Raw genomic sequence first — 55,555 nt, 5'->3', positions numbered from 1 at the left:
GCGCGGGCACCATCCTCGATGCGCGCCAGTTCGACGCGGCCGCGGCCGCCGGGTCGCGCTTCATCGTCAGCCCCGGCTTCACCCCGCAGCTCGCCGCCGCGGCGGCGAACAGCCGGGTGCCGCTGCTGCCCGGCGCGATCACGCCGGGAGAGATCATGGCGGCCGCCGAGGCGGGCTATTCGATCCTGAAGTTCTTCCCGGCCGTTGAGGCGGGCGGCGCGACCTTCCTCAAGGCGCTCGCCTCGCCCTTCGCCGGCAACCGCTTCTGCCCGACGGGCGGCATCGGCCCGGCCAATGCGGCGGACTATCTCGCGCTGGACAATGTGGTCTGCGTCGGCGGCTCGTGGGTCGCACCCGACACGCTGGTCGCGGCGGGAAAGTGGGACGAGATCACCGACCTCGCCCGCGGAGCGGCGGCGCTGAAGCGCGCCTAGAGCAATTCCAGGAAAAGCGCGAAGCACTTTTCCGTCCGGAATTGCGTGAGAACAAAGATTTGGATCGCTCTCAGTTCGTCGCGAACTTCGCCACCGACAGGAAGGTGACGGCCTTGCCCGAGAAGCGGGCGGGATCGGGCGCGGGAACGCCCTGCGAGAAGCCCTGCGTATAGACCGCCTGCGGCGCGCTGCGCACAATGGCGTGCGCCGTGGCCGGGTTGGCGGTGCCGCCGGCCGTGGTCACGCTCACATCGCGCATGAAGGCGAAGCGGGCGACGTCCTGCTCCACCGGCACGACGACCGGCTTCGGCTCGCTGCGCGCCACCTGCCCGGCCTGCGGCCGCGCCGACTTGGTCGTGGTGCGGACGCCCGAATGCAGGGCCTCGGCCGCATCGGTGCCGGCCGGACGGCCGAGCACGGCGACGCGTGGCGATGCGCCGTCCGCTGCCGCGCCGCGCTCCTGGCGCAGCCGGACGGGAACGGGAACCTCGACCAGTTCGGGCCGCGCCGCGGGCGCAAGGTTGGTGTCCGGCAGGGCCGCGAGCGCGAACACCTGGCCCGCGACCGGCGCTTCCTCGCCGGCGGGCACGGAATCGGAGGCGACATCGGAGGCCACCTGCGCCTGGGCGGGTGCTTCGGCCGTGCCGAGCCGCGGCCGCAGCGTCGGCACCGGCGGATTGATCACCACGTCGGCGCGGGCCTGCGCGCCGGAGGCGGCGAGCATCTCGGCGATGGCGTCGGAGCCGCCGCCGCGCGTCTGCTCGCGGGCGATGGCGGCGACCGGGAAATTCGCGCCCGCTTCCGGCTCGGCCGCAGCGGTGCGCAGTTCGGGCGTGTAGTCGGGCCGGCGGGTCGGCAGCGGCACGGAGGCGACAGCGAACGCCTCTTCGGCGGCCGGCGCGGGCACGTCCGCGGCAGGCGTCGGCAGGCCGGGCACCAGCGCCGCCCGTGCCGGCGCACCGACATCGATCAGCGGGCGCGGCGCGACGCCGGGCAGCGGCGCATTGCGCTCGGGCAGCGCCGCGACGATGGTCTCGGACGGCTCCTGGCGGCGCGTTGCCGGCGCGGGCTGGGCCGGGGCGGGAGCGGCCGCGACCGCAGCCGGCGCCGCCGGGCGCATCATCGCTTCCGAATTGTCCTCGTCCTCGTCGGCACCGCCGCGGAACAGCGCGGCAAGCAGGCCGCCGCCCTTGCGGGAGGCGCGCTCGACTTCCTCGGCGCGCGGCTGGGCGCTGGCGATATGCACCGCGCCGCCCGACTTCTTGCGCGCCTGGTAGGCGGCGAGCGCCTGGTTGTAGCCCGGCAGCGGCTTGCCATCGGCCGGCAGGTGCATGGTCTTGCCGTTCGGGAACAGCGCCATCAGCTCGCTGCGACTCATGCGCGGCCACGAGCGGACGTTGCCGACGTCGAGATGGACGAAGGGCGCGCCGGACTTTGGATAGTAGCCGACGCCGCCGCCCTCGACCTTGAAGGCCGCCGCGCGCAGCTTCGACAGCGGCACGCCGGGAATGTAGAAATCCATCGCCTTGCCGAGCATGTGCTGGCTCTTCTGGGCGACGCCGGACGAGCGGTTGCGCAGCATGGCGTTGGTCGCCGGCGACCGGTACGCCGAGACGACGTGGATGTGGTCGCGCGCGCCGACGGAGCGATAGACCTCCCACACGAGGTCGAGCAGGCGCGGATCCATGTTGGCCGGCTCGTTCTTGCGCCAGTCGCGCAGGAAGCGGTTGATCTGCTTCAGGCCGGCCTGATCGTAGCGCCCGTTGCGCTTGTAGACGATCTCCGCCCGCTCCTTGGTGTGGATGAAATAGAGCTTGAGACTGCGTGTCTCGGCGCTGGCAGGCGCCGCGAATGCAAGGGTTGCCACCACGGCTGCGAGGAATGCTCCCAGCCATTTGCGCTGGATGATCCCCTCGAACCGCCGTCCCGTTTCCGATCGTGCAAGAATGCTCAAAACCCGTCGCCTCGTAGGCTGGCCCTGCGGCTGCGTTGGTTGTCCCCGGAACAAAAGCCCGGGCTTCAGGAAAGCCCGAATATCGTCCCCAATGGTTAATCCCTGCTTATAGACCTAGGAATGCGTCCCGACCGTGGCAAGATCATGACGCGCCTGCGAAGCGGGACTATAGGGTAAACGAAAGGACAAGGACAGGCGCGCCGGCTTAAGGAAAGGCTAGAATGCCAACCTTTCCCCACGCTGGCGCTCCGGATCGATGCCCATTTCCTTGAGCTTGCGGTAAAGCGTCGAGCGGCCGATGCCGAGACGCCGGGCAACTTCGCTCATCTGGCCGTTGTAATGGTCGATGGCGAGGCGAATCATCTCGCCCTCGACATCGGCGAGCGCGCGCACGTCGCCGCGCTCGTCGAGCGCCCGCAGGACGCCCTCCGGCTCGTCGGGAAGCGCGAAATGCGGCATTGGAACGGCATTTTCATGCCGTCCGCCGCCGGCGAAGGCCGCCGGCTCCTCCCGCGCGTCGGGGCCGACGCGTCGCGTCTGCCCGCCGATCTGAGGGAACTCGTCCTCGGTCAGCACGTCGCCCTCGGCGAGGACCACAGCGCGAAAGATCGCGTTCTCGAGCTGGCGGATGTTGCCCGGCCAGTCATAGGCCTCGAGCATGGCGAGCGCGCGCGCCGACACGTCCCGGACGCGGGTGCCGGCGGCAGCCGAGCCCGCCCGCGCGATGAAATGCCGCACCAGCCGGGCGATGTCCTCGCGCCGCTCGCGCAGCGGCGGGACGTGGATCGGAAAGACGTTGAGGCGATAATAGAGATCCTCGCGGAACCGCCCCTCCCCGACCTGCCGCATCAGGTCGCGATGCGTCGCCGAGATCAGCCTGATGTCGACCTTGACCGTGGCGCGCGCGCCAACTGGGTCGACCTCGCCGTCCTGCACCGCGCGCAGCAGCTTGACCTGCACGTCGAGCGGCAGGTCGCCGATCTCGTCGAGGAACAGCGTCCCGCCGTCGGCCTCGACGAACTTGCCGACATGCTTCTCGCTCGCCCCGGTGAACGAGCCCTTCTCGTGGCCGAACAGGATGCTCTCGACGAGGTTTTCCGGGATCGCGCCGCAATTGACGGTGACGAACGGCTTGTCGGCGCGCGCGCCCATGCCCTGGATGGCGCGCGCGATCACCTCCTTGCCGACGCCCGATTCGCCCTCGATCATGATCGGGATGGTCGAGGACGCGGCCTTGCGCGCCAACGTCAGGACGCGCTCCATCGCCGGGCTGCCGGTGACGACGCCATCGAAGCCGCGCGTGGGCACACGGCCGCGCCGCGCCGCGCCTGTCGTCGCGCCGGTCTTCAGCTCCGCATATTTCAGCGCGTTGGCGAGCGCGGCGAGAAGCCGCTCGGGCGCGGCCGGCTTGACGACGAAGTCGAACGCGCCGGCGCGCATCGCCTGCACGGCGGCGTCGATGCTGCCGCGCGCGGTCTGGACGATGACGGGAATGTCTATGCCGCGGGCCCGCAGGCGCGACAGCACCTGAAGGCCGTCGACCTCCGGCATCATCAGGTCGAGGACGAGCGCGGAAATCCCGCCACCCTCGGGGCCTTCCAGAACGCCGAGCGCGGCCTCGCCGCCCTCGGCGCACACCGTCCGGTAACCTCCTTTGGAGATTGCGGCTTCGGCGAGACGGCGCTGGACGGGATCGTCATCGACGACAAGGACGTGGCATGGCATGGAAGTTTCGCAAAATCCCGTTAAGGTTGCCGGCGGGTCTGGTTCAACATGGCACACACGGCTAAACGGCCGCTCAACAAAGCCGGTAAACGAGAACTTTCGGTCTTGCTTAAAGATCGAATGAAACGAGAGACGAGAGACATGCTTCCTGCCGACGATCTGGCTTTCACCCCGATGCCCGTGCACGCCCCGGCGCAAGGTACGGCCGCACGGGAGGACAAGCAGGCCGAGCTGCCGGAATGGAACCTCGCCGACCTCTACGAGGGCATGGACGCGCCGGAGCTTGCGCGCGACCTCGACCGGGTCGCCGCCGACGCCATCAGCTTCGAGAGCGAATGGAAGGGTCGGCTGGAGGCGGCGGCGCGCAACCCCGCCTCGGGCGATCTCGGCCGCGCCCTGCGCGACTACGAGAAGATCGAGGAGCTGATGGGCAGGATCGGTTCCTATGCGGGCCTGCTCTATGCCGGCGACACCTCGAACCCGGTCCACGCCAAGTTCTACGGCGACGTCCAGCAGAAGCTGACCGACGCCAGCGCCCATCTCCTGTTCTTCACGCTGGAGATGAACCGGATCGACGACGCGCTGATCGACGACGCGCTCGACGCCGACCCGGTCTTCGGCCGCTACCGGCCGTGGGTGGTGGATCTGAGGCAGGACAAGCCCTACCAGCTCGAGGACCGGGTCGAGCAGCTTTTCCACGAGAAGTCGGTGACCGGCCGCGCGGCGTGGAACCGGCTGTTCGACGAGACGATGACGGGGCTGCGCTTCGACGTCGGCGGCGAGAGCCTCGCACTGGAGCCGACGCTCAACGGCCTTCAGGACGCGGACGGCGCGGTGCGCCGGCGCGCGGCCGAGGCGCTGGCCAAGACCTTCCGCGAGAACCTGCGCACCTTCGCCCTCATCACCAACACGCTGGCAAAGGACAAGGAGATATCCGACCGCTGGCGCGGCTTCTCCGACATCGCCGATTCGCGCCATCTGGCGAACCGGGTCGAGCGCGAGGTGGTCGATGCGCTGGCCGCCGCCGTCAAGGCCGCCTGCCCGCGCCTGTCGCACCGCTATTACGCCATGAAGGCGAAATGGCTCGGCATGGAGAAGCTGAACCACTGGGACCGCAACGCCCCCCTGCCCGAGACGCCGCAGGCGCGCATCGGCTGGGCCGAGGCGCGCGAGACGGTGCTCAGCGCCTATCACGACTTCGACCCGCGCATGGCCCAGATCGCCGGCCGCTTCTTCGAGCGTAGCTGGATCGACGCGCCGGTGCGCCCCGGCAAGTCGCCCGGCGCCTTCGCTCATCCCACCGTGCCGTCGGTCCATCCCTATGTGCTGCTCAACTATCAAGGCAAGCCACGCGACGTGATGACGCTGGCGCACGAGCTCGGCCATGGCGTGCATCAGGTCCTCGCCGGGCCGCAGGGCGCGCTGATGGCTTCCACCCCGCTGACGCTGGCCGAGACCGCCTCCGTCTTCGGCGAGATGCTGACCTTCCGCTCGCTGCTCGACCGCACTGCCGACAGGCGCGAGCGCAAGGCCATGCTCGCCCAGAAGGTCGAGGACATGATCAATACGGTCGTGCGCCAGATCGCCTTCTACGAGTTCGAGCGCAAGCTGCACACCGAGCGCCGCCAGGGCGAACTGACCGCCGAGCGCATCGGCGAATTGTGGCTTTCGGTGCAGGGCGACAGCCTCGGCCCGGCCATCGCGCTGCGCGAGGGCTACGAGACCTTCTGGACCTACATCCCTCACTTCATCCACTCGCCGTTCTACGTCTATGCCTACGCCTTCGGCGACTGCCTGGTGAACTCGCTCTACGCCGTCTACCAGCAGGCCGAATCCGGCTTCCAAGACCGCTATTTCGCCATGCTGGAAGCGGGCGGCACCAAGCACCATTCCGAGCTTCTCGCCCCCTTCGGCCTCGACGCCTCCGACCCGGAATTCTGGGGCAAGGGCCTGAAGGTCATCGAAAGCCTGATCGATGAGCTGGAAGCGATGGAGGCGTGAGCGGGCCGCATGAGCGAAGCCGGTCTTGCCCGCACGCCCTATGACGGCTCGGCGACACCGTTCACCATCGGCCTGAAGCCGCTCGACCTTGCCGGATGGCTGGAGATCGACGCGCTCCGCGCGCCCTATCTCGCAGAGAAGCGGCGGCTGTTCGCCGAGCGCCCCGGCGACGTGTTCGCGCAGGAGGCCGGCACGGACGACGCCCAGCGAGAGGTGCTGGACCTCATTCGCGACTATCTCGAAACCCGCGCGCCCGATCTGTCCCGGCCCGAGGCGCGCGCGGGCGAGCCGGCCCTGAAGGCCGCCTCGCTGGCGGTGCAGGAAGACCTCGTGCTGATGCGGCGGGGACCGGAGGGCTGGCGGCTCGCCGCCGCCTCGCTGTGCTTTCCCTCGTCCTGGTCGCTGGCGGAAAAGTTCGCCCGGCCGCTGCGCGACATCCACATCCCCGTTCCCGGCTTCGGCCCCGGCACGCGCAACGAGGCGCTGATCGAGCGCATCTTCGACAATCTCGCCGTCGAGCGCCCGGTCGAGCGGGCCAACTGGTCGCTCCAGAACAACCCGGCGCTCTACCACCCGCTTTCCGCGCTGGAGCGCGGCATCCGCGCCGGCGCCGAGCCGACCCGCTTCGACCCGGCCGCGCCCGCGGCGTCCGCCTTCATCCGCGTCGAGCGCCAGACGCTGCGCCGCCTGCCGCGCTCGGGCGACATCCTCTTCACCATCCGCATCCATCTCGACCCGATGGGAAAGCTGCGCGCCCACCCCGACGGCGCGCGTCTCGCAAGCGCCTTCGCGGCGCAGCTCGAGGCCCTCGGCGACAGCGAGATCGCCTATAAGGGGCTCGCCGCCGACCGCGATCTCCTCGTCGCCGCGCTGCGGGAAATGGCTGCCCTTTAGCCAGCAAATTGTTGATTCAGGCTGCCGATTGTGGTTTAGCGCCGCCTCCACCCCGGTTTTCGACGCATGCGGAGCCTGACATGGCCGACACCGCCTTTCCCGTTTACGGGGAGATCACCGGCCCGATCGTGATGATCGGCTTCGGCTCCATCGGACGCGGCGGGCTGCCGCTGATCGAGCGCCATTTCCGCTTCGACCGCGCGCGCCTCGTCGTCGTCGATCCGCGCCCGGAGAACCGCGCCTTCGTCGAGGAGCGCGGCTATCGCTTCGTCGAGGCGCATGTGACGCGGGACAATTATCGCGAGCTGCTGACGCCGCTGCTGACCGAGGGCGACGGACAGGGTTTCTGCGTCAACCTGTCGGTCGACACCGGCTCGCTCGACCTGATGCGGCTGACCCGCGAACTCGGCGTCCTCTACATCGACACCGTGGTCGAGCCGTGGCTCGGCTTCTATTTCGACGACGAGGCCGACAATGCGAGCCGCACCAACTATGCGCTGCGCGAGACCGTGCTGCGCGAGAAGCGCGACAATCCCGGCGGCGTGACCGCGGTCTCCTGCTGCGGGGCCAATCCCGGCATGGTGTCGTGGTTCGTCAAGCAGGCGCTGGTCGACCTCGCCGCCGGGCTCGGCCTCGCCGTCGACGAGCCCGCGCCGCACGACCGCGAGGGCTGGGCGCGGCTGATGCGGGCCGCCGGCGTCAAGGGCGTCCACGTCGCCGAGCGCGACACCCAGCGGGCGAAACTGCCGAAGCCGTTCAACACTTTCTGGAACACATGGTCGGTCGAGGGCTTCATCGCCGAGGGCCTCCAGCCGGCCGAGCTCGGCTGGGGCACGCACGAGACGTGGCTGCCGGCCAACGCCCGCCACCACAAGAAGGGCTGCGGCGCGGCGATCTTCCTCGAACAGCCGGGCGCGAACACGCGGGTGCGCACATGGTGCCCGACGCCGGGGCCGCAATACGGCTTCCTGGTGACGCATAACGAGGCGATCTCGATCGCCGACTTTTTCACCGTGCGCGGCGAGGACGGGGCGGTCCTCTACCGGCCGACCTGCCACTACGCCTATCACCCCTGCAACGACGCGGTGCTGTCGCTGCACGAGATGTTCGGCGCGGCCGGCAGGGCGCAGCCGGAGCAGCACGTGCTGGAGGAGGACGAACTCATCGACGGCGCCGACGAGCTCGGCGTCCTCCTCTACGGCCACGGCCGCAACGCCTACTGGTACGGCTCGCAGCTCTCGCTCGAAGCGGCGCGCCGGCTCGCGCCGTTCCAGAACGCGACCGGCCTTCAGGTCACCTCGGCCGTCGTCGCCGGCATGGTCTGGGCGCTGGAGAACCCCGAGGCCGGCATCGTCGACACCGACTGGATGGACCACCGCCGCTGCCTCGAGGTGCAGGCGCCCTATCTCGGCCCGCTTCGCGGCGTCTACACCGACTGGACGCCGCTCGAGGGGCGGCCGGGCCTTTTCGCCGAGGACATCGACACGGACGATCCCTGGCAGTTCCGCAACATTCTTGTTCGTTGAGCGTTAAGCTTTGCCGGCATCGGCCGCGCAATCTTGCATTCGCCGGGAAAACCGGCGATCTAGAAAACAGTCGTACCGAAACGAGGACCATCGGCATGATGAATGCGGGCAAAATTCGCGCGGCCGGCGCTATCGCCGTCGCTCTTGCTCTGGCGGGCTGCCAGGGCGTCGGCGCTCCGCCGCGCTCCGGCGGGCCGATCGCCAGCGCGCCGCCCCCGAGCAGCCATTTCGACGGCGACTGGATGAGCACGGACGGGGTCGCCATCTCGCGCTTCACCAACGGCCGTTTCGAGACGCTGGCCACCGACACCGGCAACAAGCTGGCGGAAGGCAACTACACCCAGACCGGGCCGTCCGCCGTCTCCATCTCCGTCACCTCCCTGATCCGCCAGACGACGACGCAGGTGAACTGCGCCATGGTCACGCAGACGCAGCTCAACTGCACCAGCTCGGCCGGCTCGCAATTCTCGCTGGTCCGGCGCGGCGGCGGCCGCATCTCCTGACCCGGCGCGCAGCACCCCGAAGGCTTGCGCGCAGGCTGCCCGGCCTGCGATAAGAGGCCATTAGAAGCCGTTAAGGCTCAAGCGCGGAACGACGGGGCGCCAAGCGGGCGACGGGGGAGGAACGATGACCGGCTTTTTCGATGATCTCGAACGGCGCGCGCCGCAGGAGCGCGAGGCCGACTTCTTCGCGCGCCTCCCCGCTTTCCTCGCCGCCGCCGTTGCCGAAACGCCGGGCCTTGAGGCGTGGCTGGACGGCGTCGATCTCGCCGGCCTCACCTCGCGGCAGGCGCTGGCGCGGCTTCCCGTGCTGCGCAAGGCCGAGCTGATGGAGATGCAGGCGAAGAACCCGCCCTTCGGCGGCTTCGCCGGCGCGGCCCACATCCATGGCGGCCGCATCTTCATGTCGCCCGGCCCGATCTGGGAGCCGCAGGGCCTCGCCGCCGACCCGGCGCAGGCCGCGCGCGCCTTCTTCGCCGCCGGCGTCAGGCCGGGCGCCGTCGTCCATAACGCCTTTTCCTATCACATGACGCCGGGCGGCTTCATGCTCGACCACGGCGCGCGGGCGCTGGGCTGCGCCGTGTTCCCGGCCGGCACCGGCAACACCGAGATGCAGGTCGAGGCGGCCGCGGCATTGAGGCCCACCGTCTATGCCGGCACGCCCGATTTCCTCAAGGTCATCCTCGACCGGGGCGAGGAGATGGGAAAGGACCTGTCCTCGATCCGCCACGGGCTGGTCTCCGGCGGGGCGCTGTTTCCCTCGCTGCGCGCCGAATATTTCGCCCGCGGCGTCAAGGTCTACCAGTGCTACGCCACAGCCGAGTTCGGCATCATCGCCTATGAGAGCGCGGGCGAGGACGGCGCGCCCAATCCCGGCCTCATCGTCAACGAGAACCTGATCCTCGAGATCGTCCGCCCCGGCACCGGCGACCCCGTGCCCGAGGGCGAGGTCGGCGAGGTGGTCGTCACCAGCCTGAACCCGGCCTATCCTATGGTCCGGCTCGGCACCGGCGACCTTTCCGCCATCCTGCCGGGCCTGTCGCCCTGCGGACGCACCGCGCCGCGCATCAAGGGCTGGATGGGCCGCGCCGACCAGCGCACCAAGGTCAAGGGCATGTTCGTCGACCCCAGGCACGTGGCCGAGATCGTGGCCCGCCATGCCGGCGTGGCGCGGGCCCGCCTCGTCGTCAGCCGCGACGGCGCGCGCGACGCCATGGCGCTGCATGTCGAGCCGGCGGACGGCGCGACGCCCGACGCCGCCGCCATCGCGGCCTCGCTGCGCGAGATCACCAAGCTCGGCGGCGCGGTGCATCTGGCCGCGCCGGGCTCGTTGCCCAATGACGGAAAAGTCATCGCCGACGAGCGCGATTACGCCGGTTGACGGCCCGAATGACGGATTGAGCTGCGTCAAGGTGCCTCAACCCACGCACTTGTAAACATGGGAGCGACATCTAGTTTCCTGCCCTGAGCCAAGGAGCCGCTGGCATGAACTTCCACGCCCCCATCGACCAGGACCGAGCCTCAGCAGTGACCCTATCGCCCACCATTCCGGCAGGCCGCCCGCACAGCAAGACGGGGCGCATCGGCGTCCTCCTTTCCAATCTCGGCACGCCGGACGCGACCGACACCCGCTCGATCCGCCGCTATCTCGCCGAATTCCTGTCCGACGCCCGGGTGATCGAGCTGCCGAAATGGAAGTGGTATCCGATCCTCTACGGCATCGTCTTGAACACCCGCCCGCAGAAGACCGGGGCCAACTACAAGACGATCTGGAACACGGAAAAAGACGAATCGCCGATGCGCACTATCTGCAACGCGCAGACCGCGGCGCTGGCGCAGGCCTTTGCCGACGAGCCGCGCGTCGCGGTGGAGCTCGGTATGCGCTACGGCAACCCCTCCATCGAAAGCGCGCTTGAGAAGCTGGTCGCCCAGGGCTGCGACCGCATCGTCTTCTTCCCGCTCTACCCGCAATATTCGGCGACGACGACGGCCACCGCCAACGACCAGCTTTTCCGCGCGCTGATGAAGCTGCGCGACCAGCCCGCCGTGCGCACGGTCCCCGTCTATTACGACGAGCCGGCCTATATCGAGGCGCTGGCGAGCTCGATCGAGGATCATCTTTCGACGCTCGACTTCGAGCCGGACGTGGTGCTCGCCTCCTATCACGGCATCCCGAAGCGCTATGCCGAGAACGGCGACCCCTATCCGCAGCACTGCCACGAGACCACGCGCCTGCTGCGCGCGCGGCTCGGCTGGGACGACAAGCGCCTCCTGACTACCTTCCAGTCGCTGTTCGGCAAGGAGGAGTGGATCAGGCCCTACACGGACGAGACCGTCCGGCGGCTGGCCGGCGAAGGCGTCAGGCGCATCGCCATCGTCAATCCCGGCTTCTCGGCCGACTGCATCGAGACGCTGGAGGAGATCGACGGCGAGGTGCGCGAGATCTTCATCCATGCCGGCGGGGAGAAATTCTCCCACATCCCCTGCCTCAACGACCGCGAGGACGGCATGGCGATGATCGAGGACATCGTCCGGCGCGAGATCAAGGGCTGGCTCTGAACGCCCGCCCGGTCATTGTAACGCCGCAGAATCCCGAATAAACCTTGGCCGGGCGCGTCCGGCGCCCGCGCCGGCGCGGCCTCGTGCCGGATCGGCAACCCATGGAGGCCCCGATGCTGTTTTCCGGCCTGGACGTTCTCATCCCCGTTCTCATCCTTCTCGTCCTGCTTCTCATCTTCGCCGGCATCAAGACCGTGCCGCAGGGCTTCAACTACACGGTCGAGCGGTTCGGCCGCTACACGCGGACGCTGACGCCGGGCCTCAACATCATCGTGCCGTTCATCGACCGGCTCGGCGCCAAGATGAACATGATGGAGCAGGTGCTCGACGTCCCGACGCAGGAGGTCATCACCAAGGACAACGCCATCGTCTCGGTCGACGGCGTCGCCTTCTATCAGGTGCTGAACGCGCCGCAGGCCGCCTATCAGGTCGCCGGCCTGCAGAACGCCATCCTCAACCTGACCATGACCAACATCCGCTCGGTAATGGGCTCGATGGACCTCGACGAGCTTCTGTCCAACCGCGACGCCATCAACGACCGGCTGCTGCACATCGTCGACGAGGCGGCCGGCCCGTGGGGCATCAAGGTCACGCGCGTCGAGATCAAGGACATCAACCCGCCGGCCAATCTCGTCGACTCGATGGCCCGCCAGATGATGGCCGAGCGCAACAAGCGCGCGCAGATCCTCGAGGCCGAGGGCCTGAAGCAGGCGCAGGTGCTGGAAGCCGAAGGGCGCCGCGAAGCCGCTTTCCGCGACGCCGAGGCGCGCGAACGCCTTGCCGAGGCCGAGGCGCGCGCCACGCAGGTAGTCTCCGAAGCGATCGCCAAGGGCGACGTGCAGGCGGTGAACTACTTCGTCGCCCAGAAATACACCGAGGCGCTGGCCAAGATCGGCTCGTCCAGCAACAACAAGGTGGTGCTGATGCCGATGGAGGCCTCCTCGCTGATCGGCTCGCTCGGCGGCATCGGCGCGATTGCCAAGGAAGTGTTCGGCAACGAGCAGCCGGTGCAGCGCCAGCAGCGGCCGCAGCACACCGCGGCGCGCCCGCCGCTCACCGGCCCCGAGCAGCAATAACGTGCGTTGACGGTGGGAGGATAGCGCCATGGTCGTTCAATGGTTCGCCGGTTTCGGCGCGTGGAACTGGATGATCCTCGGCACGGTGCTGCTGGCGCTGGAGATATTGACGCCCGGCGTCTACCTGCTGTGGCTCGGCATCGCCGCGATCCTCACCGGCCTCCTCTCCTTCGCGCTGTGGGAGGCGGGATTCTGGGTCTGGCAGGTGCAGATCCTCGTCTTCCTCGCCTTGTCCATGGTCTCGGTTCTGGCCGGGCGCAGGGCGTTCCCCACCACCGGCACCGCCGATACCGACCAGCCGCTGCTCAACCAGCGCGAGCTCCAGCTCGTCGGCCGCACCGCGACGCTGGAGGAGCCGATCGTCGAAGGCAGGGGCCGCGTGCGGCTGGGCGACACGCTGTGGCGCGTCAGTGGGCCGGACCTGCCGGCCGGGGCGCGGGTGCGGGTGGTGACCGCCGGGAGCGGCGAGCTGGGCGTCGAGCAGGCGTGAGCAGCACGGAAGGGCGGCTAGTCCCGTCCTTCGTTCTCGCGCCGCATCGCCGCCGCCAGCGAAGGATCGACGCCGTCCTCCAGCCTGTCGATGGCCGCGCGCGTGTCGCGCCACGGCTCGTCCTGCCCCATCTTGAACTTGGCTTCGAGGCGCTCGATGGGCATGCGGAAGCCGAGCACGTTGGGAAGCCGCCGCTTCATGCCGCCCGGCCCGAGCTCCTTCAGGTGCCAGCGCTCGCCGCGGCCGGCTTCGAGGTGCTCGACGCAGTCGCGGATGTGCCGCGCCGTCTCGCGCACGTCCAGAACCTGCGGCCGGCCGTGGCAGTGGACGGTGGCGAAATTCCATGTCGGCGCATTGTCGCGGTCGGTGTTCTCGCGCTCGATCCGGCGCGGATACCACGACGACGAGATATAGCACTGATCGCCCATGAAGATCGCCACCGTCGGCAGGCCTCGGCCGATCAGGGCGCAATGCGGGTTGGCGGCGGCGAGATGCGAGACCAGCGCCCCGTTTCCTCCCTCGCCCCGCTCCAGCATGAAGATCGGGTGGGAGACGACCGGCCCCTCCGGCCCCGCTGTCACCAGCGTGCCGAACACCGCCTGCTCGATCAGGCGAAAGGCGGCCTCGGGGTCGGCGGGGGTGAATTCCGGCTTGGTGTACATGAAGGCGCTCCCCTCACCCGCGCAGCCGGGCCCGAAGCCAGCGCGCCGTCTCGGCGATCGCCCGGCGGCTGATTTCGGCCACCGACATCGCCTCGAGGAAGCCGTGCGTCGTGCCGGGATAGACCGTCGCCTCGACCACGACGCCTGCTGCGGCAAGCGCCTCGGCCATCGCCACGTTCTCGTCGTGGAGCGGGTCGAGTTCGGTGATCGCGAGGAAGGCGGGCGGCAATCCGTCCAGCCGGGCACGCAGCGGCCGGGCGAGGGAATTATTCCGTGCCCCGTCCGCCGGCAGATGGTCGCGCCAGAACCCGCGCATCTCCGCCGCCGAGAGCGTATATTCGCCGCCGCCGTAGCGGGCGTAGGACGGTCGCGAAAAATCGTCGTCGAAGACGCCATAGTTCAGCACCAGCCCCGACAGGAGCCCGCCCTCGCCCGCGTCGCGCAGCATGAGCGCGGTGGCAGCGGAAACATGCGCGCCGGCCGAATCGCCGCCCAGCGCAAGGCGCGCGCCGTCGACGCCGACGTCACCGCCATGCCGCGCCAGCCAGCGCACCACCGCCGCCGTCTCCTCGATGGCGCGCGGAAACCGCGCCTCCGGCGACAGCGAATAATCGACGCCGACGACCGCGACGCCGGCCGCCGCCGCATATTCGCGCATCAGCCGGTCGTGGGTATCGAGGCTGAAGATCGTCCAGCCGCCGCCATGGACATAGACCAGCGCCGGGAGCGGCCGCGCGGTCGAGGGATGATGGATGCGGATGCGCACCCCGCCGCCGGCGAACGGCGCGACGGTTTCGCGCGTCCCGGCCATCGCCGGCCCGCCCTTCGTCCACGGCGCGCGCACATCCTCTGCCACCGCCCGCGCCTCGGCCGGCGACAGCGTGTCGAACGGCGGGTGCCGGCCATAGGCGGCGGCGACGCCGTCGATGAAGAGCAGGAGCTCGGGGTCTATCAGGGAATCCGCCATGCCGCTCCCCTTGCGCGGCGTCAGGCCGCGCCGATGCGCAGGAGGTCGTGCAGGTGGACGACGCCGACCGGCCTTTCCTCCTCCACCACCATGACGACGGTGATCGCCGAGGCGTTGACGAGCTGCAGCGCCGCCGCCGCCAGCATGTCGGCCGCCACGGTCTTCGGGCTCCGCGTCATCACCTCGTCGACCGTCTTCGACAAAAGGTCCGGGCCCATGTGGCGGCGCAGGTCGCCGTCGGTAACGATGCCTTCGAGCAGGCCCCGCTCGGACACAACCGCGACGCAGCCGAAGCCCTTGCGCGAGATCTCCAGCACCGCCTCGCGCATGCTGGCGCCGGCGGCGACGAGCGGCAGCCGCTCGCCCGTGTGCATGATCTCGCTGACCTTGGTCAGGCTCGCGCCCAGCTTGCCGCCGGGGTGGAAGGTGCGGAACTGGTCGGGCGTGAAGCCCCGCGCCTCGAGCAGCGCCACCGCCAGCGCATCGCCGACCACGAGCTGCATCAGCGTCGAGGTGGTGGGCGCAAGGCCGTGCGGGCAGGCCTCGGCCGCGCGCGGCAGGCCGATGACGACGCTCGCCTCGCGCCCCAGCGCCGAATCGAGGCCGGAGGTGATGGCGATCAGCGGGATGGCGAAGCGGCGCGCATAGGCGACGATCCCCTTCAGCTCGGTCGTCTCGCCGGACCACGAAAGGGCGATGATGGCGTCGTCCGGCGCGATCATGCCGAGATCGCCGTGATTGGCCTCGGCCGGATGGACGAAGAAGGCCGGCGTTCCGGTCGAGGCCAGCGTCGCCGCCACCTTCGAGCCGATATGCCCGCTCTTGCCGACGCCGGTGACGATGACGCGGCCGGTGATGCGGCTGACGATGTCGACGGCGGCGGCGAAGGGCTCGGCCAGCCCGTTCTCCAGCGCGGAGGCCAGCGCGGCAAGCCCGCTCGCCTCGGTGGCGACGGTGCGCAGCGCCGAGGCGGCGGCGGCGTTCCTGTCCACGGGGGTATCGATTGCTTTTCTCGGCATGGCTAGCGCTTATCGCTTCGGCCCCTGCTTGTCCATCGCGCGCGAAAGCGCGCATCGCGAAACCGCGCGCGAAAGCGCGCCTTGGGGAAACGCTCCGTTAACCATCGCCATTTACGGTTCGGTAAGCATCGCGCCCCGTGCGCCTTCGATCGGGCAACCATGACCTCTCGCCGAACGGGAAGACCAGGCATTCCGGCATTCTTGAGCGTGCTCGCGCTGGCCTGCGCGTGCCTCGCGGCTGCGCCCGCGCGCGCGCAGGACGCCGCCGGCCTGCGCGGCACGATGCCGGTGGAGGAGGAGGACCAGCCCGTCACCGATCTCTGGCGGGATGCTGCCGATGCCGCCGCGCCGACGCCGCGCCCGCGGGGACGAGCCGGCGACCCTGCCGCCGAGCTGCCCGACGAGGAGGACACCACCGGGCGCGCCATCCGCACCGACCGCGACAACCTGCGCGTCGGCGCGATCGAGGGCCGCGAGACCTTCGACGAGGGCGACCCTTTCGCCCCGCTCGGCATCCGCGCCGGCACCTTCATTCTGCGCCCGCAGCTGGAGCAGGGAATCGGCTGGACCTCCAACTCGGCCACCGCCGCCGGCGGCCGGCCCTCGACCTTCTCTGAAACCCGGCTGCGGCTCGACGCGGATTCGGACTGGTCGCGCCATCGCGCCTCTTTCTCCGTCGACGGCTCCTACCGCCGGTCGATTTCCGGCGAACGGATAGACGAGGTCGACGGCCGCGCCACCGGCCGCATCGATTTCGATCTTGCCAACGAGCTCGCCGCCTTCGTCGCCGGCGGCTACCGCGTCAACCCGGAATCGGCCTCGACGCCCGGCGCGATCGCGGCCGCCGTGGAGCGGCCGCTGCGCCATACGTTCGACGCCAGCGCCGGCGTGTCGAAGGATACCGGGCCGCTGCGCTTCGGTCTCACCGGCGCGCTGATGCGCCAGACCTTCGACGACGCGGAGCTGGCCGACGGCTCGGTCGTCTCGCAGCGCGAGCGCGATTCGACCCTCGCGACCGCGACGCTGCGCGCCGGCTATGCGCTGTCGCCGGCGCTCGCGCCCTTCGTCGAGGCGGAGATAGGCCGCCGCTTCTACGACCATGAGCGCGACAGCGCAGGCTATGCCCGCTCGGCCGACCACTACGCCCTGCGCGCCGGCGTCGAGCTCGACCTCGGCGAGAAGCTGAACGGCGAGATCGCCGCCGGCTGGCTGACGGAGCGGCCGGATGATTCGCGCCTTTCCGACATTTCCGGCCTGTCGCTCGCGGGCAATCTCAGGTGGTCGCCGGTGCGCGGCACCACCGTCGCGCTCTCGGCCAGCACCGCCGTCGAGGGCTCGACCACGCCCGGCGACAGCGGCTCGCTGCTTCACTCGGGCAACCTCTCCGTCGAGCGCGAGCTGCGCGCCAACCTGACCGGGCGCGCCGCGGCCGGGCTCGACTGGCGCGACTATTCCGGCGGCGGGCACGACATCGTCATGCGCGGCGAGGCCGGCCTGACCTGGTGGATGAACCGCAATGCCGGCATCACCGCCCGCGCCCGCCATGAGGTGCAGGAAAGTACCCTCGCCGGCCGTGACTGGGACGCGACCAGCGTCTGGCTCGGCATGACGCTGCGGCGCTGATCCGGAAAGGCCGGCGCAGACCCCTCACCGGCTCGCTGCGCTCGCCACCTCTCCCCAGAGGGGAGAGGAAAATCGCTGCCGCCATGCCATCGTTCGTCCAGCTTGGGCTTTTCCTCTCCCCTCTGGGGAGAGGTGGCCCGAAGGGTCGGTGAGGGGTCGGCACCGCCCCCGGCCGGATGGGCTATCCGCGCGATGCCCCCGACAGCCGCGCCATCACGTTCTCGACCACCTCGCGCAGCTCCGGCCGCCGGAGCGCGAAGGCGAGGTTGGCCTCGACGAAGCCTTCGGGCGAGCCGCAATCGTAGGTGTCGCCGCGATAGTGGAATCCGAACATCTTCTGGCTGTCGCCCAGCCGTATCATCGCGTCGGTCAACTGGATCTCGCCGCCCGCGCCGCGCTCCTGGTTCTCGAGGATGGCGAAGATCTCGGGCTGGAGGATGTAGCGGCCGTTGATGTAGAGATTCGACGGCGCCGTGCCCTTCGCCGGCTTCTCGACCATCGCGGTGATCTCGAAGCCTTCGCCGACTTCGGCGCCCTTGGCGACGATGCCGTATTTGTGCGCCTCGGCCGGGTCGCATTCCTGCACCGCCACGACGTTGCCGCCGCTCTTGTCGTAAAGATCGACCATGCCCTTCAGGCAGCTTTCCTGCGAATGCATGATCATGTCCGGCAGGAGCAGCGCGAACGGCTCGTCGCCGACCAGCTCGCGCGCGCACCAGACGGCGTGGCCGAGGCCGAGAGGCTCCTGCTGGCGGGTGAAGCTGGTCTGCCCCGGCACCGGCTGGAGCGCGCGCAGCCGCTCGAGCTGCTCGTCCTTCCCACGCTCGGCGAGCGTGTTGTAGAGCTCGAACTGGATGTCGAAATGGTCCTCGATCACCGCCTTGTTGCGGCCGGTGACGAAGATGAAATGCTCGATGCCGGCCTCGCGGGCCTCGTCGACCACGTACTGGATCACCGGCCTGTCCACCACCGTCAGCATCTCCTTCGGGATCGCCTTGGTGGCGGGCAGGAAGCGGGTGCCGAGGCCAGCGACGGGAAAGACGGCCTTTCTGACTTTACGCATCTTTATCGGGGTCTCGCAGTTTGAAAGGTGTTCGCCGGACATTTTCATGCCGAGATTGACGAATACCGAATCGGAACGATCACGATGGGGTGGATATGGGCGGAATTTGCCCGATTCCGGGCGATGCTACGGAACATGGTAAACCAAATCCTAACTCCGATGGCCGATGAATGGTTCCCTGTGCGTATGCAAAAGGAGACATCCATGACCGCTTACGGCTCGCGCCTTTCATCGCTCATCCGCGCGGCGGGGCTTGCCTTGGCTCTGGTCCTGCCTGCGGGCACGGCCCTTGCCGACGCCGGGTTCCAGCGCTGGGTCGCCGATTTCCGCGCCACCGCGGCGCAGAGCGGCATCAGCCGCGCCACCTATGACCGCGCCTTCCGCGGCGTCACCGCGCCCGACCCCGAAGTGCTGGAAAAGGCCCGCTACCAGCCCGAATTCACCGCCCCGGTGTGGGATTATTTCGACAACCGCGTAAACGAGGGCACCATCCGCACCGGCCGCGAGATGGCGCGCCAGTGGAAGCCGTGGCTCGACCGCATCGAGAGCACCTACGGCGTCGACCGCCACATCCTGCTCGCCATCTGGTCGATGGAATCGAGCTATGGCGAGGTGCTGAAGAACGACAAGGTGATGCGCAGCGTCGTCCGCTCGCTGGCGACGCTCGCCTATGCCGACAAGCGGCGGCAGAAGTTCGCCCGCCAGCAGCTGATCGCGGCGATGAAGATCCTGCAGAGCGGCGACATCGACGAAAGCCACCTCAAGGGCTCGTGGGCCGGCGCGATGGGCCACACCCAGTTCATCCCGACGAGCTACCTCGCCTATGCGGTCGATGCCGACGGCAACGGCAGGCGCGACATCTGGAACTCGGTTCCCGACGCGCTGGCCACCGCCGCCAACCTTCTGCGCAAGAACGGCTGGCAGAACGGCAAGACCTGGGGCTACGAAGTGTCGCTGCCTGCCGGAAGGAAATTCCCCTCCGGCTCGATGTCGCTGTCGAAATGGGACGGGATCGGCGTCCGGCGCGCGCGCGGAAAACCCTTCCCCTCGCCGGGCGACAGCGCCGAGCTGAAGGTGCTGGACGGGCGCGAAGGCCCGGCCTTCCTGATGATCAAGAACTTCCGCGTCCTCAAGGCTTACAACAATTCCGACCGCTACGCGCTCGCCGTCGGCCTGCTCGCCGACGAGATCGCCGGCTATGGCGGGCTGGTGCAGGACTGGAACCGGCCCTTCACCCGCCTCTCCTTCGCGGAGACGCAGGAATTGCAGAAGCGGCTTTCCGCCCACGGCTATTATGACGGCGAGATCGACGGCAAGATCGGCACGGGTTCCCGCGCCGCGATCAAGGCGCTACAACAGCGCCTCGGACTGTCGCAGGACGGCCACCCGAGCAGGGAGCTGCTCCTGAAGCTGCGCGGCCAGTAGAAGCATATGACGGAGCGGGCATGAAGGCTTTCACCGCGCCTTTGGGGCATTTCGGGCGCATCGTCTGCGCCGGGCTGCTGCTCGCCCTCGCCATGCCCTCGCCGGGCGGCGGCTTCGGCCCCGCCGGGGCCCATGCCCAGGAAAGCGGCGAGCGGCGCGGCGGCGGGCTCTTGCGCTTCCTGTTCCCCCGCGGCGAGAAGCAGGACCGTGCCGCACCCGTCGAGACCAAGCCGCGCCGGCCGGCGCAGCGGCGCACCGCCCCAGCGGCCCAGCAGCCGGCGGTTCCCACCGTGGCGAAGGCAGAGGACGCCCGGCGCGTCCTCGTCATCGGCGACTTCCTCGCCGGCGGCCTCGCCGACGGGCTGGCGAGCGCCTATGCGGAGAACGCCAATGTCCTCGTCGTCGGCCGCTCGAACGGCTCGTCCGGCCTCGTGCGCGACGACCACTACGACTGGCCGGGCAACATCGCTTCGGTCATCGAGGCCGAGAACCCGGCCGCCGTCATCGTGATGATCGGCTCCAACGACCGCCAGCAGATGCGCGTCGGCGACACCCGCGAGGCCCCGCGCTCGGACGCGTGGACCGCCGAGTACGAGCGTCGCGCGACGGCGCTGGTGAAGGCGATCCGCGACAGGAACCTGCCCCTGCTGTGGATCGGCAACCTGCCGTTCAAGTCGTCGGCGATGTCGTCGGACATGATCGCCTTCAACGACATCTATCGCCGCATCGTCACCGATGCCGGGGGCGAGTTCATCGATGTCTGGGACGGTTTCGTCGACGAGAGCGGCAGCTTCGTCGCCAAAGGGCCGGACATGAACGGCCAGCCCGCGCAGCTGCGCGCCGAGGACGGCATCAACGTCACCCGCGCCGGCCGACGCAAGATGGCGTTCTATGTCGAGAAGCCGCTCGCCCGCCTGCTCGACTTGAGAGATGCCGGCAGGCCGGATTCCCTCGCGCCCGAGCCCGGCCTCGTACCGGGTCCCGACGGCGCGCCCGCCGAGATCGACCGCACCCCGCCCCTCGCCATCGACGATCTCGGCGCGGAAGCAGGCTCGGGCCTCCTTGGCGCCGTCGTGGCGCCGCCGAACGGCGAGGCGAAGACCCCCGCCGAAAAGCTCGCCCGCGAGGGCATCGCGCCCGAGACGAGGCCCGGCCGCGCCGACGACTTCGTCGCCCGCAGGCCCGAGGCCGTGGTGCCGGCGGCCGCTGCCGCGCCCGCGCCGGAAACGACCGGCGCGCTGACGCGATAGGCCGCCGCCCCCTGAACGGGGCGAAACACTGCCGCAACCTCTCCGCCCCCCTTCTACCCGTTCACGGGGAGAAGATGCCTCGACGGCGGATCAATTCACCGCGGCAGCAGCGTCTCGCCCATCAGGTGCTTGTCGATGGCATGCGCCGCCTGCCGGCCTTCGCGGATCGCCCACACCACCAGCGACTGGCCGCGCCGCACGTCGCCGGCCGCGAACAGCTTCGGCACGCTGGTCGCGTAAGTGCGGTCGTTGGCGACGACGTTGGTCGAGCGGCGGGAATCGACGGAGAGTGCGAGGCTGCCCCGAAGCTCGCCGACGACGCCGTCCTCGCGCGGCCCGGCGAAGCCGATGGCGATGAAGGCGAGATCGGCGCGGATGATGAACTCGCTGCCGGCAACGGGCTTGCGCCGCTCGTCGACCTCGCAGCACTTCACCCCGGTCAGCACGCCGTCCTCGTCGCCGACGAATTCGAGCGTCGCCGCCTGGAATTCGCGCGCCGCCCCTTCGGCCTGGCTGGTCGAGACGCGCATCTTCGTCGCCCAGTAGGGCCACACGGTCAGCTTGTCCTCCTTCTCCGGCGGACGGGGGCGGATGTCGAGCTGGGTGACGCGCACCGCGCCCTGCCGGAACGCCGTCCCGACGCAGTCGGACGCGGTGTCGCCGCCGCCGACGACGACGACATGCTTGCCGCCGGCGAGGATCGGCTCGGACGGCCAGGCGACGGAGCAGATGTCCTCGCCGCCGACGCGGCGGTTCTGCTGGACGAGATAGGGCATCGCGTCGTGGACGCCGGCATAGTCGACGCCGGGAATGCCGGCCGGGCGCGGCGTTTCCGAGCCGCCGCAATAGAGCACCGCGTCGTATTCGGCGATGAGGTCGGCGACCGGCTTGTCGACACCGACATTGACCCCGCAGAAGAAGGTGACGCCCTCGCCCTCCATCTGGCTGACGCGCGCGTCGACATACTGCTTCTCGATCTTGAAGTCGGGGATGCCGTAGCGCATCAGCCCGCCGGGCTTCGATTCGCGCTCGTAGACATGGACCTCGTGGCCGGCGCGGCCGAGCTGCTGGGCGGCGGCCATGCCGGCCGGGCCGGAGCCGATGACCGCGACGCGCCTGCCGGTCTGCTGCGCCGCCGGCTGCGGCGCGAGAAACCCCGTCTCGTAGGCCCTGTCGGCGATGGCCTGCTCCACCGTCTTGATGGCGACAGGGATGTCCTCGAGGTTCAGCGTGCAGGCTTCCTCGCACGGGGCCGGGCAGATGCGGCCGGTCCAGTCGGGGAAGTTGTTGGTCGAATGCAGGTTGCGGATCGCCCCTTCCCAGTCGCCATTGTAGACGAGGTCGTTCCAGTCCGGGATCTGGTTGTGGACCGGGCAGCCCGTCGGCCCGTGGCAATAGGGCACGCCGCAATCCATGCAGCGCGCGGCCTGCTTCTCCACCTCCTTGTCGGACATCGGGAGCGTGAACTCCCGGAAATGGCGGATGCGATCCGCCGCCGGCTGGTACTTCGGCACCTGCCTGTCGATCTCGAGAAATCCCGTTACCTTGCCCATCGGTCCAATCCCCGGACTTTCCGTTCGACCAGCCGGCATCGATGCCGGCGCGCGGTCGTGCGTAGTGTCAATCGAAACCGGAGCCCTGCCCCGGCATGGCGGGCCGCCGCTCGCGACCCCTCGATCAGCGCGGACGCGCTCCGGGTTTGAGCGAGGGCGGGACGCCCATTGGGAAGATGGCCAGCCTTATCATGCCGCCGCCGCTCCCTTGCGCATGCGCTCCATGTCTTCCAGCGCGCGGCGGTACTCGACCGGCATCACCTTGCGGAACTTCGGCCGGTAGTCGGCCCAGTTCTCGAGAATGGCGCGCGCGCGTTCCGAGCCGGTGTAGTGGAGATGGTTGGAGACGAGCTGGTAGAGCCGCTCCTCGTCATGGCTGGTCATGTCGCCCGATACGTCGACGCGGCCCATATGGGCGATGTCGCCGCCGTGATGGTGCAGCTTCTCCAGCATGTCGTCCTCTTCCGGCACCGGCTCCAGCTCGACCATCGCCATGTTGCAGCGGGCGGCGAAGTCGCCGTCCTCGTCGAGCACATAGGCGACGCCGCCCGACATGCCGGCGGCGAAGTTGCGGCCCGTGCGGCCGAGCACGACCACGAGGCCGCCGGTCATGTATTCGCAGCCATGGTCGCCGACGCCCTCGACGACCGCGACCGCGCCGGAATTGCGCACGGCGAAGCGCTCGCCGGCGACGCCGGAGAGATAGCACTCGCCCTGGATGGCGCCGTAGAGCACGGTGTTGCCGGCGATGATCGACTCCGTCGCCACGATCCGCGAGCCTTCCGGCGGGCGGATGACGATGCGCCCGCCCGAGAGCCCCTTGCCGACATAGTCGTTGCCGTCGCCGTTGAGCTCGAAGGAGATGCCGCGCGCCAGGAAGGCGCCGAACGACTGCCCGGCCGTGCCGGTGAGCTTCACCGAGATGGTGTCGTCGCGTAGCCCCTTGTGGCCGAAGCGCTTCGCCACCTCGCCCGACAGCATCGCGCCGGCCGAGCGGTCGACATTGCGGATCGGGACCTCGATCTCGACCTTCTGGCGCGCGTCGAGCGCCGGCTTCGCCAGCTCGATCAGCCTGCGGTCGAGCACGTCGTCGATCGGGTGCTCCTGAAGGCGCGTGTGCAGCCGTTCCTCAGGCAGTGCATCCGGCTTGTGGAAGATGCGCGAGAAGTCGAGCCCCCGCGCCTTCCAGTGGTCGATCATCGTTTCCTTTTCGAGCAGCCCCGTCTCGCCGACGATCTCATCGAGTCTGCGATAGCCCATGGCGGCGAGCAGCTCGCGCACCTCTTCCGCGACGTAGAAGAAGTAGTTGACGACATGCTCGGGCGCGCCCTTGAAGCGCTTGCGCAGCACCGGGTCCTGCGTCGCGACGCCGACCGGGCAGGTGTTGAGGTGGCACTTCCTCATCATCACGCAGCCGGCCGCGATGAGCGGCGCGGTGGCGAAGCCGAACTCGTCGGCCCCGAGCAGCGCGCCGATGATAACGTCGCGGCCCGTGCGCAGGCCGCCGTCGACCTGGAGCGCGACGCGCGAGCGCAACCCGTTGAGCACCAGCGTCTGCTGGGTCTCGGCAAGGCCGATCTCCCACGGCGAACCGGCATGCTTCAGCGAGGTCAGCGGCGAGGCGCCGGTGCCGCCGTCGTAGCCGGCGATGGTGATGTGGTCGGCGCGCGCCTTGGCGACGCCCGCCGCCACCGTGCCGACGCCGACCTCGGAGACGAGCTTGACCGAGATGTCGGCGACCGGATTGACGTTCTTCAGATCGTAGATGAGCTGCGCCAGATCCTCGATCGAATAGATGTCGTGATGCGGCGGCGGCGAGATCAGGCCGACGCCCGGCGTCGAATGCCGCGTCTTGGCGATCGTGGCGTCGACCTTGTGGCCGGGAAGCTGGCCGCCCTCGCCGGGCTTGGCGCCCTGCGCCACCTTGATCTGGATGACGTCGGAATTGACGAGGTATTCGGTCGTCACGCCGAAGCGGCCCGACGCCACCTGCTTGATCGCCGAGCGCTCCGGGTTGGGCGAGCCGTCGGGCAGGGCCAGGTAGCGGTCAGGCTCCTCGCCGCCCTCGCCGGTGTTCGACTTGCCGCCGATCCGGTTCATGGCGATGGCGAGCGTCGTGTGCGCTTCTCTGGAGATCGAGCCGAACGACATCGCCCCGGTCGAGAAGCGCCTGACGATGTCCGCAGCCGACTCGACCTCGTCGAGCGGCACCGGCGCGCGGCCGGTTTCCTCGGCCGTCCTGATGCGGAACAGCCCGCGGATGGTCCGCGCCCGCGCGGCCTCGCCGTCGATCTCGCGCGAGAACTCCTTGAACGTCTCCCACGATCCCTTGCGCACCGCGTGCTGGAGCGTCGCCACCGCGTCCGGCGTCCACATATGCGCCTCGCCGCGCATGCGGTACATGTACTCGCCGCCGACTTCGAGCGCGTGCTTCAGCACCGGGTCCTCGCCGAAGGCGTCGGTGTGGCGGCGCACGGTCTCGGCGCACATCTGCTCCAGCCCGATGCCCTCGATGGTGGTGGCCGTGCCGGTGAAGTACTTGTCGACGAACTCCGACGACAGGCCGATCGCGTCGAAGATCTGCGCGCCGCAATAGGACTGGTAGGTCGAGATGCCCATCTTGGACATGACCTTGAGGATGCCCTTGCCGATGGACTTGATGTAGCGGGTAACGACTTCCTGTTCGTCCACCTCGGGCGGGAACTGGCCCTTGCGGTGCATGTCGATCAGCGTGTCAAAGGCGAGATAGGGGTTGATCGCCTCCGCGCCGTAGCCGGCAAGGCAGCAGAAGTGGTGAATCTCGCGCGGCTCGCCGGATTCGACCACGAGCCCGACCGAGGTGCGCAGCCCCTTGCGGATCAGGTGGTGGTGGACCGCCGCCGTGGCCAGCAGCGTCGGGATGTCGATGCGGTCAGGCCCGATCTGCCGGTCGGAGAGCACGATGATGTTGTAGCCGCCGGCGACGGCCGCCTCGGCGCGCTCGCACAGCCGCTCGATGGCCGCCGGCATGCCCTCGGCCCCTTCCGTCACCGAATAGGTGATGTCGATGGTCTTGGTGTCGAAGCGGTCCTCGGTGTGGCCGATGGAGCGGATCTTTTCGAGGTCGGCGTTGGTCAGCACCGGCTGGCGCACTTCCAGCCGCTTCTTGCGGGACGAGCCGACGAGGTCGAAGATGTTCGGCCTCGGCCCAATGAAGGAGACGAGGCTCATCACCAGCTCCTCGCGGATCGGGTCGATGGGCGGGTTCGTCACCTGGGCGAAATTCTGCTTGAAATAGTCGTAGAGCAGCTTCGGCTTGTCGGACATCGCCGCGATGGGCGTGTCCGTGCCCATCGAGCCGATCGCTTCCTGCGCGGTGGTCGCCATCGGCGCCATCAACAGCTTCAAATCCTCCTGCGTGTAGCCGAAGGCCTGCTGGCGGTCGAGCAGCGACACGTCCTTGCGCAGCGCGCGCGGCTCCACCGGCTTCAGCTCCTCGAGGATGAGCTGGGTGTTGTCGAGCCACTTGCGGTAAGGGTGGCGCGTCGCGATCTCGCTCTTGATCTCGTCGTCGGAGACGATACGCCCTTCTTCCAGATCGATCAGCAGCATGCGGCCGGGCTGGAGCCGCCACCTTCTGACGATGCGCTCCTCCGGCACCGGCAGCGCGCCGGCCTCGGAGGCGAGGATGACGCGGTCGTCGTCGGTGACGACGTAGCGCGCGGGGCGCAGGCCGTTGCGGTCGAGCGTCGCGCCGATCTGGCGGCCGTCGGTGAAGGCCACCGCCGCCGGCCCGTCCCACGGCTCCATCAGGGCGGCGTGATACTCGTAGAACGCCTTGCGCTCGTCGTTCATCAGCTTGTTGCCGGCCCAGGCTTCCGGGATCAGCATCATCATGGCGTGGGCGAGGCTGTAGCCGCCCTGGGTCAGGAATTCGAGCGCATTGTCGAAGCAGGCCGTATCCGACTGGCCCTCGTAGGAGATCGGCCACAGCTTGGCGATGTCGTTGCCGAACAGCTCGGAATCGACCGACGCCTGCCGCGCCGCCATCCAGTTGACGTTGCCGCGCACGGTGTTGATCTCGCCGTTGTGGGCGACCATGCGGTAGGGATGCGCCAGCTTCCACGACGGGAAGGTGTTGGTCGAGAACCGCTGGTGGACGAGGATCAGTGCCGTCTCGAAGCGCGGATCGGAAAGGTCGCGATAGTAGGCCCCGACCTGATAGGCGAGGAACATGCCCTTGTAGACGATGGTGCGCGACGACAGCGACACGCAATAGGCGCCGATGTCGCGGTTGTCGTGCTCGGCATAGATGCGGCCGGAGATCACCTTGCGCAGGATGAACAGCCGCCGCTCATAAACCTCGTCGTCCTCGACGCCCTCGGGCCGGCCGAAGAACGCCTGGCGATGGCAGGGCTCGGACGCGGCGATGTCGGGCGCGCTCGACAGCGAGGAATTGTCGACCGGAACGTCGCGGAAGCCGAGGAAGGGGATGCCTTCCGACTGGGCTGATTCGGCAACGATCGCCTCGACATGGAGGCGTGCCGCCTCGTCCTGCGGCATGAACCAGTGGCCGACTGCATACTGGCCAGGCGCAGGAAGCTCGACGCCCTGGCGCTCCATCTCCTCGCGAAAGAAGCGGTCGGGAATCTGCACCAGCACGCCCGCGCCGTCGCCCATCAGCGGGTCGGCGCCGACCGCGCCGCGGTGGGTCAGGTTCTCCAGCATGGCGAGGCCGTCGCGCACGATCTGGTGCGATTTCACGTTCTTCATCTGGGCGATGAAGCCGACGCCGCAGGCGTCGTGCTCGTTGCGCGGGTCGTAGAGCCCTTGCGCCGCGGCGGCGCGAATCGCCTCGGTCTTCGTCGCGGCGGCGGTTTTGGCGCACACGGTTCCTGCCCCGGCCATCGATGCGGCTGGCGTCCGATGCGTCATCGCCTTGTCCTCCGTCCTGTCATGTCTCATGTCGTTCGCCGCGCCGTCGTTCGGGGGCGCTTTCATGCGCCGCCCGGCGCGAAAGCCGGCATCTTCCCTATGGGACCGCCCGCTTCGTGAAGCCGCGGCGGATGCGAAACGCATTCGCCGCCTCGTCGTTGCCGGCGGCAGATAGGACAGCAATGCTGTATAAGACAGCAATACTGTCCTATATATCCATGCCACAGGAGCCGGCAACGCACAAGACGCAAATGCAAAAAAATCCGGCATGTGGCGAAACTTTGCTGCGCCAGACGGCGCAATTGCGTTCTTTCCGTTCAGAAATCGCGCCGACCCTTGCCCAACGGGCCGCGTCCGTCCACAGTGGAAATGCCTGCAACCTTCTCTTCCGGACTCTGCCGAACATGATCTTCGCCTCCGACAACTGGGCCGGCGCCCATCCGGCTATCGCCGAAAATCTCGCCCGTCATGCGGCCGGCTACATGTCCGCCTATGGTTCGGGCGACCTCGACAAGGCGGTCGGGCGCACCTTCTGCGACATCTTCGAGCGCGAGGTGGCGGTGTTCTTCGTCGGCACCGGCACGGCCGCCAACGCGCTGTCGATGACGGCGCTGGCGCGGCCGGGCGGCGTCTACTTCGCCCACGCGCAAGCCCACATGATCGCCGATGAAGGCGGCGCTGTCGAATATCTTTCCGGCGGCGGCCGCCTCGCCCCGGTCGACGGCCCGCTCGGCCGCATCACGCCGCAGGCCTTGCAGGCCGAAATCGACCGCTATCCCGCCGCTTTCGTCCATTCCGGCCAGCCGGCCGCGGTCTCGATCACGCAGGCGAGCGAAATCGGCACCGTCTACGGCGCCGACGACATCGAGGCGATAGCCGCCGTCGCGCGAAAAAACGGCCTTTCGCTGCACATGGACGGCGCGCGCTTCGCCAACGCCCTCGTCTCGCTCGGCCTGACCCCCGCCGAAATGACCTGGAAGCGCGGCGTCGACATCGTCTCCTTCGGCGGCACCAAGAACGGCTGCTGGTGCGCCGAGGCGGTCGTGTTCATGGATGCCGACAGGGCGCGGCAGTTTCCCTTCATCCGCAAGCGCGCGGCGCAGCTCTTTTCCAAGTCGCGCTTCGTCGCCGCCCAGTTCGAGGCCTATTTTCGCGATGGCCTGTGGCTGGAGACCGCGCGGCACGCCAATGCGATGGCCCGGCGTCTCGCCGCCCATGTCGAGGCCTCGCCGCATGCCCGCCTCGGCTGGAAGCCGCAGGCCAACGAGGTGTTTCCGATTCTCGAAAAGACGGCGGCCGAGAGGCTGAAGGCGCAAGGCGCGGTGTTCTACGACTGGCATCCGCCGCGCGAGATCGCCGGCGGCATAAACGAGAACGAGACGCTGGTGCGCCTCGTCACCAGCTTCGCCACCACGCAGGACGAGGTCGACCGCTTCGGCGCGCTGCTCGCCTGAACAAAAAAAGGCGGCGTCCGAAGACGCCGCCCTTCTATTTCCGATCCTTACGGATGCGATCAGTGCGTGGCCTTGGCCTCGATCTGCTTCGCCCTGGCCGGGGCGCTGGCGATCTCGATGCGGCGCGGCTTCATCTCTTCCGGCACGTTGCGCTTGAGATCGATGTGCAGCAGGCCGTTCTTCAGCTCCGCGCCCTCGACCTCGACATGGTCGGCGAGTTGGAAACGGCGCTCGAAGGCGCGCGCGGCGATGCCGCGATGCAGGAACTCGCGGCCGTCCGCCTGCTCCTCGACGCGCTCGCCCTTCACCGTCAGCACGTTGCGGTGAGCCTCGATCGAAATCTCGTCTTCCGAGAAGCCGGCAACCGCCATAGAGATGCGGTAGGCGTCGTCGCCGGTGCGCTCGATGTTGTAGGGCGGATAGGACTGGCCGCTGTTATCCGGCTGCGCGAGCGAATCGAGCATCGTGAAGAGACGGTCGAAACCGACGGTCGAGCGATAGAGCGGCGAAAAATCGACGTGACGCATGGTGTGTTCTCCTGTCGAGCAACATGGTTTTGCGTATGGCTGCATGCAGAAAACCCGTTCCGGCGTCTTCCCGCGGCCAGCGGCCCCGTCATCGGCGGCCGCAGCAATGATCTGGGTTTTGCCCTTTCCGATTTCAAGGCCTCCGGCAACCCCGCCAACATGAACGCCAGATGAACCGCCGTTTCGGCTTTGGTTCAGGCGGCACGCGCTAGAAATACACCCAACAACGCGATCGACGGCGCAACGAAGCGCCGCCAGCGAGGCCGAGCCGGGTGTATCGTCCCTTCCTCCCGGATCGACAGAAGGCCGGAAGCCGCCCGAAAAGCGCTTCCGGCCTTTCACGTTCCGGGCTTCCGGCCGCACTGAAACCCTTTGCATTTCCGCCGCGCGCTTCCTATCACGGGCAGGTACCCGCTCCGGAGACAGACCTTCCCGCCATGCCGGACTTCATTTTCGAGACGCCGGGCAACCCGATGCCGGAAAACGCCAGCGCCGGCTTCCTCGCCGCGCCGGACGGCAGGCGCCTGCGTTACGCCTGCTTCAAGGCGACGGGCCGCCCGCTGAAGGGAACGGTGGTCGTCCTCCAGGGGCGCAACGAGTGCATCGAGAAATATTTCGAGACCGTGCGCGACCTGTCGGCGCGCGGCTTCGGGGTCGCCACCTTCGACCTGCGCGGACAGGGCGGGTCGCAGCGGCTGCTCGCCGACCCCGAGCGCGGCCACGTCCGCGACTTCGACGACTACGCCGCCGACCTCGAGCCGTTCTTCCGCCAGATCGTCCTGCCCGACTGCCGCGGCCCCTATTACATCCTCGCCCATTCGACCGGGGCGCTCGTCGCGCTCGTCGCCGCGCCGGCGCTGCAAAGCCGGGTCGAGCGCATGGTGCTGTCCGCGCCGCTGCTCGGCCTGCCGGACGGGACGATTTCCGCCCGCAACGCCAAAAGGCTGGCGAGCGCCATGCACGCCTTCGGCCTCGGCGCGTCCTATATCAGCGGCGGCCCGCGCGGGCTGGAGCCGACGCCGTTCGACGAGAACGTGCTGACCAGCGACCCGGTGCGCTACGCGCGCAACCTCGCTCTCTATCGCTGGTATCCCGAATTCGCGCTCGGCGGCGTCACCGCCACCTGGGTGCGCGCCGTCTTCAAGGCGGCGGCCAGGGTCAATGCGCCCGGCTTCGCCGCGGCGCTGAAGATCCCGGTCCTCGCCATCGCCGCCGGGGCCGAGCAGGTGGTCGATTCGGCCGCCAGCGAGCGCTTCGGCCGCTCGTTGCGCGCCGGCGGGCTGCTGACCATCGACGGCGCGCGCCACGAGCTGTTGCAGGAAGCCGATATCTATCGCCAGCAGTTCCTCGCCGCGTTCGACGCCTTCGTGCCCGGCAGCGGCGGGTAGGCGGCTATCGCTCAGCCGTTGAGCAGTTCCAGCGCCGCCCGGTGCAGCTCCGGCGTCGCGGCGGCGACGATGTCGCCCGCCTTCTCGGCCGGCCCGCCGTCCCAGGTGGTGATGACGCCGCCGGCCTTTTCGATGATCGGCACCAGCGCGACGATGTCGTAGAGCTGGAGCCCGCTCTCGACCACGAGGTCGATGGTGCCGGCCGCCAGCATCGCATAGGCGTAGCAATCCGTGCCGTAGCGCGCGAGCTTCACCTCGCGCTCCAGCCGGTCATAGGCCGCGCGCTTGCCGCCTGCGAACAGCGCCGGCGTCGTCGTGCACAGCGTCGCCTCCCCCAGCGCCGTCGTCGGGCGGACGCCAAGCGCGCGCGCCCCGCCCGGCCCTTCATAATGCGCGCCGTCGGCATCGGCGTGAAAGGCTTCGCCGGTGAAGGGCTGGAACATCATCCCCGCCACCGCGTCGCCGTCCTCGAGCAGGCCGACCAGCGTTCCCCACAACGGGATGCCGGAGATGAAGGAGCGCGTGCCGTCGATGGGGTCGATGACCCAGACATGCCGGCTGTCGCCGTTCTCGACGCCGAACTCCTCGCCGACGATGCCGTGGTCGGGAAAGGCGTCGTGGATCAGGGAGCGGATCGCCTGCTCGGCGGCGCGGTCCGCCTCCGTCACCGGGTCGAAGCCGACGGCGTATTTATTGTCCGAGGCGAGCCCCGCCATGCGGAAACGCGGCAGCGTCTCGGCCGCCGCGGCGGCGGCGATCCGCCGCATGAATTCCTTCTCGATCCTCATCGCCACCTCTTGCCGAAAACCCGCATCGCACGACCCGCACCGCACGGACGATCCCGATTGTTCATGGCATGAACAATCGGCTTGACATTTGTGCAACGCAACATAGACTTGAAGATGAACAGGGAAACCTGTTCATGCCCTCCTTGGGCGTTTCCTCCCTAGACTTCGGCCGCGCCGTAAGCAACGGTGCGGTCTTTTTTTGACCGGTATGGTGGGGAATATCCCGCTCACTCCGCCGCGAGCGGCACCGTGCCGGGCACGATCAGGCTTTCGGGGATCGCCATCATCTCGGCGCAGAAGCGGGTCAGATCGGCGGCGAGCGGCGCGAAGCCGACCGACGGCTCGTAGGTGCGCTCGTTGAGATAAAGCCCGCGATTGATCTCGATCTGCAAAGCGTGGACGCCCTGTGCGGGCCGGCCGTAATGCTCGGTGATGAAGCCGCCGGCATAAGGCTTGTTGTGGGCGACGTTGTAGCCCATGCCGATGAGGATCGCGATCGCAGCGTCGGTCAGTGCCGGGGCGCAGGCGGTGCCGAAGCGGTCGCCGACGATGAAGTCCGGCCGCACCGACCCGTCCCCTACCCGCACGCTCGCCGGCATCGAGTGGCAGTCGATCAGCACCGCGAAGCCGAACGCCGCCCGCGTACGCGAAAGAAGCCGCCCCAGTGCCTCGTGATAGGGCTTGTAGCTCGTCTCGATGCGCGAGAGCGCCTCGGCGAGCGGCAGCTTGCCGGTATAGATCTCCTGGCCCTCGCCGACCAGCCGCGGCACGGTGCCGAGCCCGCCGACCACGCGCGCCGAGCGCATGTTGGCATGGGCGGGCAGCGCCTCCTCGAACATGCGCGGATCGAGTTCCCACGGCTCGCGGTTGACGTCGAGATAGGCGCGCGGAAAGTTGGCCGCCAGCATCGGCGCGCCGAGCGCCACCGCGCCGCGGAACAGCTCGTCGACGTAGCAATCCTCCGAGCGGCGGATGGCCGAGGCGTCGAGCCGGCTCATGGCAAGGAAGCGCGGCGGATAGAAGCGGCCGCTATGCGGCGAGTTCAGCACGAACGGCACCCGCTGCTCGGCGGGGGCGATGGTCGCGAAGGGCGGGGTCGCGACGAAATCCTGCGCTGCCGACATTTGTCTCCCGCTGCCCGTGTTCCGCGAACGCTCAGAAGGCGGGCCCGGCTTCGCCGCCGCCTACCGCCGGACCCTGCCATCTGCCGCCCCGCCTGTCCAGCCGCGCCCGAGGGTGCCGGTCGCGGCATCGCCGCGCAGCGCCTGCGTTCACTTGATATTTACCGCCCGGCGAGCATATACGGCAAAGGGTCGGGAACGCTCCGCATGGTGGCCGGGGCGACGGATAAGACTGATTCGGACGGGACTTATGGCAAGAATCCTGCTTGCGGAAGACGACGACGACATGCGTCGCTTTCTGGTGAAGGCGCTCGAGCGCGCCGGCTACGACGTCAGCGATTTCGACAATGGCGCCAGCGCCTATGAGCGGCTGCGCGAGGAGCCGTTCTCGCTGCTGCTGACCGACATCGTCATGCCGGAGATGGACGGGATAGAGCTGGCGCGGCGCGCCACCGAGATCGACCCGGACCTCAAGGTGATGTTCATCACCGGCTTCGCGGCGGTGGCGCTGAACCCGGATTCTCGCGCCCCGAAGGACGCCAAGGTCCTGTCGAAGCCCTTCCATCTGCGCGACCTCGTCACCGAGGTCGAGAAGATGCTGAAGGCGGCCTGACACCGCCTTCCAATATCGGCGTCGGGAGAGTTTTCCTCTATTGACGCCGACCCCGGCCTGTGGTGTATGCGCGGGCATCGGATGGGCGTGTAGCTCAGCGGGAGAGCACTACGTTGACATCGTAGGGGTCACAGGTTCAATCCCTGTCACGCCCACCATCCAAATCAAAGACTTAGCGGGAAAGCACATAGTTCCCCATAGGTTCATGTGAACCTCAAACATAAAAGCGCCCCGCCACCTTTCGGCAGCGGGGCGAAGCAATATGCAGAAAATGCATAGAGGTCAGGCGCTACTTGAGTATCGTGATCCGGCGGCGGCAATACTCAGCGGCGGCGTAGGTATCATCCCGGTGGCGGCTTGAGCCAACCGAGTACCTTCATGATACTCTCGCCCAGCATGACGATGCCCCCGAGGATGCCGAGGGCTGCGATTGCCAGCCACTTCGTCACCTTGCCGAAACCGATGATCGCCCTGACGATTGGTAGGCCAGCCCTGATTGTGCGAACGTCATCCGGACTGAGGTCCGTCAGGAAATCTTTGGTATCGTCCGGCAGATCGTCAAACCGCTTTGCATCGCTCATTTCCAGCACCCTCGCCTGGTCCCGAACGTATTGTGAGCCGCGACCTGCTCGGCGAAAGGCCTGTCCTGCGCGATGACGAAGGCGCGCGTCTCGGCCGAGGGCGTCAGCTTTCGCCAGCCATCGCACTCACTGGCAGGAACCGTCTGCGAACACCCCGCCAAGAGCAGCGCAAAGAGCGGCATCGTCCATATTGCGGATTTCGTCATCGGTCGCGTTCCTTTCGCGCAGGATTTCGACGGAGCGGTTGAGGATGGCCGTTCTTTCGGCCGTGCGGCCCGCCTGATAGGCAAAACGGTGCGAGAAGGTCAGGAGGCCGAGAACGGCGACAATGCCGACCATCGCCGCACCGGCGCGGGAGAAAAGGAAGGACAGCATCACGCCAGCCCCAGCTTCCTGCGCACGGCCGGCATGGTCGCGATGGCGTAGATCGCAAAGCCGACGATGACGAGCACGATCAGGAACTGGACACGCCAATCCACGAACGGGAGCGCCGCCGTTCCGCCGCCCGTGCTGAGCCACGTCCAGAACCGCTTGCTGTGGGATAGCTTTTCTCCGGCCATGGAAGGCGCAGGAGCGGGTTCCGGCTTCGGCGCGGGGATTGGAGCGGGAACAGGCTTCGCGGGCGCTGGCGGGGCTGCGCTGGCCGAATAGCCGGCCTCGACAAGCGCCTTCTCGAACGCGCGGGCATATGTGGCGATCATTGCCGCCCGATCCGTGCCATTCACGACGCGGCGAGCACCGACATAATCCTTCTTCGTGCCGGCCACGTAGTCGGGCAGTTTCTTGCCCGTGAACGTGCCGAGCATCATACCGTCTATCAGGATCGTGGTGGCATGATCGAGCCTCGCCGCAAGCGCCGGATTGGCGACGAGATCGACGCCAAGGCGTTTGGCCCAGTCGGTATAGTTGCGCCGGCCGGTGATCTGGACGAAGCCACGCCCCTTGAAGCGCTTCCCGTCGCCCGGCTGGGTATTGCCGAGCGTCTTGCGCCCCTCATAGGCTGCCCCGGAGGCGTATTCCTCCATCGTGCGGAAGCGGTCACTTTCGTGATAGGCTGTTCCGAAGATATAGGCCGCCTGTTCCAGCATGATCCGCTTGGCGTCGAGCCGGTTCAGGATCGCCTCCATGCGGTCTATCTGAGGCTGCGACAGACTTGTTCCGAAAAGCGTGTTGGCACGGCTCCGCAGAGCCGCATAGAATGCAGCGCGATCCATTGGCTTTCTCCACTGTTCGGATGGCGGTAACTGTCTGGCGGGCGCGGCCGTCAATTGGCAACTGCGGCAATGCCGTTGTTGCCCTTGTTGCCCTTGTTGCCTGCCCACGGCCGCCCACATTCAGGATAAAAAGCCCGGCCATATTGGACGGGGCCGGGAGTTGGCCGCGCTGGCTATCGGGCGCGGCGGGTCAGGTGATCTGGCTGGCTGCGATGAACAGGCCGTCAACCTGCTGCTCGCTCAGGTCCAGTTGCTGGGCAAGCGACACGATCAGCGGATGATCGCGGCGAAGCTCGGTCGCGTATTCCCATTCGATCCGGGCTGCGCTTCTGTCCGGTTCCGGCAGGCCGTCAATCCCGCTCTCCAACGCCCCGAGAAGACCCGCCGCGAGAAGGGCAAGGCGGGCCTGACGCATGGAGACAACGGCGGGGACTTCAGGCGATACAGGCGGCGCATCGTCAAGCTCATGCACCCACTTCACCACGCCCTCAACGCGCTGGACGGACTGTCCCGTGACGATCTTGCCCTCCGGGACCGGATCGGCAGGCTCGGGAAGGTAAAGGCCGATTGCAGCAAGGTCTTCCGGCGACCATCGTTGCTCGATAGAGCGCGGATAGCGAATGTCTTCGATCGGCTCACCGCGCCACGCAGCGAAGCCGTTCTGTGTTTCCAGATAGAGCATCTGTGTCTCCTGCTATCGGATGGCCCAAGCCGCCCCGGTTGCCGCTCCTGTCGGCAGCGTCCCCGGATTGCTGATCTTGACGGGGCTTCCGGTTTGCCAGTCGTAGATCGTGATGTAGGGCGAACCGTTGCATGCAACCGCAAGGTAACGACCGTCGGGGGACCAGTCCACGCTATTACCAGTCACTGTCGGCAGCGTCCCCGGATCGCTGATCTTGACGGGGCTTCCGGTTTGCCAGTCGTAGATCGTGACGAAGGGTGAGCTGCTGTGTGCAACCGCAAGGTAGCGGCCGTCGGGGGACCATACGGACGAGTAGACCTGATTGCCGGATAGCGTCACACCATGCGAGTACACAGGGCTTCCGGTTTGCCAGTCGTAGATGAGAATATTAGCACCACTGGTGTTTGCCGATGTTACGGCAAGGTAGCGACCATCAGGGGACCAACTCGCGCTCAGCCCATTCCCTGTCGGCAGCGTCCACGGATTGCTGATCTTGACCGGGCTACCAGTGTTCCAATCGTAGATCGTGACGTAGGGGGAGTTTACGTGCGCGACGGCAAGGTAGCGGCCGTCAGGGGACCAGCCCACGCTATTACCGAATCCACTGTCTCCTGCCGGCAGCGTCCCCGGATTGCTGATCTTGACGGGGCTTCCGGTTTGCCAGTCGTAGATCGTGATGTAGGGCGAGAGGCGGTGTCCAACCGCAAGGTAGCGGCCGTCGGGGGACCATGCGGCACCTCGCCCCGCTCCTGCCGGCAAGGTCGCCGGATCGCTGATCTTGACCGGACCTCCGGTTTGCCAGTCGTAGATCGTGATGTAGGGCGAACTATTTCGTGTGACGGCGAGGTAGCGGCCGTCGGGGGACCAACTCACGTAGATGGCAGAACTCGGCAACGTCGCAGGATCGGCTACCTTCACCGGAGCGCCGGTGCGCCAGTCATAGATCGTGATGTAGGGCGAATCACTTTGCGCGACGGCGAGGAAAAGAGCGCCGCCCCGCCCCCCGTCATGCAGCATTGCCGCATTCATTCCAGGTAGCATTATGAAAGCCCTCCGCCGCTTGTCGCGCAGGTCAGAGCGACTTTCCCGTCGCGAAGAACGGAACAGATCAGGATGTTTCGGGCGTTCACTCCATCATCCCACTCGATCTCCCCGGCAGGCGCGAGCCAGTAGGACGTGTTATAGGCGATGGTCCGTCCGCCAGTGGCATCCTGTGTCAGATCGAGGACGACGGTCTGCCCCGGTTTTGCATTGGACACCGCCCCGAGCGTGATGTTGCCGGTGACAGTGCCATAGGCAAGGCCGAGGAAGTCAGAGAAGTCGAGCGCGACGGTCCCTGTGAGATTGCCGAGATTGACGCCCTCGGCAGCATCCCAGAGTCCATCCGTCGTGATCGCCTTGCCGGCTGTGTCGTCACGGATTTCCGCTGCGGTCGCCAGTTCCACGACGCCCGTTGCCGAGGTCGTGGCGTTCTGCTTCAGATTGGAGAAGGCGGTCGCCTCATCAGAGGCGCCAGTACCGCCATTCCCGATAGAGAGGTCCGTCCCTGACCAGTTGCCATTGTTGACGGTATTGAGTGCGGCAAGGGAGCCAAGCGTCGGCGTTCCCGACAGGTCGCCATAGGCCCCAGAAGTTGCGACAGCCGCAAGGTCGTTCGGTTGAACGGCCGTGTCAGCAAGGCCAAGCGAAGCCGTAACCTGCGAAGCGAGCGCCAGCGTCGGATTGCCCGACTTGCCATCGCCGTTGGTAACGTCAATCTGCTGCGATGTGCCGGTGATGGTGCGGCTGGCATAGGCCCCGGCTCCGGTGCGGGCCATCATCCCGTCCGCGCTGAAATCCCCGTCCATGACAGCGCCGGCAGTGGCGACGTTCGTTGCGTCCGTCACGTCTGCCCCGGTCTCGATACCAGACAGCTTCGACCGCTCGGAGGCAGTCATTGCGACCTTGCCCGTGCCGTCCGCCATGTTGTCCATGTCGAAGACATCGGAAGCAACTGCATTCGGATCGTAGATGGCGCTGTCCATGTCGCCGCCACCGCCGCCGCCGCCGCCGGATGCGTTGAGCGTGGTGCCGCTGATCGACAGGTTCGCCCCGACCGTCAGCCATTCAACTTTGCCAGCCGAGTCGTCCCAGAACAGCATTCTGTCCGCGTTCGGGTCGGACAGCGCGGCCATGTCGTCAAGCAGGTCGCCATGCCCCTGCACCGTTGATCCGATGGCTCCGGGCTGAAGGGCTGTATCCGCAAGGCCGCCCTGCGCCGAGGTCGCGAAGTCCCCTGTATCGGCGGCGGCTGCCGTGCCGAGCGTCGGCGTCCCACTCAGATCGGCATATGCGCCAGTTGTAGCGACCGTCGCCAGATCGCCCGGCTGAACGGCGGTTGCCGCAAGGGAGCCTTGCGCGGCCGTAGCGAAGTCTCCCGTATCGGCAGCAGCCGCCGTGCCTAGCGTTGGCGTGCCGCTGAGGTCGCTGTAAGCCCCGCTGGTTGCGACAGCCGCAAGGTCGTTCGGTTGAACGGCGGTTGCCGCAAGACCACCCTGCGCCGCCGTGGCAAAATCGCCCGTATCGGCGGCGGCTGCCGTTCCAAGCGTTGGCGTCCCGCTGAGGTCGCTGTAAGCCCCGCTGGTGGCGACTGTCGCCAGATCGTTCGGTTGAACGGCCGTGTCAGCCAAAGACCCCTGAGACGCCGTGGCGAAGTCCGACGCCAGCACATTGCCGGCATCGCCTGACGAGTCGGATGCAACCAGCTTCGCGCCGGCAGCGGCGATCGTTGCAAGTTCGTTAATTTTCGGCATTCTTCACCTATGTCTTGATGCAGGCCAGAAGCGCGACGTTGCGCGGCCTGTTTTCCGTGCCGGTCATGTTGATGGTGACGGTGTGCGTGTGCGGCCCGACGACGCCCGTGTTGCTCGATGCAAGTGTCTGGTTGTAGCTGGGGACCGTCCCGGTGAACTGGTTCGCCACGATCAGCACCCCGTTCGTCACCAGCGCCGTCCTGACGGTTGCATGATAGTGACCCCCGGCAGATGCAGCCGCGCCATCGTGATCGTGCTCAAGGTTCTGGTCGCCCTGCCACGATCCGATCTGCCGGGCAGGATCGACGCCCCGCCCGAGATCGGCCCCACGGATAAACTCGCCGCGTATGTTCGGCAGGTTGAACGTGGTGATGCCGTCGCCCGCGCCCCATCGTGTCCCGATCCTCGAGAACAGCATCTGATGCTGCGAACGGGACACCGCCCTGCCATCACAGATCAGCCAGCCCTCGGGAGGGTTCAAACGCGCGAAGAAGAACACCGAACCGGCGAACATCGCCTGAATGGCGAAGATCGACAGACCGCCTATGCTTGGAAGCGCATTCGCAACGCTGAACGCGCCGGTTCCCCCGACCGACACTGGCAGCGGCGCTGAAAGGTCCGCCGCCAGATCGTCAATGAACGCGTTGTAGCGTGCGCTCGCGATAAGCTCGTCGGGCTGCCCCAGCGTGCCGGCCGGGGCGGTGTAGATACCGTCTATCCGGGGCATCGGTCAGTCCTTGATGCAGGGGAGCATGGCGACATTGCGGGGGCGTGCTTCGTCGCCGCCTTCCTCGCTGATCGTCAGGACGTGAGTGTGGATACCGGCCGTCGTGGTCGTATCCCCCACGGCCACGGCGGCCCAGCCCGCGCCCGAGACGTAGCCCTGCAATGTCGCGCCGCCCGTCAGGCCGACAACGCTGTAGGGGTGATTGTGACTGCCCCCGGCCACCGCCTCGCCGGTGTGCGTGTGCTCCTTGTTGTCGCTGCCCTGCGATGAGGCAAAGGCGCGGTCAGGATCGACGCCGCGCCCAAGGTCAGCGCCACGGATGAACTCGCCCCGAAGATCGGGCAGGTTGAACGTCGAGACGCCGTTGCCAGCACCCCATGTCGTGCCGATAGCCGCAAACAGTCGGCTGTAGGTAGATCGACTGACCTCCCTGCCGTCGCACACAAGCCAGCCGCCAGGCGCATCAGGCATCGCGAAGAACGCGACGATGCCCGTGAACATGCTTTCCAGAACGGCAATCGAGACGCCGCCGAGATTGGTAAGCGCCTGCTGGGCGTTGGTCGCGCCGGTGCCGCCAGCCGTGATCGGGCGTGGCGTGTTCAGGTCCTGCTCAATATCCCCGACAAAGGTGTTGTACGGGCCGGACTTGATCGTCGTGTTGGGCTGGCCTCGCGTGCCGGGAGGGAGATTGTACAGGCCGGAGGAATTGCGGGGCATTGCATGCTCCATAGAAAAAGCCGCCCCGGAGGACGGCTTGCGGAAAGGCTGGGGATGCTGTGGAATAGGTTAGGAGATGGAGGGGCTTATGCAGAAAGATGACGACAAGCCGGTTATAGAATACGAGGCAACCGGCATTGATTACGTTGGAGTTTCCTCAGCGGACGCGGGAGACATGATCGTCCTGTTTAACTGTGCCGGAAAAACCAACGTCGCCGTACGGCTCCCGACAGAAGTCGTTTCGCTACTAGAAGACAGGCTTGAAGCGGCCCGCAAGTCGCAGGCAGCGCGCCGTCCACCTCAATGAACCCTTCTCGGGCCTTTTGCCGGAGAAATTCTTCCCTGTTTCTGTATCTGTTCGACATGTCTTTCTCTAGTTCACTGACAAAATCATTGTACCGCGCCAAAGCGGGCGCTTTGCTCGCATGTTCGGTCATGCTATCTTTCCATGGTTGGGGAGGAACGGGGCGGATGAAGTGGATTGCTGTTGTGGTGCTGGCGGTGCTAGCGGGGTGCTGGGACAGCAAGCCAAAGCATTATTTTGTCCTCTGCGAAGGCAAAGATCGAAACGGCTGGGTTTTAATTGATACCGCGCGGAAGGACGGCTACTTAATTTCGTGCACCTATCAATCCCCTGACAAGCGCGGCATTTACACATCCCGATGCGATAACGACGGATGCGGGGTCAAATGAAACCAGAACCTCCCCGCGAGCCTTTCTTCGGCGGGAATGCCAAGGCTTTCGCGATCCAGTTCGCGTTCGTGATGTTTTCCTTGTTCGTGATCGTTCCGCTGATAACACCAGTGCTGCGCCCGTATAGCGACGGGGCGGTAGAGCGCGGATTTGATGCTCTTTGCTCTATTGGCCTGTGTACCCCGGAAGCGTCTGAGCGCCTCCACGTGTCAGAAGATCGACAATAGCCTTTCTCGTCGGATCGAGGGCCGGCATCGGCATCTTGCCCCCGGCTATCAGGGCCTCGGCAATACGCTCATTCGCGCTGCCAATGCCACGTGAGACTGCCTTGAGTCCGGAGCCGGCCATATACGGAACTGCCGCCCCCGCGAGCGGCAAGGGGTTCCCCGTCATCAGCGCCGCCGCTACCGAACCGCCAGCAAAGGAATGGCCGCCAAACCCCTTTGCCCAATTACCGAGTGAGCGCGCTGCGTTCTGACCGCGAGTGCCGCGAATTACCTTCTCCAACGCCTTCTTTTCTGCGTCGTTGAAGAACCGCGCGGTAGCGGGGCGATCAAGCAGGTTGGCGAGGTTCTGGCGTACCTTGTTCTCGACATTGCCGCCCGAGTTGTTCGCCATCGCGCGGCGTTCAGCCTTTTCCATCGCCGTATGAACCGTCTGCGCATTGCGATAGCGACGGTTAAGTTCGCGGGCGTGCTTAACGGCGTCTCCGGCAGTCGTCGGGTCGCCGGTCAGGGCATCGCCAAGCCGGGCGTTGTCGATAAAGTCGTCAATCTTGCTGACGATCCTGTTGCCGAAGAACTGATCGGCGCTGTCGGGGCCGATGTCGCGATAGACGATCTGACGAAACTCGTCCAACTGGCGAAGCGTTGGCGCGGTGCCAGAGCGAGCCTCCTTGATCATGTCATCAATCAGGCTTGCCGCGCGTGGGTGCCGCTGGGGGTTTAGGTTCTTCGAACGAGCGTCCGAGACAATATCAACGACGAGATTTCTGTAGGTATCCGGCTTGTATCGGATGCCTAGGGCGTCCGTGGCGTCATAGGCTGCATTTTTGGCCGCCTGCAACTGCTCGACGGAAGGTATAGCGTCATCTGTAACGCGGCCTGCGCCAATACGGGCAAGTGCGCCGGTTGCTGCGCCGGTCCCGGCTCCGATAGCCGCCCCCCATCCGGCATTCTTGGCTCTATCTTCAAGCCCCCTTCCCTCGCCCGCCCCATAGGCCGCTCCATAGGCTGCGCCTTCCGCTGCGCCCCGCCCCATAAGGCTCGGCAGCGTCGGGCGTGCACCCTGCAACAGGGATACGCCACCTTTCACAAGAGGTGCCGAAGCACCAAGGCCGCCGGCTACTGTCCCGACCGTAGACGCAATCGGGGAGCGTTCCTCGCGGCGGCGCTGCAATTCCGCCTCAACCTGCATATTGCGATCATAGGCACGGCCAACGTCGAAGCCGTCCCCTTGCCACCACTCCCGCGCAGCGCGGAAAGGGGCGTTAGCCGCTGACGCGATCTCATCACCAAACGGGACGGCTTTCGCAATGCCGCTGCCCGTCATATCGGCAAACGTCCCGGTTCCGGTGATGCGCTCGGCAAGATCGGCTTCGGACCCCGGCGACCACCCCCCCTGCGCCTCTGCTTTTCTGCGCCGTGCCTTCGCACGAAGGCGGATGGCTTCTAGTTCGTCCATGTCTCGACTCCGGGGAGGAAAGATTCAATGATGAGGGAAACGGGAGGGGGAAATGGACGAAGCGACAGCAGCCGCATCGCTGGCAAATCTCAATTTGTTGGTCGCGACGATCAAGCGGTTATTCCTGATTGGCGCACTCTCTGCGGAGGACGTAAAAGAGATAGCCGAAGATGCCCTACTCAACCTTGAGACGGCGCAGGGTCGCTCACCCCATCTTCAGGCAGAGTTTGAGACAGCGCGTCTTTTGATCGAACAGGCTGTTCAGTCAATTCACTGAGCCTCGCAAGCGTACCCTTGAGCGCCGCAATAAATTCCTCCCGGCGGCGTTTCTTCCTTCGAAACATATCTCTCTCCTGATTGTTACTGCCCGAGCACGCGGGCGCGTTCCTCGGGCGTAAGGTATTGCCAGTCATCTTCCCAGCCGGAAGGAACGGCGTTGTTCGGGTTGGCGGCTTCAAGAAATAGCGGGTTTGCCTCCGCATGCTCGCGCACCATGCGATTGAACCCGCTATCAAGCCGCCCATTCTGTTCAATGTAGTCGTCCGCAAGACGCGCAATTTCGATCTTCCGGCCTTCCATCGCCCGAAACGCTTCAAGCATCCGCCTGTTGCCTTCCGGCGAACGATCAATGCCTATCTGCGAATCTTTGAGGAACTTGATATCCCGATCCGACAGCGCGCCCGGCATGCCCATCCCGCCGTCCGGTGAACGCATCGTAAGAGCCATCCGGTTCTGTACCGCCCGGATCAATTCGCCGCCCGCGAGCTTTTCGGGGTCTGTATCCATCCCAAGCGCCGCCCCCAATTGGCGCAGTGTCAGTTCCGCCTCGGCTCCCACGCCGGTACGTACGCCCGTATTCAGCGCCTGCTCAGCCAGATCATACATGCCCATCATCTGATGAGCATTCGCGGCCCCGGCAGTAATATCATCATACCGCTTGGCGAACAGCTTGGCGCTTTCCTGATCCCACGCCTTCTCCCCTGCGCCGACATTGACGCTGGTAGCACCGGCGCGGCGCATATCCGTCATGAAATCGGTGAACGATCCCTGATAGCCCTGCTGACGAGCGAAATTGTATTCACGGATATCGTCTGTATCCTTCGGCTGGGGATTGCGCATCGCATCGATCTCAAGCCGAGACTTTTCCAGCCCGAGCTTGTCCGCCTCAAGCTGCATGCCGTAGCGCGGGTCCATCTGCTGCATCTGCTGCCCAAGCAGCGCCTGCGCAATCGGCCGGAAATGCTCCGGCAGATGAGGATTGCCCAGCGCGGCCGCAAGCTCCTGTAGCGTCGGGCCGGTCGGCTGGGGAACGTCCACATTGCCGGACATTTCCAGTCGAGGGTCCGGGGCTGCGGCAACGGGCATGTCGGATACGGGCTGCGCGGGAGCCATGGCGGGGGCCGGCTGGCCGGGCTGCAAACGGGGCTGGGTGCCGGGCGAAGGCTGGCCGGTCTGCGCCTGAGAAGGCTGGTAGTTCTGCGATGCCCACGCCTGCAATGCTTCGGGCGTCAGGCCGCTTGTCGGCGCCGGGACCGGGCTTGCAGGCTCACTCCCCAGCAAGGCAAGCGCCTTCTGCCGATGGCCTGCCATCTGGTTGTTGACCTTATCGGCCACTGTTCCGGGAGCGCCGCCATTGTTGGCGTCAGACGCATTGTAGCGGCCGACGCCGCCGGCATTGATGGCCGAATAAACGTCCATCAGGCCCATGCCCGGCTGCACCCCGGCCTTTCGCAGATAGCTGGCGACAGCGCCGTCCGGGCCAAGCTGCGAACCGACCGGATTGTTCCAGTCTACGCCGTGTTCTTTCGCCTGCGGCTCACCGAACTGGATAAGGCCCCGATGCTGGCCCCATTGCGTCCGGGGGCCGCGCTTTGTCGGGTCGAACGTGCCGGCAGTCTCATAGGAGATAGCGGTTGCAAGATCGGTAGCGTCGATGCCCAGCGCCTTCGCCGTCGAGATGATGCCGCTACGCAGATCGTTGTCCCCATGCGCCTGCGCCACGCGTGCGGACGCCATGTCCGCTTCAGGCATCGGCACGCTGCCATTCATCGAAGGCGCGGGAGGATGGTAGCTGCGCCCCATCCCTTCGATGATGCCCTGCATGCTCTGCTGCCCCGAGGCAAGGCTGGCCTGTTCGGCGGCGCGCGCCTCCCCCATCATCTGCCGATACATCAGCGCCTGCCCGATGGCGTTCAACCCCTCGCCCACGTTCTGCGGGGCCTTGCGGTTGCCCAGCATCAGGGCGGCCGCAAGCTCACGCTTGCGCTTGATGCTTTCCGGGGTCTCGCCGGTGTCGCCGCCGAAGATATAGGACGCCATCAGTAAAGCCCCCTTTGACCGAGGCCGAACAGGCTGCCCATGCGCCCGGCGGCCTGAACAAGCGGGTTGCCGGCAGGCGCGGACGGGTATTGCTGATTGCGCATCATGAGCGCCTGCGCGATGGACTGAATGCCACTGCCGATATCCTTGGGGGGATTGGTCGCGAGCGCATATCGCGCGGCCCTCAACGAGCTGGGCGCGGCCTGCTTGTTGGCGTCGAATATGAAGCTCATCAGTTCGCCCTCAGAATACTGCCCATCGGAAGCGCCCTGGCATAGTCAACATGCTTGACCCCGCCGAAGGTACGAACCGCCTCGGGATGCTTCTTCTCGACTTCCTGCGCCATCAGGCCGACATGCTTCCGGTGCATCGGGTCATCCTTGTAGGCGAAGGAATAGACATTCTGACCGTCATCGGTCTTGCCGATCTTCTCGATATCATCCTTCACGCGACGGTCTGATCGCATGAGGAACGCCGATCCCAGCCCGAACAGGCCGCCGAACAGGCTCTGGCTGGCCGCGTTTTGCTGCTGCCACGCGCCAAGCTGCTGATTGTAGTTCTCGTTGATCAGCCCGGCCATATCGACGGTCGGGATCGTCGGCATGCTCGCGTTCACAAAGCTCGGGTTCTGCACCTGACCCGTGCCGAGCAACGCCCCGATCTCGTTGATCGGCTGGTTTCGCAGTACGAACTGCTGCTGCAAATACGCATTCTGCGCGTTCTGCTGGGCTGCAATCCGGGCCTGCTGTTCGGTCATCTGGTTGCCGAACTGCTGCTGTTGCAAGGCGTTGTTCGCGCCCGTCACCTGAAACTGGTTGGCGAAATTCTGCTGGGTGGCGGCATTGCCGAATGTCGCCCGGCCAAGCAACTGATCGTAGTTCTGCTGCTGCGCCTGATTGCCGAGCATCTGCCCCTGATGCCCGAACTGCGCCCGGCCAAGCAACTGATCGTAATTCTGCTGCTGGGCTGCGTTGCCTGCCATGAGCGCCTGATTGTAGAAGGCGGCATCGTTGGCGTTCTGGCCGTATTGCTGCGCCTGTGCGGCGTTCTCGAATACCGCCCGGTCGCGCTCCATGCCGACAAGGCGCGATTGCTCCTGACCGGCCGCGAGGATGTTGCCGAGAACGGCATCGTTGACCTGACGCCCGAAATCAGCCTGCCCAGAGCTATAGGCGTCGGAGCCGAGACGGATGCCCTGATTGGCAAGCCGGGTCTCCAATGCCTCCCGCTGGCGGTCCAGTTGGGGCTGCATCCGCGCCATAAGCGCATCTTCGACCCGCTGCCGGTCTTCCGAGAAATCGCCGTTGTAGGACGTGGTGATATCGCCAGCGTCGTCTATGCCGGTGCGGAAATTGCGATTGATCGAGCCAGCATCCCCGAAGCCCGTGGCGAAGTTCTGGTTGATCGCACCGGCATCACCGAAAGACGTAGCAAGCTGGGGGGCGTTGGCGAACTGCTGGAAGCCCGGCAGCCCGACCTGCTGCCACGAGTCAACTCCCGGCATGCCCGACAGGTCCATCGGCTTGCCGAGATATTCGTCCAGAAACGCAGACTGGTTCGCGGCAAGATTGGCAAGGTTCTGGCGCGCGGTCAGATTGGCGTCATAGACCTTTTGCTCGCCGGGAGAATATTCCTGAACAGCAGTCTGCGGGGTGACGTAGTACCCCGTGACCTGTTCCCATCCTTTAGGAAGGGAGCCTGACCCCGCTGACCCGCCTGCGCCGCCAGTTCCCGTCTGGACCAACGAGCCTTCAAATCCGCCATCCTCGCGCGTCACATCGCCGAAGGGGCTGGACCAGCCGGAGGTAGACGAGGGCGGGACATAGCCCTGCGGTGCGGTTTGCGTAAGCTCGCCGTTCGGCCCGCGATACCATGTCTGACCGTTTGCATCGGCAACGAATTTCGGATCGCCGTCTAAATAGGTCAGCGAACCTTGCGGCGTGATCTGGTTGACGTTGCCGAGATATGAGTTGGCCTGCGCCGTGGAGAGGTTCGTCGAGGTCTGAGCCGCCGCGGTCTCATACGGATCGGGCGGCTCGGGCATTTTGGGTGCGCACATATGGCTGCCCTCTTAGAAAATGAATGTCATGGCTTGGCCCGCAAGCCTGAACCCCATGCGCTGCCATAGCTTTGTAGCTCTGGGATCGGTGGCGGCGGTCACATTGAAGCGCTTCACGCCGCGTCGGTTTAATTCTCCGAGGATTTCCTTCACAAGAAGACGGCCGATGCCCTTCCTATGTTCTTTCGTGATGAACACGGTGTCTTCAGTGGCGATAAACTCACCGTTGTGCATATCGTTTGTCAGATAAACATTTGAGTACCCGACCGGCACCCCTTCGCCTGTCCTAACCACGAAGTGAAGCAACCACCCGCCCTTTGCCGCAGCGAAATACGTTTCCAGTCTAGGATTGTACGGACCAAGATGGATGCCTGCCGCCCGGCATCGATGCTGCATTTCCGCGTAGTGCTCCATATACAGGGATTTCATTTCCGGGTAATTTGCTTCCCCGTCTTCCATCTTGATCTCATAACTCATACCACCAACCCGCCCGTCTCAAAGGTGATCGTGATTTCCGCCAGTTCCGCCGTGGGCTGAATGTTTCCTGACGACGCCATTTGCAGTTGCGGCGCTATCGAGTAGCCCGTGCGGCCTATCGAAACCCAGCGCGTCGAAACCGTGTAAAACTGGTTTCCTGCATCCCATATGGCCCGGTCCCATCGCCCCACGTCCCATAGCGACGGCTCAACGTCCAACACCGGTGCGTTCGGCTTGGGCGGCAGTTCAACCGAGTAATCCACCGAAACGGACAGTTGCGGGTCTATGTCCGTTTTCGTGATGAACGTTGCCCGAGCCTGATAGACGGTCTTGATGCTGCCGAAGCTTTGCAGGGCTTCCCAATTGCCGACAAAAACGGGATAGTAGGGCGTGCCGTCGTCATCCCCGCCGACCTCGCACTGCATGACCTTTCCGTCGCTGGTGCCGATGAACAACTGATCGTTGAACACCTCGCAGCACCGCGTATCCCAGCCGGTGTATTTTGCCCACGCGCCGGTTTCGAGGTTGAACACGAAGCAGTATCGTTCCTCGGCATCCTGCGTGTTGATCGGCAGGGTGACGAAGCCCATGTTCTTCAGCGGCCATCGCTGGATTTCCCACGGCAGGGATCGGCGCTGCGTGGTTTCTTCCAGCCAGTTCGGCTCGATATTGCGCGAGACCGCCCCCATGGCGAGGACATCCGGCCCCTTGGTGATCGCGAGAGAGATCGGCACAAGTCCCTCGCGCGTCAGGACGTACAGATCGCCACCAACACGCATCGATCCGCGCGGCCCCATGGGATGCGTCATCTCATAGCGCCCGACAAGGTGCCAGTCGTCAGCATCGCTGGGGTTGCTGCCCTGATAAACGGCAACCTCGCCCTCAGTCGAGACGATAACGAACTTGTCGTCCATGCCGTCGCCGGCGTCCATAGACCACGTTGCCGTGAACAGGATCGATCCGCCTTTCTGGAAAACGCCGTCCAGATTGAAGGATGAAAAGGCCCCGACAATTGTGTTGACGCTGGGATACCAGATGCGAAACGTGTTCTGCTCCACGAAGAACAGGCGATTGCGATAGGCGGACACATGAGACAGGGCATTGGTCGCAACGCCCGTAACCGGGTTCCACAGCAGGGTTTCCGGCGCGTCCGTGGTCGCCTCGCCGCCCTGCCCGTCCGTGATCGTCTCGTTGCCGTCGAAACTGCCAATCAGATTGTTGATCCAGATGTATCCGCTTTCGGCCCGGACGATGGTGGCGGACGCCCCGGATACCGCACCTGAAACCGTCTCGCCCACGGTAAACGGCGCCACCTCGCTGTTGTAGGAAATGCGATAGAGTTCGCTCGCCCCGATTGGATACCAGTTCGACCCGTCATAGATGCGCATCTGATCGGTGCCGTTGACGGCAATCAGAAAATACCCGCCCGAGGTGGCGAAATTGACATAGCAGTAATACCCGCCCGTCAGGCCGGCCACTGCGGGCGTCGGAGGGTCAGCAATCGTCAGCGGATCGTCGCTCTCGTCCGTCAGCGCCTCAAGGTTCTGATCGTAGAGGATGATGTCCGTGGGAGCCGTGCTGTTCCACAGGGCGTCTCCGGTGGAAGTGAAGAACTGCGCATTCCCCTCGACGTTGTAGACCAGCATCGATCTTATGGGATTGATGCCGTACGATCCCCACATGCGAAGACCGCCGCGCGTGCGGATTGATTTCTGCGTCGGGAAGAAGTTTTCCAGCACCTGGGCCGAGTTGGGGCGGGATGCGATCATTGCGTCGGCCGTCACCCATCCAGCGATAGGAGCCGGGAAGGCATGGCTGCGCATCTGAGGCGGCTTGCCAAGCTGGGCCGCGATCTGCGAACGGCGCGAGACGGCCATAGCCTACCCCAAAACCCACGGATAGGCAGTCGGAACGTCGATCCTGACGCCTTTGCCAACGCTGATGATGCGCTCGCCCCGGTCAATGCCAACGGCACGGGCGAGCGCAAGTTCGTAATCGTTCAATTCCTTGGCGTATGGCTGGGATTTGGCGGATTTCCAGTTCCAGATCAGGCCAAGCTCAAGAAGTCGCTCGGGGAGGACATAGCTGTCGTCGTCCGCCTCGAAACCCGAGCGGAGCGGGTCCGGGCCGGCAGGCTGGACAACCTCATTGCAGACATAGGTGAACCGAACGATCTCACCCGCCGCCAGCGGTTCCTGAAACACGATCTTCCCGCCCATGAGCGTCCAGATCGGGGTCAACGTCCAGATTTGATCGGTGATAGCCTTCAGCCACGCATTCGCGTCAGGGATATGCGTGAACGCGCAATATGGCCGGCTTTGGGAGACAAGCTGGGAATCCTTCTGGAAGCGCAGGAAATCAATCGGGAGATTGAAATCGGTCTGCACTCCATCGCCAATCACCGAGCCGATCCGGGTCAGGCGCTGCCAGTCGAACTCGTCAACGATCAGGTCGGACACGCGCGCAACATGCGCACGCATCTCAACCATTTCACGGGACTGGTTGCCGTAAACCGTGTCCGGCACATTCATGCCGAGCACGGTTGTGGCCGACTGCACCACCGACAGGATCGTCATTACGCGGCCTCGGCCTGCACTTCTTCAGCCATGCGCACGAGAGTGTCATGCGAAGGATTCCCGCGTGGTCGGGTACCAGTCTGTTCAGCTATCCACGACTTCAGGTCTTCGTCGGACCAGTCGGAGAACTCGGACGCGACAGGCGCATCTTCGGGCGGAAGCGCCGCGCCTTCGAACCGGGCGAGCTTCGCCCTCAATTCGGCAATCTCTGCCGCCATGCGCGAATTGTCGCCCGTGCCACGGGCCGTATCGAGGAATGCCTGGGCTTGCGCCTTGAGCTTCTGACCCTCCATGCCGAGCGCCTTGAGGTTGCGGCCTTCAAGAGCCGCGAGCGCTTCCGCAGTGTAGATTTTCAGCGCACGAAGCTCATGGCGCTTGGCCTGCGTCAGGAAGGTCAGTTCCTCAAGCGGCGTTCCCTCTGCCACCTGAACACGATCCTCCTTGAAGGCTGCATACTGCTTCTGCCAGCGCTGGGCATAGGTGATTTCCTCGCCATCCTCGCGCTTCCACATCTGATGCGCCGGGAATGTCGGGGCAAAATTACGATCACCGGCGATCCTGACTTCCACAAACTCTTCGTCGCGGTAGATCGGACGGTTCGCCTCCTTCGACTTGACCTCGTCGAGGACGGAGATCGTCTTGAAGAACGGCGTGATCAGGGCGTCATTGTTCTGCATCGGGGGGTTCCTTGTCTGAGAAGGTGCAAAGAAAAAGGCGGCCCGAAAGCCGCCTCATTCCTTAGAGCGCGTTGCCCTTGCGGGCGTGGAAGTACGCATTCGCCGGGACGGCGGCGACGGTATAGAAACCGCCCGATCCCGCCGTCGCCACGAGGGTGCCGGCGTCGATCTGCACCTGCGTGGTGGCGTTGATGTCCGAACTGCCGGCCTTGACGTAGACGTACTCATATCCGTCCGAGCCGGTAACGCGCGTGCCGAGCGCGTAGGACGGCGCGGCGGACGTGCTGATCATGTCCCAATAGAACTGCGTGCTGGACTGATCGACATCAGGCCCCAGCGTCGGAGTGGTGCGGTAAGCCATATTGGCCTCCTGTGTCAGAATGAGAAAAGAGCGGCCCGAAGGCCGCCCGATTATGCAGCCGGGTTGCTGTCGAACAGCCGCCACGAGAACAGCGGGTTGATGCAGATCAGCTCACCACCCCAGATCAGGAACTGCGCGATGGCGTCCTGATTGATCGGCTTCTGACCGTCGCCCTCAAAGAGCGGGGTGAAGTTGGCCGAGGGGTGATAGCGGAGCTGCCACGAGCGGGTTTCAAGCCCGTACGTCGTGTTCGACGGCATGTTGTTGTTCAGGCCCGAGGCCAGAACGATTTCCGCCGACCGGCCGCCGCCGACATACTCGATTGCCGAGAAGCCGAGGGAGGCGAGGCTGTCCTGACGCGCAATGCGCTGGATAGCCACCGTGGCCGCGTCATAGGCCCAGTAGTGTTCCTCCGACGCGACCAGCAGGTCAGCGGCCCGGTTGTTGCGGGAGCGCTGCGACAGGATACGGGAGAAAATCGCCCGGATCGTGACCGAGTTGACCTGCGTGCCGATGCCGGAGAAGGCGGTCTGGGCATCGAACGCGGACGTGCGCCACAGCGCATGCGTGTTGCGGTCAATGCCACCATAGACGCCAGCCGTGGCGGGATTGGTCGGCAGAGCGGCCGCGAGGCCCGTGATCTGCTTGCCCCCATCGGCGGTGCCGTCCGAATGCAGGCCCTCGTCAAGAGCCTCCACCATGGACATTTCCGCGCCGTCCATGTACCCCTCAAGGAGGTCATGAACCCGCGTGTCGCCCTCGTTGGCGCGCATTTCCTCGCCGGTGAGCGATATCGGAACGGCAATCTGCTTCGGCGTCCATACCGCGTCGTTGAACAGCTCGATAGGCGGGTTGCGAAGGATATCGTATCCCTTGAACCACTGCGCCTGCTGCTTGTCGATGCGAAGCGTCTGGCGGATTTCCGGGCCGGAATAGGTCCGAATATTGCCCTTGCGCTTCAGCACGTTGTAGAGCGGGATGGAGTCGGAAACCATGTCCTCGATGCCGGGCTGACGAAGTGCCAGCGCGGTCGAAAGAACCTGGCGGTAGTGACGGTCGGTAACGACTGGACCAGCCATAATTCAAATTCCTCTTGATCAGCCTACCCGCTCCATTGCGAGACGGATGGCTTCGCTTGCTGACATGGCGCGGCCCTTGCCCGGCTTCTGGTTGCCGGTGGAAGGTGCGCCGCCGATTGACTTCTTGCCTGCCGGGTTGAGCGGCGCGGGCGTTGCCGGGTTGAGCGGCTGGGGAGGCGATAGCGAGGCTGCTGCGGGGTTGAGCCGGTCAGCGAGCCTGTAGGCCTCGGAAAGGCGTTCCTGCGGGGACAGGTTCATCGGGACCAGTTCCGGCGATTTCAGGAACCTCTCGATGTCGGACTGCAATTCCTCGAAGCGCGAATGCTCGGGCTTCGAGGAAAACGCGGTGATCTCATTGATGACAGCGGCCTGTTGCTGCTGTTCGATGGACTGCGAAACGCCGCCAAGCTGCTGCTTGAGGCCTGAAATCTCCGCGCGAAGCTCCTGAATGACGGACGCCTGCTGCGATGCGACCTGATCGTGCGGCTGGTTGAGAACATGCGCGGCAACATCACGCAGGGTCAGCATGCGCCCGTCCTGCGTGCGTATGTTGAGGTTCTGCATGATCTTCTCAAGGCCGGCTATCGGGTTCTTCGCCAGCATCTGTTCGATGCCGAGATAGTTATCCAGCCCGGCCTTGATCGTGGTTCCGTACTGCTTCGCAAGCTCGCGGTATTCGCGAAGCTGCTCATATTCCTCGGCATCGGCCTTGTACTTCGTCAGGCCGCTCTCAAGCTCGCGAATGGCCCGATGCACTTCGGCCTTCACCGGCTCGGGCGCTGTCTCCCATGCCGCCTTTGCATCGGACGAGAACCGCGCGGGAGCTTCGCGGTGAGCGGTGTTGGCCTGCGGTTCCTGCGGCTGCTCAACAGGCTGTTTCGCCGCGAACTTGCCATCATTGCCGCGCTGGTGAATTTCGGGCACCTTTTCGGGCACCTTTTCGGGCACCTTTTCGGGCACCTTCTTGCCATCATCCTTCTGCTGATCTTCGGCCCTGACCTTCTCGATAGCCTGCTTCACCGCTTCCGAAGCGGAAGGAGCCTTTTTCGGTTGCTCGACAGGCTTCTCCGGCTCCTTGGCCGGGAGGCGGGCGTCTATCGGGTTGTCCGCGTTGATCACATCGTCGCGAAGCGCAACAGAGGTATCGGCAGGCGCAGGAGCGCCACCGTCAAGAACGGCGTCGGTCATGATTTGTCCTTGTCTGAGAAGGTGCTAGGGCTTGATCCCGTTGCGGACCATGTATTCAGCCTGCTTCAGCGCCTCACGATTGGCTTTCGTGTTCGGCTTGGGCTTGCTGTAGGTCTTGCTGCGAAGTCGGGCAGGATCATCCCCGACTTCGATATAGCCGCGCTCTTTCGTAATTCGGCGGTATTCTGACTTCGAGGTATAGAACCGGCCGTCAACGTGCTCGGTCGGCTCCATGTCGTCACGGATGAACATCGGGATCGGCAGGTCGGAGCGCCCGCGAACGGGCTTCGGCTCCTTGCGGTAGACCTCCCGTCCGTCAGGCAGCGTGTACCAGCGGTAGGTCATCAGGCCTGAAGCGCCGCCACAACGTCGGCAGCGTCCGAACCGGACGTGAGGGCTGCGATTTGCGCCTTGGCCGCCACGGCAACCTCGACGCCGGCCTGAGCGCCTGTGATGTTGCCCCACGCGACCGGACCACCGCCAGCATTGGCGATAGCATCCGCCAGCAGCTTTGCCTGTTCGCCGGGCATGCCGACGCGCTGCAACTGTTCTGCGAGAGAAAGTGCCATAGTTTTCGTCCTTGTTGAAAATCAGTCTTCCGGGTCAGGTTCCGGCGGCTCGTGGCCTTCGACGATGAAGGGCGTGCCGTTGTCTGAAATCGTGATGGGCGCGCCCAAGCCATTGCTTGCGATGGTGAGGACAGGTGCATTTTCCTCGACGGGGCGGACGGGAACGCCGAGGCCGCTTGCTGCGATGACGACGGGGACGCTCATTCTGCCGGCTCGTATGTTGCTGCGAAAATGTCTGGTTTGCAGGGGTAGTGCTCGCCTTTCACGCCGGTGATAATCCAATCTCCGGGGCGGACGATCATCGATCCTTCAAGGGTGTCGATGTAATCATGCCCGCATAGAGAGCAACACGCTCCCCCGTCTGTCACTTCTGAGCAAGTGTACTTGATAAGTGCCGGGTGCTCGCACGGGTACTGGACTGCCTCTACCACAACGGGCTTTTTACGGAATTTCATTGTGTCGGCTCCTTGGCTGCTTGCCGCTCGGCAAGGCTCATCTGCCTGTCACTGCTGCGCTCGGTGAAGTCCTGTGACCTGTCGGCGCGCTGGTTGTCCTACGCCCGGAAAGCAGCATCACGCGCGGCGTTCTGCGCCTGTTGCGCCTTGGCCGCCGCGTCGATCTGTGCGCTTTCCCGCTTGATCTGCAATTCGGCAGACTTCGCCTCAAGCTCCATCTGAAGCTTCTGGACCTCAAGCGCGCCCTTCTGCTCATCCCGGCGCATCTGTGCGCTGATCTGCTCAAGCTTGGCGGCGTTTTCCTGCTGCTTCGCCTGCGCCTCGATCTGCTGGGCCTGCATGTCCGCCTGCATCTTCTCGCGCTCGATTTGGAGCTTGGCCTGAAGCTCCTGCATCTTCATCTGCATTTCGGCCTGCATGCGCTGGCCTTCGGCTTCCGCTTCGGCCTTGGCCCGCTCCGCTTCCGGGTTCGGCGGCGGATTGGCGGCGCGCTGCTTCATCTGGTCCGCAAATTCCTCAATCGCGGCGTCCAGATCGCGCCCGGCACGATAAGGTGCGACCGCGAATTTCAGCACCTCCGCTGCGAAACCAGCCGCGCTCGGCTCCATCTGCACCAAGCCGGCAAGCTGCTGCATCGTTCCGCCCAGCGCCGTCAGGAACTCCCCGCGCCGCTGCTTCTCCGCGTCCTCGTCCGGCTGGATCGTGCTGTCCGTCTCGATATCGAGAGCGAACGGCCTGATCCGCTGATCGCGCAGGAGCTTCATCACCGCCTCGATGGTCGGTTGCTTCCTGATCTTCTCAATCTGCGCCTGCGCCTGGCCGACGATCTGCTGCTGTAGCTGCGCGGCCATCTGCTGGGCCTGTTGCGGGTTCTGCTGGGCTTTCTGCGCCATCTCGGGGTTTTGCAGCGCCTGCTGGACCTGTTGCTGAAACTGCTGCTGCGCCTGCTGGGTAATCGCGTCCGACTGCGCCGCAATCTCCGCGTCTGTCGGTATCTCCATCTGGCTCATTTCAAGCAGGGTCTTCTGCGCGAAATTCTCTGCCATGATTTCGGAGGCGATCCGCACAACGTCACGCGCGATCCGCACCAGTTCGGCCTGCTTGTCCCTGATCCTGACCGAGCCGTACTGCGCCTTGAGGTTCTGTTCCGTCGCCGTCTTTTTCGGACCCGTGTCCGTCT

General features: G+C 66.0%; 53 protein-coding genes and 1 tRNA gene (2 of these 54 cut by a window edge). 21 read left to right on the top strand and 33 right to left on the bottom strand.

Annotated features, from left to right (window positions below):
* Positions 1–434 carry the 3' portion of a 2-dehydro-3-deoxy-phosphogluconate aldolase gene (locus tag M9945_RS13030; protein WP_367944956.1) on the top strand. 217 nt of this gene lie to the left of the window's left edge, so only the last 434 of its 651 coding nucleotides appear in the window; the start codon falls outside the window, past its left edge; the stop codon is at positions 432–434.
* 70 nt (positions 435–504) lie between these two features.
* Here M9945_RS13030 and M9945_RS13025 read toward each other — a convergent pair whose 3' ends face one another.
* Both M9945_RS13025 and M9945_RS13020 read right to left on the bottom strand, forming a co-directional pair.
* Positions 505–2,388 (bottom strand): DUF882 domain-containing protein, encoded by a 1,884-nt coding sequence (locus M9945_RS13025; RefSeq protein ID WP_367944955.1) that lies wholly within the window; start codon positions 2,386–2,388, stop codon positions 505–507.
* Between the two features lie 216 nt (positions 2,389–2,604).
* Positions 2,605–4,113: a sigma-54-dependent transcriptional regulator gene (locus M9945_RS13020; protein ID WP_367944954.1), complete on the bottom strand. Its 1,509-nt coding sequence runs from the start codon at positions 4,111–4,113 to the stop codon at positions 2,605–2,607.
* A gap of 174 nt (positions 4,114–4,287) precedes the next feature.
* On the opposite strand from M9945_RS13020, the gene M9945_RS13015 reads away from it, so the two are divergent.
* The 8 genes from M9945_RS13015 (at position 4,288) to M9945_RS12980 (ending at position 13,159) form a co-directional block, all read left to right on the top strand.
* A complete protein-coding gene (locus M9945_RS13015; RefSeq protein ID WP_367945580.1) occupies positions 4,288–6,114 on the top strand; it encodes a M3 family oligoendopeptidase in 1,827 nt (608 codons plus the stop codon).
* A 9-nt stretch (positions 6,115–6,123) separates the two neighbouring features.
* Positions 6,124–7,008 (top strand): DUF3445 domain-containing protein, encoded by an 885-nt coding sequence (locus M9945_RS13010; RefSeq protein ID WP_367944953.1) that lies wholly within the window; start codon positions 6,124–6,126, stop codon positions 7,006–7,008.
* Positions 7,009–7,088: 80 nt separating this feature from the next.
* Positions 7,089–8,534, top strand: a complete 1,446-nt coding sequence (locus M9945_RS13005) for a homospermidine synthase (protein ID WP_367944952.1) — start codon at positions 7,089–7,091, stop codon at positions 8,532–8,534.
* 95 nt (positions 8,535–8,629) lie between these two features.
* Positions 8,630–9,037 (top strand): hypothetical protein, encoded by a 408-nt coding sequence (locus M9945_RS13000; RefSeq protein ID WP_367944951.1) that lies wholly within the window; start codon positions 8,630–8,632, stop codon positions 9,035–9,037.
* Between the two features lie 124 nt (positions 9,038–9,161).
* Positions 9,162–10,415, top strand: coding sequence for a phenylacetate--CoA ligase family protein (locus M9945_RS12995; RefSeq protein WP_367944950.1), 1,254 nt, complete (start codon positions 9,162–9,164; stop codon positions 10,413–10,415).
* A 104-nt stretch (positions 10,416–10,519) separates the two neighbouring features.
* On the top strand, positions 10,520–11,593 hold the full coding sequence (gene hemH, locus M9945_RS12990) for a ferrochelatase (protein WP_367944949.1): 1,074 nt from the start codon (positions 10,520–10,522) through the stop codon (positions 11,591–11,593).
* A gap of 113 nt (positions 11,594–11,706) precedes the next feature.
* Positions 11,707–12,669, top strand: coding sequence for an SPFH domain-containing protein (locus M9945_RS12985; protein WP_367930613.1), 963 nt, complete (start codon positions 11,707–11,709; stop codon positions 12,667–12,669).
* A gap of 28 nt (positions 12,670–12,697) precedes the next feature.
* Positions 12,698–13,159, top strand: coding sequence for an NfeD family protein (locus M9945_RS12980; RefSeq protein WP_367944948.1), 462 nt, complete (start codon positions 12,698–12,700; stop codon positions 13,157–13,159).
* Positions 13,160–13,176: 17 nt separating this feature from the next.
* On the opposite strand, the gene M9945_RS12975 is transcribed toward M9945_RS12980, so the two are convergent.
* Genes M9945_RS12975 through M9945_RS12965 form a run of 3 tightly spaced genes read right to left on the bottom strand, consistent with a single transcriptional unit; the run spans position 13,177 to position 15,807 of the window.
* The gene (locus M9945_RS12975) at positions 13,177–13,821 is read right to left on the bottom strand and encodes an FMN-binding negative transcriptional regulator (RefSeq protein ID WP_367944947.1); all 645 of its coding nucleotides are present in this window, start codon (positions 13,819–13,821) and stop codon (positions 13,177–13,179) included.
* A gap of 13 nt (positions 13,822–13,834) precedes the next feature.
* A complete protein-coding gene (locus tag M9945_RS12970) occupies positions 13,835–14,788 on the bottom strand; it encodes an alpha/beta hydrolase fold domain-containing protein (protein WP_367944946.1) in 954 nt (317 codons plus the stop codon).
* Between the two features lie 20 nt (positions 14,789–14,808).
* Positions 14,809–15,807, bottom strand: a complete 999-nt coding sequence (locus M9945_RS12965) for an SIS domain-containing protein (RefSeq protein WP_367944945.1) — start codon at positions 15,805–15,807, stop codon at positions 14,809–14,811.
* 207 nt (positions 15,808–16,014) lie between these two features.
* Between M9945_RS12965 and M9945_RS12960 the strand changes: the two genes are divergently transcribed.
* Positions 16,015–17,430 carry an outer membrane beta-barrel protein gene (locus tag M9945_RS12960; protein ID WP_367945579.1) on the top strand — a complete coding sequence of 472 codons (1,416 nt, stop codon included), beginning with the start codon at positions 16,015–16,017 and terminating at the stop codon, positions 17,428–17,430.
* 181 nt (positions 17,431–17,611) lie between these two features.
* Here M9945_RS12960 and galU read toward each other — a convergent pair whose 3' ends face one another.
* Positions 17,612–18,493 carry a UTP--glucose-1-phosphate uridylyltransferase GalU gene (gene galU / locus M9945_RS12955; protein WP_367944944.1) on the bottom strand — a complete coding sequence of 294 codons (882 nt, stop codon included), beginning with the start codon at positions 18,491–18,493 and terminating at the stop codon, positions 17,612–17,614.
* A 204-nt stretch (positions 18,494–18,697) separates the two neighbouring features.
* Between galU and M9945_RS12950 the strand changes: the two genes are divergently transcribed.
* Both M9945_RS12950 and M9945_RS12945 read left to right on the top strand, forming a co-directional pair.
* The gene (locus M9945_RS12950; RefSeq protein WP_367944943.1) at positions 18,698–19,918 is read left to right on the top strand and encodes a lytic murein transglycosylase; all 1,221 of its coding nucleotides are present in this window, start codon (positions 18,698–18,700) and stop codon (positions 19,916–19,918) included.
* 20 nt (positions 19,919–19,938) lie between these two features.
* Entirely contained in the window at positions 19,939–21,168 is a 1,230-nt protein-coding gene (locus M9945_RS12945) for a DUF459 domain-containing protein (RefSeq protein WP_367944942.1), read from the top strand.
* 95 nt (positions 21,169–21,263) lie between these two features.
* Here M9945_RS12945 and M9945_RS12940 read toward each other — a convergent pair whose 3' ends face one another.
* Together M9945_RS12940 and gltB are read right to left on the bottom strand one after the other, a co-directional pair.
* A complete protein-coding gene (locus tag M9945_RS12940; protein ID WP_367944941.1) occupies positions 21,264–22,721 on the bottom strand; it encodes a glutamate synthase subunit beta in 1,458 nt (485 codons plus the stop codon).
* 189 nt (positions 22,722–22,910) lie between these two features.
* Positions 22,911–27,665: a glutamate synthase large subunit gene (gene gltB, locus M9945_RS12935; RefSeq protein ID WP_367944940.1), complete on the bottom strand. Its 4,755-nt coding sequence runs from the start codon at positions 27,663–27,665 to the stop codon at positions 22,911–22,913.
* Between the two features lie 374 nt (positions 27,666–28,039).
* On the opposite strand from gltB, the gene M9945_RS12930 reads away from it, so the two are divergent.
* A complete protein-coding gene (locus M9945_RS12930; protein WP_367944939.1) occupies positions 28,040–29,089 on the top strand; it encodes a low specificity L-threonine aldolase in 1,050 nt (349 codons plus the stop codon).
* A 59-nt stretch (positions 29,090–29,148) separates the two neighbouring features.
* Here the strand turns inward: M9945_RS12930 and M9945_RS12925 are convergent, their stop codons facing one another.
* On the bottom strand, positions 29,149–29,616 hold the full coding sequence (locus M9945_RS12925; protein ID WP_367931018.1) for an Hsp20 family protein: 468 nt from the start codon (positions 29,614–29,616) through the stop codon (positions 29,149–29,151).
* Here M9945_RS12925 and M9945_RS12920 point away from each other — a divergent pair.
* Together M9945_RS12920 and M9945_RS12915 are read left to right on the top strand one after the other, a co-directional pair.
* Positions 29,608–29,790, top strand: a complete 183-nt coding sequence (locus M9945_RS12920) for a hypothetical protein (RefSeq protein WP_367944938.1) — start codon at positions 29,608–29,610, stop codon at positions 29,788–29,790. The genes M9945_RS12925 and M9945_RS12920 overlap by 9 nt on opposite strands.
* A gap of 263 nt (positions 29,791–30,053) precedes the next feature.
* Positions 30,054–31,004, top strand: coding sequence for an alpha/beta fold hydrolase (locus M9945_RS12915; RefSeq protein WP_367944937.1), 951 nt, complete (start codon positions 30,054–30,056; stop codon positions 31,002–31,004).
* A gap of 11 nt (positions 31,005–31,015) precedes the next feature.
* Here M9945_RS12915 and hisN read toward each other — a convergent pair whose 3' ends face one another.
* On the bottom strand, positions 31,016–31,792 hold the full coding sequence (gene hisN / locus M9945_RS12910; protein WP_367931020.1) for a histidinol-phosphatase: 777 nt from the start codon (positions 31,790–31,792) through the stop codon (positions 31,016–31,018).
* A 227-nt stretch (positions 31,793–32,019) separates the two neighbouring features.
* Positions 32,020–32,916 carry an N-formylglutamate amidohydrolase gene (locus M9945_RS12905; protein WP_367931021.1) on the bottom strand — a complete coding sequence of 299 codons (897 nt, stop codon included), beginning with the start codon at positions 32,914–32,916 and terminating at the stop codon, positions 32,020–32,022.
* A 247-nt stretch (positions 32,917–33,163) separates the two neighbouring features.
* Between M9945_RS12905 and cpdR the strand changes: the two genes are divergently transcribed.
* Entirely contained in the window at positions 33,164–33,526 is a 363-nt protein-coding gene (gene cpdR / locus M9945_RS12900) for a cell cycle two-component system response regulator CpdR (RefSeq protein ID WP_367931022.1), read from the top strand.
* An 83-nt stretch (positions 33,527–33,609) separates the two neighbouring features.
* Positions 33,610–33,684 (top strand) — tRNA-Val (locus M9945_RS12895).
* A gap of 183 nt (positions 33,685–33,867) precedes the next feature.
* Here the strand turns inward: M9945_RS12895 and M9945_RS12890 are convergent.
* On the bottom strand, positions 33,868–34,107 hold the full coding sequence (locus M9945_RS12890) for a hypothetical protein (RefSeq protein WP_367944936.1): 240 nt from the start codon (positions 34,105–34,107) through the stop codon (positions 33,868–33,870).
* Positions 34,108–34,179: 72 nt separating this feature from the next.
* Here M9945_RS12890 and M9945_RS12885 point away from each other — a divergent pair, with 72 nt between their 5' ends.
* Positions 34,180–34,533: a hypothetical protein gene (locus M9945_RS12885; RefSeq protein ID WP_367944935.1), complete on the top strand. Its 354-nt coding sequence runs from the start codon at positions 34,180–34,182 to the stop codon at positions 34,531–34,533.
* On the opposite strand, the gene M9945_RS12880 is transcribed toward M9945_RS12885, so the two are convergent.
* From M9945_RS12880 to M9945_RS12855, 6 genes are all read right to left on the bottom strand, one after another.
* On the bottom strand, positions 34,482–35,375 hold the full coding sequence (locus M9945_RS12880) for a hypothetical protein (protein ID WP_367944934.1): 894 nt from the start codon (positions 35,373–35,375) through the stop codon (positions 34,482–34,484). The genes M9945_RS12885 and M9945_RS12880 overlap by 52 nt on opposite strands.
* A 136-nt stretch (positions 35,376–35,511) precedes the next feature.
* The gene (locus M9945_RS12875) at positions 35,512–36,003 is read right to left on the bottom strand and encodes a hypothetical protein (protein WP_367944933.1); all 492 of its coding nucleotides are present in this window, start codon (positions 36,001–36,003) and stop codon (positions 35,512–35,514) included.
* A 12-nt stretch (positions 36,004–36,015) separates the two neighbouring features.
* Positions 36,016–37,020 (bottom strand): WD40 repeat domain-containing protein, encoded by a 1,005-nt coding sequence (locus M9945_RS12870; RefSeq protein WP_367944932.1) that lies wholly within the window; start codon positions 37,018–37,020, stop codon positions 36,016–36,018.
* Positions 37,021–37,043: 23 nt separating this feature from the next.
* Complete coding sequence (locus tag M9945_RS12865) at positions 37,044–38,795, bottom strand: hypothetical protein (RefSeq protein WP_367944931.1); 1,752 nt, start codon at positions 38,793–38,795, stop codon at positions 37,044–37,046.
* Between the two features lie 7 nt (positions 38,796–38,802).
* Positions 38,803–39,522: a phage tail protein gene (locus tag M9945_RS12860; protein WP_367944930.1), complete on the bottom strand. Its 720-nt coding sequence runs from the start codon at positions 39,520–39,522 to the stop codon at positions 38,803–38,805.
* A gap of 3 nt (positions 39,523–39,525) precedes the next feature.
* On the bottom strand, positions 39,526–40,239 hold the full coding sequence (locus tag M9945_RS12855) for a tail fiber protein (RefSeq protein WP_367944929.1): 714 nt from the start codon (positions 40,237–40,239) through the stop codon (positions 39,526–39,528).
* Positions 40,240–40,327: 88 nt separating this feature from the next.
* Here M9945_RS12855 and M9945_RS12850 point away from each other — a divergent pair, with 88 nt between their 5' ends.
* Both M9945_RS12850 and M9945_RS12845 read left to right on the top strand, forming a co-directional pair.
* A complete protein-coding gene (locus M9945_RS12850) occupies positions 40,328–40,546 on the top strand; it encodes a hypothetical protein (protein ID WP_367944928.1) in 219 nt (72 codons plus the stop codon).
* A gap of 164 nt (positions 40,547–40,710) precedes the next feature.
* On the top strand, positions 40,711–40,932 hold the full coding sequence (locus M9945_RS12845) for a hypothetical protein (protein ID WP_367944927.1): 222 nt from the start codon (positions 40,711–40,713) through the stop codon (positions 40,930–40,932).
* Between the two features lie 165 nt (positions 40,933–41,097).
* On the opposite strand, the gene M9945_RS12840 is transcribed toward M9945_RS12845, so the two are convergent.
* Complete coding sequence (locus M9945_RS12840) at positions 41,098–42,615, bottom strand: hypothetical protein (protein WP_367944926.1); 1,518 nt, start codon at positions 42,613–42,615, stop codon at positions 41,098–41,100.
* 52 nt (positions 42,616–42,667) lie between these two features.
* On the opposite strand from M9945_RS12840, the gene M9945_RS12835 reads away from it, so the two are divergent.
* Positions 42,668–42,892, top strand: coding sequence for a hypothetical protein (locus tag M9945_RS12835; protein WP_367944925.1), 225 nt, complete (start codon positions 42,668–42,670; stop codon positions 42,890–42,892).
* An 83-nt stretch (positions 42,893–42,975) separates the two neighbouring features.
* Here M9945_RS12835 and M9945_RS12830 read toward each other — a convergent pair whose 3' ends face one another.
* The 14 genes from M9945_RS12830 to M9945_RS12765 form a co-directional block, all read right to left on the bottom strand.
* Complete coding sequence (locus M9945_RS12830) at positions 42,976–44,934, bottom strand: hypothetical protein (RefSeq protein ID WP_367944924.1); 1,959 nt, start codon at positions 44,932–44,934, stop codon at positions 42,976–42,978.
* Positions 44,934–45,167: a hypothetical protein gene (locus M9945_RS12825; RefSeq protein ID WP_367944923.1), complete on the bottom strand. Its 234-nt coding sequence runs from the start codon at positions 45,165–45,167 to the stop codon at positions 44,934–44,936. The genes M9945_RS12830 and M9945_RS12825 overlap by 1 nt, the downstream gene beginning before the upstream one ends.
* Positions 45,167–46,993 carry a tail fiber domain-containing protein gene (locus M9945_RS12820; protein ID WP_367944922.1) on the bottom strand — a complete coding sequence of 609 codons (1,827 nt, stop codon included), beginning with the start codon at positions 46,991–46,993 and terminating at the stop codon, positions 45,167–45,169. The genes M9945_RS12825 and M9945_RS12820 overlap by 1 nt, the downstream gene beginning before the upstream one ends.
* A 12-nt stretch (positions 46,994–47,005) precedes the next feature.
* The gene (locus tag M9945_RS12815; RefSeq protein ID WP_367944921.1) at positions 47,006–47,470 is read right to left on the bottom strand and encodes an N-acetyltransferase family protein; all 465 of its coding nucleotides are present in this window, start codon (positions 47,468–47,470) and stop codon (positions 47,006–47,008) included.
* A complete protein-coding gene (locus M9945_RS12810; protein ID WP_367944920.1) occupies positions 47,467–49,347 on the bottom strand; it encodes a hypothetical protein in 1,881 nt (626 codons plus the stop codon). Before M9945_RS12810 ends, M9945_RS12815 begins: the two co-directional genes overlap by 4 nt.
* Positions 49,348–49,350: 3 nt before the next feature.
* Positions 49,351–50,046, bottom strand: coding sequence for a hypothetical protein (locus tag M9945_RS12805; RefSeq protein ID WP_367944919.1), 696 nt, complete (start codon positions 50,044–50,046; stop codon positions 49,351–49,353).
* Positions 50,046–50,723 (bottom strand): Ish1 domain-containing protein, encoded by a 678-nt coding sequence (locus tag M9945_RS12800; RefSeq protein WP_367944918.1) that lies wholly within the window; start codon positions 50,721–50,723, stop codon positions 50,046–50,048. The genes M9945_RS12805 and M9945_RS12800 overlap by 1 nt, the downstream gene beginning before the upstream one ends.
* A 61-nt stretch (positions 50,724–50,784) precedes the next feature.
* On the bottom strand, positions 50,785–51,084 hold the full coding sequence (locus tag M9945_RS12795; protein WP_367944917.1) for a hypothetical protein: 300 nt from the start codon (positions 51,082–51,084) through the stop codon (positions 50,785–50,787).
* A gap of 50 nt (positions 51,085–51,134) precedes the next feature.
* Positions 51,135–52,163 carry a phage major capsid protein gene (locus M9945_RS12790; RefSeq protein ID WP_367944916.1) on the bottom strand — a complete coding sequence of 343 codons (1,029 nt, stop codon included), beginning with the start codon at positions 52,161–52,163 and terminating at the stop codon, positions 51,135–51,137.
* An 18-nt stretch (positions 52,164–52,181) separates the two neighbouring features.
* The gene (locus M9945_RS12785) at positions 52,182–53,351 is read right to left on the bottom strand and encodes a hypothetical protein (RefSeq protein ID WP_367944915.1); all 1,170 of its coding nucleotides are present in this window, start codon (positions 53,349–53,351) and stop codon (positions 52,182–52,184) included.
* A gap of 24 nt (positions 53,352–53,375) precedes the next feature.
* Positions 53,376–53,696, bottom strand: a complete 321-nt coding sequence (locus M9945_RS12780) for a hypothetical protein (protein ID WP_367944914.1) — start codon at positions 53,694–53,696, stop codon at positions 53,376–53,378.
* Complete coding sequence (locus M9945_RS12775) at positions 53,696–53,920, bottom strand: hypothetical protein (protein WP_367944913.1); 225 nt, start codon at positions 53,918–53,920, stop codon at positions 53,696–53,698. The genes M9945_RS12780 and M9945_RS12775 overlap by 1 nt, the downstream gene beginning before the upstream one ends.
* A gap of 21 nt (positions 53,921–53,941) precedes the next feature.
* Complete coding sequence (locus M9945_RS12770; protein ID WP_367944912.1) at positions 53,942–54,124, bottom strand: hypothetical protein; 183 nt, start codon at positions 54,122–54,124, stop codon at positions 53,942–53,944.
* A gap of 349 nt (positions 54,125–54,473) precedes the next feature.
* Positions 54,474–55,555: the 3' portion of a hypothetical protein gene (locus tag M9945_RS12765; protein ID WP_367944911.1), read on the bottom strand. It continues 10 nt past the right edge of the window; only the last 1,082 of its 1,092 coding nucleotides appear in the window; the start codon falls outside the window, past its right edge; the stop codon is at positions 54,474–54,476.

This window comes from Aquamicrobium sp. (assembly GCF_023954335.1).
Taxonomy (GTDB): Bacteria; Pseudomonadota; Alphaproteobacteria; order Rhizobiales; family Rhizobiaceae; genus Aerobium.
This window is presented reverse-complemented; position numbering and strand designations above follow the sequence as displayed.

Excerpts from the sequence above, each read along its gene's own strand:
- M9945_RS12865 (WP_367944931.1), bottom strand. The coding sequence starts at position 38,795 with ATGCCGAAAATTAACGAACTTGCAACGATCGCCGCTGCCGGCGCGAAG.
- M9945_RS12800 (WP_367944918.1), bottom strand. The coding sequence starts at position 50,723 with ATGCAGAACAATGACGCCCTGATCACGCCGTTCTTCAAGACGATCTCC.
- M9945_RS13000 (WP_367944951.1), top strand. The coding sequence starts at position 8,630 with ATGATGAATGCGGGCAAAATTCGCGCGGCCGGCGCTATCGCCGTCGCT.
- M9945_RS12975 (WP_367944947.1), bottom strand. The coding sequence starts at position 13,821 with ATGTACACCAAGCCGGAATTCACCCCCGCCGACCCCGAGGCCGCCTTT.
- M9945_RS12815 (WP_367944921.1), bottom strand. The coding sequence starts at position 47,470 with ATGAGTTATGAGATCAAGATGGAAGACGGGGAAGCAAATTACCCGGAA.
- M9945_RS12860 (WP_367944930.1), bottom strand. The coding sequence starts at position 39,522 with ATGCCCCGGATAGACGGTATCTACACCGCCCCGGCCGGCACGCTGGGG.
- M9945_RS12940 (WP_367944941.1), bottom strand. The coding sequence starts at position 22,721 with ATGGGCAAGGTAACGGGATTTCTCGAGATCGACAGGCAGGTGCCGAAG.
- M9945_RS12840 (WP_367944926.1), bottom strand. The coding sequence starts at position 42,615 with ATGGACGAACTAGAAGCCATCCGCCTTCGTGCGAAGGCACGGCGCAGA.
- galU (WP_367944944.1), bottom strand. The coding sequence starts at position 18,493 with ATGCGTAAAGTCAGAAAGGCCGTCTTTCCCGTCGCTGGCCTCGGCACC.
- M9945_RS12885 (WP_367944935.1), top strand. The coding sequence starts at position 34,180 with ATGACGAAGGCGCGCGTCTCGGCCGAGGGCGTCAGCTTTCGCCAGCCA.
- M9945_RS12810 (WP_367944920.1), bottom strand. The coding sequence starts at position 49,347 with ATGGCCGTCTCGCGCCGTTCGCAGATCGCGGCCCAGCTTGGCAAGCCG.
- M9945_RS12875 (WP_367944933.1), bottom strand. The coding sequence starts at position 36,003 with ATGCTCTATCTGGAAACACAGAACGGCTTCGCTGCGTGGCGCGGTGAG.
- M9945_RS12770 (WP_367944912.1), bottom strand. The coding sequence starts at position 54,124 with ATGAGCGTCCCCGTCGTCATCGCAGCAAGCGGCCTCGGCGTTCCCGTC.
- M9945_RS12915 (WP_367944937.1), top strand. The coding sequence starts at position 30,054 with ATGCCGGACTTCATTTTCGAGACGCCGGGCAACCCGATGCCGGAAAAC.
- M9945_RS12905 (WP_367931021.1), bottom strand. The coding sequence starts at position 32,916 with ATGTCGGCAGCGCAGGATTTCGTCGCGACCCCGCCCTTCGCGACCATC.
- M9945_RS12805 (WP_367944919.1), bottom strand. The coding sequence starts at position 50,046 with ATGACGATCCTGTCGGTGGTGCAGTCGGCCACAACCGTGCTCGGCATG.
- M9945_RS12980 (WP_367944948.1), top strand. The coding sequence starts at position 12,698 with ATGGTCGTTCAATGGTTCGCCGGTTTCGGCGCGTGGAACTGGATGATC.
- M9945_RS12945 (WP_367944942.1), top strand. The coding sequence starts at position 19,939 with ATGAAGGCTTTCACCGCGCCTTTGGGGCATTTCGGGCGCATCGTCTGC.
- M9945_RS12795 (WP_367944917.1), bottom strand. The coding sequence starts at position 51,084 with ATGGCTTACCGCACCACTCCGACGCTGGGGCCTGATGTCGATCAGTCC.
- M9945_RS12970 (WP_367944946.1), bottom strand. The coding sequence starts at position 14,788 with ATGGCGGATTCCCTGATAGACCCCGAGCTCCTGCTCTTCATCGACGGC.
- M9945_RS12825 (WP_367944923.1), bottom strand. The coding sequence starts at position 45,167 with ATGAGCTTCATATTCGACGCCAACAAGCAGGCCGCGCCCAGCTCGTTG.
- M9945_RS12850 (WP_367944928.1), top strand. The coding sequence starts at position 40,328 with ATGCAGAAAGATGACGACAAGCCGGTTATAGAATACGAGGCAACCGGC.
- M9945_RS12870 (WP_367944932.1), bottom strand. The coding sequence starts at position 37,020 with ATGCTGCATGACGGGGGGCGGGGCGGCGCTCTTTTCCTCGCCGTCGCG.
- hisN (WP_367931020.1), bottom strand. The coding sequence starts at position 31,792 with ATGAGGATCGAGAAGGAATTCATGCGGCGGATCGCCGCCGCCGCGGCG.
- M9945_RS13020 (WP_367944954.1), bottom strand. The coding sequence starts at position 4,113 with ATGCCATGCCACGTCCTTGTCGTCGATGACGATCCCGTCCAGCGCCGT.
- M9945_RS12775 (WP_367944913.1), bottom strand. The coding sequence starts at position 53,920 with ATGGCACTTTCTCTCGCAGAACAGTTGCAGCGCGTCGGCATGCCCGGC.
- M9945_RS12790 (WP_367944916.1), bottom strand. The coding sequence starts at position 52,163 with ATGGCTGGTCCAGTCGTTACCGACCGTCACTACCGCCAGGTTCTTTCG.
- hemH (WP_367944949.1), top strand. The coding sequence starts at position 10,520 with ATGAACTTCCACGCCCCCATCGACCAGGACCGAGCCTCAGCAGTGACC.
- M9945_RS12785 (WP_367944915.1), bottom strand. The coding sequence starts at position 53,351 with ATGACCGACGCCGTTCTTGACGGTGGCGCTCCTGCGCCTGCCGATACC.
- M9945_RS12965 (WP_367944945.1), bottom strand. The coding sequence starts at position 15,807 with ATGCCGAGAAAAGCAATCGATACCCCCGTGGACAGGAACGCCGCCGCC.
- M9945_RS12950 (WP_367944943.1), top strand. The coding sequence starts at position 18,698 with ATGACCGCTTACGGCTCGCGCCTTTCATCGCTCATCCGCGCGGCGGGG.
- M9945_RS12835 (WP_367944925.1), top strand. The coding sequence starts at position 42,668 with ATGGACGAAGCGACAGCAGCCGCATCGCTGGCAAATCTCAATTTGTTG.
- M9945_RS12855 (WP_367944929.1), bottom strand. The coding sequence starts at position 40,239 with ATGCCCCGCAATTCCTCCGGCCTGTACAATCTCCCTCCCGGCACGCGA.
- gltB (WP_367944940.1), bottom strand. The coding sequence starts at position 27,665 with ATGAGACATGACAGGACGGAGGACAAGGCGATGACGCATCGGACGCCA.
- cpdR (WP_367931022.1), top strand. The coding sequence starts at position 33,164 with ATGGCAAGAATCCTGCTTGCGGAAGACGACGACGACATGCGTCGCTTT.
- M9945_RS12925 (WP_367931018.1), bottom strand. The coding sequence starts at position 29,616 with ATGCGTCACGTCGATTTTTCGCCGCTCTATCGCTCGACCGTCGGTTTC.
- M9945_RS12890 (WP_367944936.1), bottom strand. The coding sequence starts at position 34,107 with ATGAGCGATGCAAAGCGGTTTGACGATCTGCCGGACGATACCAAAGAT.
- M9945_RS13005 (WP_367944952.1), top strand. The coding sequence starts at position 7,089 with ATGGCCGACACCGCCTTTCCCGTTTACGGGGAGATCACCGGCCCGATC.
- M9945_RS12995 (WP_367944950.1), top strand. The coding sequence starts at position 9,162 with ATGACCGGCTTTTTCGATGATCTCGAACGGCGCGCGCCGCAGGAGCGC.
- M9945_RS12830 (WP_367944924.1), bottom strand. The coding sequence starts at position 44,934 with ATGGCGTCCTATATCTTCGGCGGCGACACCGGCGAGACCCCGGAAAGC.
- M9945_RS12780 (WP_367944914.1), bottom strand. The coding sequence starts at position 53,696 with ATGACCTACCGCTGGTACACGCTGCCTGACGGACGGGAGGTCTACCGC.
- M9945_RS13010 (WP_367944953.1), top strand. The coding sequence starts at position 6,124 with ATGAGCGAAGCCGGTCTTGCCCGCACGCCCTATGACGGCTCGGCGACA.
- M9945_RS12985 (WP_367930613.1), top strand. The coding sequence starts at position 11,707 with ATGCTGTTTTCCGGCCTGGACGTTCTCATCCCCGTTCTCATCCTTCTC.
- M9945_RS12930 (WP_367944939.1), top strand. The coding sequence starts at position 28,040 with ATGATCTTCGCCTCCGACAACTGGGCCGGCGCCCATCCGGCTATCGCC.
- M9945_RS12820 (WP_367944922.1), bottom strand. The coding sequence starts at position 46,993 with ATGTGCGCACCCAAAATGCCCGAGCCGCCCGATCCGTATGAGACCGCG.
- M9945_RS13015 (WP_367945580.1), top strand. The coding sequence starts at position 4,288 with ATGCCCGTGCACGCCCCGGCGCAAGGTACGGCCGCACGGGAGGACAAG.
- M9945_RS12845 (WP_367944927.1), top strand. The coding sequence starts at position 40,711 with ATGAAGTGGATTGCTGTTGTGGTGCTGGCGGTGCTAGCGGGGTGCTGG.